Origin of the sequence: Aeromonas sp. 75A, from assembly GCF_051919425.1 — a bacterium.
In the GTDB taxonomy this organism is placed as follows: Bacteria; Pseudomonadota; Gammaproteobacteria; order Enterobacterales; family Aeromonadaceae; genus Aeromonas; species Aeromonas veronii.
Map to the genome: position 1 here is coordinate 3,204,947 of NZ_JBQBES010000002.1, position 57,671 is coordinate 3,262,617.

The 57,671-nt window shown below is 52.7% G+C and carries 49 protein-coding genes, 1 tRNA gene and 3 pseudogenes (2 of these 53 running past the window's edge); 27 read left to right on the forward strand and 26 right to left on the reverse strand.

Annotation, left to right across the window (positions count from 1 at the left end; translation table 11 throughout):
• From ychF to lolB, 7 genes and pseudogenes are all read right to left on the reverse strand, one after another.
• A protein-coding gene (gene ychF / locus ACTG2T_RS15030; protein ID WP_005334961.1) for a redox-regulated ATPase YchF crosses the window boundary here: on the reverse strand, positions 1-738 show its 5' portion. It extends 354 nt beyond the left edge of the window; the window shows 738 of its 1,092 coding nt (coding positions 1-738); the start codon lies at positions 736-738; its stop codon lies beyond the left edge, outside the window.
• 116 nt (positions 739-854) lie between these two features.
• On the reverse strand, positions 855-1,451 hold the full coding sequence (gene pth / locus ACTG2T_RS15035; protein WP_005334960.1) for an aminoacyl-tRNA hydrolase: 597 nt from the start codon (positions 1,449-1,451) through the stop codon (positions 855-857).
• Positions 1,452-1,669: 218 nt separating this feature from the next.
• On the reverse strand, positions 1,670-3,658 hold the full coding sequence (locus ACTG2T_RS15040; RefSeq protein WP_330125621.1) for a bifunctional metallophosphatase/5'-nucleotidase: 1,989 nt from the start codon (positions 3,656-3,658) through the stop codon (positions 1,670-1,672).
• Between the two features lie 115 nt (positions 3,659-3,773).
• Entirely contained in the window at positions 3,774-4,721 is a 948-nt protein-coding gene (locus ACTG2T_RS15045; protein WP_005343846.1) for a ribose-phosphate pyrophosphokinase, read from the reverse strand.
• A gap of 195 nt (positions 4,722-4,916) precedes the next feature.
• Positions 4,917-4,991 (reverse strand) — tRNA-Gln (locus ACTG2T_RS15050).
• A pseudogene (gene ispE, locus ACTG2T_RS15055) lies at positions 4,971-5,841 on the reverse strand (4-(cytidine 5'-diphospho)-2-C-methyl-D-erythritol kinase). The gene ACTG2T_RS15050 and the pseudogene ispE overlap by 21 nt, the downstream one beginning before the upstream one ends.
• Positions 5,841-6,419, reverse strand: coding sequence for a lipoprotein insertase outer membrane protein LolB (gene lolB, locus ACTG2T_RS15060; protein WP_005334955.1), 579 nt, complete (start codon positions 6,417-6,419; stop codon positions 5,841-5,843). Before lolB ends, ispE begins: the two are co-directional and overlap by 1 nt.
• A gap of 126 nt (positions 6,420-6,545) precedes the next feature.
• Here lolB and hemA point away from each other — a divergent pair, with 126 nt between their 5' ends.
• The 7 genes from hemA to ACTG2T_RS15095 all read left to right on the forward strand — a co-directional run bounded on the left by hemA (position 6,546) and on the right by ACTG2T_RS15095 (position 13,654).
• Positions 6,546-7,805 (forward strand): glutamyl-tRNA reductase, encoded by a 1,260-nt coding sequence (gene hemA / locus ACTG2T_RS15065; RefSeq protein WP_128835169.1) that lies wholly within the window; start codon positions 6,546-6,548, stop codon positions 7,803-7,805.
• Between the two features lie 51 nt (positions 7,806-7,856).
• A complete protein-coding gene (gene prfA, locus ACTG2T_RS15070) occupies positions 7,857-8,945 on the forward strand; it encodes a peptide chain release factor 1 (protein WP_005353897.1) in 1,089 nt (362 codons plus the stop codon).
• A 61-nt stretch (positions 8,946-9,006) separates the two neighbouring features.
• Positions 9,007-9,858 carry a peptide chain release factor N(5)-glutamine methyltransferase gene (prmC, locus tag ACTG2T_RS15075; protein WP_330125620.1) on the forward strand — a complete coding sequence of 284 codons (852 nt, stop codon included), beginning with the start codon at positions 9,007-9,009 and terminating at the stop codon, positions 9,856-9,858.
• A gap of 56 nt (positions 9,859-9,914) precedes the next feature.
• Complete coding sequence (locus tag ACTG2T_RS15080; RefSeq protein WP_005334939.1) at positions 9,915-10,298, forward strand: SirB2 family protein; 384 nt, start codon at positions 9,915-9,917, stop codon at positions 10,296-10,298.
• Between the two features lie 12 nt (positions 10,299-10,310).
• Positions 10,311-11,111, forward strand: a complete 801-nt coding sequence (locus ACTG2T_RS15085) for a SirB1 family protein (RefSeq protein WP_005362204.1) — start codon at positions 10,311-10,313, stop codon at positions 11,109-11,111.
• A gap of 97 nt (positions 11,112-11,208) precedes the next feature.
• Entirely contained in the window at positions 11,209-12,063 is an 855-nt protein-coding gene (kdsA, locus tag ACTG2T_RS15090) for a 3-deoxy-8-phosphooctulonate synthase (protein ID WP_005334937.1), read from the forward strand.
• A 310-nt stretch (positions 12,064-12,373) separates the two neighbouring features.
• Complete coding sequence (locus ACTG2T_RS15095; protein WP_005353887.1) at positions 12,374-13,654, forward strand: dicarboxylate/amino acid:cation symporter; 1,281 nt, start codon at positions 12,374-12,376, stop codon at positions 13,652-13,654.
• 116 nt (positions 13,655-13,770) lie between these two features.
• Here ACTG2T_RS15095 and grcA read toward each other — a convergent pair whose 3' ends face one another.
• Positions 13,771-14,151 carry an autonomous glycyl radical cofactor GrcA gene (gene grcA, locus ACTG2T_RS15100; RefSeq protein ID WP_005334936.1) on the reverse strand — a complete coding sequence of 127 codons (381 nt, stop codon included), beginning with the start codon at positions 14,149-14,151 and terminating at the stop codon, positions 13,771-13,773.
• Positions 14,152-14,519: 368 nt separating this feature from the next.
• Here grcA and ACTG2T_RS15105 point away from each other — a divergent pair, with 368 nt between their 5' ends.
• The 3 genes from ACTG2T_RS15105 to ACTG2T_RS15115 all read left to right on the forward strand — a co-directional run bounded on the left by ACTG2T_RS15105 (position 14,520) and on the right by ACTG2T_RS15115 (position 16,629).
• Positions 14,520-15,260, forward strand: a complete 741-nt coding sequence (locus tag ACTG2T_RS15105; RefSeq protein WP_330125619.1) for a substrate-binding periplasmic protein — start codon at positions 14,520-14,522, stop codon at positions 15,258-15,260.
• A 69-nt stretch (positions 15,261-15,329) separates the two neighbouring features.
• The gene (ung, locus tag ACTG2T_RS15110) at positions 15,330-16,007 is read left to right on the forward strand and encodes a uracil-DNA glycosylase (protein ID WP_005353881.1); all 678 of its coding nucleotides are present in this window, start codon (positions 15,330-15,332) and stop codon (positions 16,005-16,007) included.
• A gap of 70 nt (positions 16,008-16,077) precedes the next feature.
• On the forward strand, positions 16,078-16,629 hold the full coding sequence (locus tag ACTG2T_RS15115) for a hemerythrin domain-containing protein (RefSeq protein ID WP_005362195.1): 552 nt from the start codon (positions 16,078-16,080) through the stop codon (positions 16,627-16,629).
• Between the two features lie 168 nt (positions 16,630-16,797).
• On the opposite strand, the gene ACTG2T_RS15120 is transcribed toward ACTG2T_RS15115, so the two are convergent.
• From ACTG2T_RS15120 to ACTG2T_RS15130, 3 genes are all read right to left on the reverse strand, one after another.
• Positions 16,798-17,598: a helix-turn-helix transcriptional regulator gene (locus tag ACTG2T_RS15120; RefSeq protein ID WP_330125618.1), complete on the reverse strand. Its 801-nt coding sequence runs from the start codon at positions 17,596-17,598 to the stop codon at positions 16,798-16,800.
• 11 nt (positions 17,599-17,609) lie between these two features.
• Positions 17,610-18,146: a YbhB/YbcL family Raf kinase inhibitor-like protein gene (locus ACTG2T_RS15125; RefSeq protein WP_005347798.1), complete on the reverse strand. Its 537-nt coding sequence runs from the start codon at positions 18,144-18,146 to the stop codon at positions 17,610-17,612.
• 198 nt (positions 18,147-18,344) lie between these two features.
• Positions 18,345-19,601, reverse strand: a complete 1,257-nt coding sequence (locus tag ACTG2T_RS15130; protein ID WP_330125617.1) for an adenylosuccinate synthetase — start codon at positions 19,599-19,601, stop codon at positions 18,345-18,347.
• Between the two features lie 170 nt (positions 19,602-19,771).
• On the opposite strand from ACTG2T_RS15130, the gene ACTG2T_RS15135 reads away from it, so the two are divergent.
• Positions 19,772-20,686: a LysR family transcriptional regulator gene (locus ACTG2T_RS15135; RefSeq protein ID WP_005353868.1), complete on the forward strand. Its 915-nt coding sequence runs from the start codon at positions 19,772-19,774 to the stop codon at positions 20,684-20,686.
• 124 nt (positions 20,687-20,810) lie between these two features.
• Here ACTG2T_RS15135 and ACTG2T_RS15140 read toward each other — a convergent pair whose 3' ends face one another.
• Both ACTG2T_RS15140 and ACTG2T_RS15145 read right to left on the reverse strand, forming a co-directional pair.
• The gene (locus ACTG2T_RS15140) at positions 20,811-22,235 is read right to left on the reverse strand and encodes a TAXI family TRAP transporter solute-binding subunit (protein WP_150995629.1); all 1,425 of its coding nucleotides are present in this window, start codon (positions 22,233-22,235) and stop codon (positions 20,811-20,813) included.
• Between the two features lie 81 nt (positions 22,236-22,316).
• The gene (locus tag ACTG2T_RS15145; RefSeq protein WP_330125616.1) at positions 22,317-23,462 is read right to left on the reverse strand and encodes a MalY/PatB family protein; all 1,146 of its coding nucleotides are present in this window, start codon (positions 23,460-23,462) and stop codon (positions 22,317-22,319) included.
• 182 nt (positions 23,463-23,644) lie between these two features.
• Here ACTG2T_RS15145 and ACTG2T_RS15150 point away from each other — a divergent pair, with 182 nt between their 5' ends.
• The gene (locus ACTG2T_RS15150; RefSeq protein ID WP_181223005.1) at positions 23,645-24,817 is read left to right on the forward strand and encodes an MFS transporter; all 1,173 of its coding nucleotides are present in this window, start codon (positions 23,645-23,647) and stop codon (positions 24,815-24,817) included.
• 15 nt (positions 24,818-24,832) lie between these two features.
• Here the strand turns inward: ACTG2T_RS15150 and ACTG2T_RS15155 are convergent, their stop codons facing one another.
• Both ACTG2T_RS15155 and ACTG2T_RS15160 read right to left on the reverse strand, forming a co-directional pair.
• Positions 24,833-25,747, reverse strand: a complete 915-nt coding sequence (locus ACTG2T_RS15155; protein ID WP_330125615.1) for a LysR family transcriptional regulator — start codon at positions 25,745-25,747, stop codon at positions 24,833-24,835.
• A 132-nt stretch (positions 25,748-25,879) separates the two neighbouring features.
• A complete protein-coding gene (locus ACTG2T_RS15160; RefSeq protein WP_005334909.1) occupies positions 25,880-26,635 on the reverse strand; it encodes a YciK family oxidoreductase in 756 nt (251 codons plus the stop codon).
• 222 nt (positions 26,636-26,857) lie between these two features.
• On the opposite strand from ACTG2T_RS15160, the gene sohB reads away from it, so the two are divergent.
• Positions 26,858-27,865 (forward strand): protease SohB, encoded by a 1,008-nt coding sequence (gene sohB / locus ACTG2T_RS15165; RefSeq protein ID WP_005353858.1) that lies wholly within the window; start codon positions 26,858-26,860, stop codon positions 27,863-27,865.
• Positions 27,866-28,065: 200 nt separating this feature from the next.
• Positions 28,066-29,289: an MFS transporter gene (locus ACTG2T_RS15170; RefSeq protein ID WP_330125614.1), complete on the forward strand. Its 1,224-nt coding sequence runs from the start codon at positions 28,066-28,068 to the stop codon at positions 29,287-29,289.
• Between the two features lie 34 nt (positions 29,290-29,323).
• Here ACTG2T_RS15170 and ACTG2T_RS15175 read toward each other — a convergent pair whose 3' ends face one another.
• Positions 29,324-30,406, reverse strand: coding sequence for a diguanylate cyclase domain-containing protein (locus tag ACTG2T_RS15175; RefSeq protein ID WP_330125613.1), 1,083 nt, complete (start codon positions 30,404-30,406; stop codon positions 29,324-29,326).
• Positions 30,407-30,580: 174 nt separating this feature from the next.
• Positions 30,581-30,934, reverse strand: a complete 354-nt coding sequence (locus ACTG2T_RS15180) for a DsrE/DsrF/TusD sulfur relay family protein (RefSeq protein WP_005334901.1) — start codon at positions 30,932-30,934, stop codon at positions 30,581-30,583.
• 158 nt (positions 30,935-31,092) lie between these two features.
• On the opposite strand from ACTG2T_RS15180, the gene ACTG2T_RS15185 reads away from it, so the two are divergent.
• On the forward strand, positions 31,093-31,485 hold the full coding sequence (locus ACTG2T_RS15185; RefSeq protein WP_005353852.1) for a DUF1090 domain-containing protein: 393 nt from the start codon (positions 31,093-31,095) through the stop codon (positions 31,483-31,485).
• A 75-nt stretch (positions 31,486-31,560) separates the two neighbouring features.
• Here ACTG2T_RS15185 and ACTG2T_RS15190 read toward each other — a convergent pair whose 3' ends face one another.
• Both ACTG2T_RS15190 and trhP read right to left on the reverse strand, forming a co-directional pair.
• The gene (locus tag ACTG2T_RS15190) at positions 31,561-31,809 is read right to left on the reverse strand and encodes a YfhL family 4Fe-4S dicluster ferredoxin (RefSeq protein WP_005334896.1); all 249 of its coding nucleotides are present in this window, start codon (positions 31,807-31,809) and stop codon (positions 31,561-31,563) included.
• 1 nt (position 31,810) lies between these two features.
• A pseudogene (trhP, locus tag ACTG2T_RS15195) lies at positions 31,811-33,171 on the reverse strand (prephenate-dependent tRNA uridine(34) hydroxylase TrhP).
• Positions 33,172-33,780: 609 nt separating this feature from the next.
• Between trhP and ACTG2T_RS15200 the strand changes: the two are divergent.
• Together ACTG2T_RS15200 and ACTG2T_RS15205 are read left to right on the forward strand one after the other, a co-directional pair.
• Positions 33,781-34,014 (forward strand): annotated as a pseudogene (locus ACTG2T_RS15200) (DUF4172 domain-containing protein); the annotation flags it as partial.
• 66 nt (positions 34,015-34,080) lie between these two features.
• Positions 34,081-34,908 carry a Fic family protein gene (locus tag ACTG2T_RS15205; RefSeq protein ID WP_330125623.1) on the forward strand — a complete coding sequence of 276 codons (828 nt, stop codon included), beginning with the start codon at positions 34,081-34,083 and terminating at the stop codon, positions 34,906-34,908.
• Between the two features lie 397 nt (positions 34,909-35,305).
• Here ACTG2T_RS15205 and ACTG2T_RS15210 read toward each other — a convergent pair whose 3' ends face one another.
• Complete coding sequence (locus ACTG2T_RS15210) at positions 35,306-35,713, reverse strand: H-NS family histone-like protein (protein WP_042024860.1); 408 nt, start codon at positions 35,711-35,713, stop codon at positions 35,306-35,308.
• A 595-nt stretch (positions 35,714-36,308) separates the two neighbouring features.
• Positions 36,309-36,500, reverse strand: coding sequence for a hypothetical protein (locus ACTG2T_RS15215; RefSeq protein ID WP_058059819.1), 192 nt, complete (start codon positions 36,498-36,500; stop codon positions 36,309-36,311).
• 111 nt (positions 36,501-36,611) lie between these two features.
• Here ACTG2T_RS15215 and ACTG2T_RS15220 point away from each other — a divergent pair, with 111 nt between their 5' ends.
• Positions 36,612-37,064 (forward strand): antitoxin Xre/MbcA/ParS toxin-binding domain-containing protein, encoded by a 453-nt coding sequence (locus tag ACTG2T_RS15220; protein ID WP_223849330.1) that lies wholly within the window; start codon positions 36,612-36,614, stop codon positions 37,062-37,064.
• A 372-nt stretch (positions 37,065-37,436) separates the two neighbouring features.
• Here ACTG2T_RS15220 and ACTG2T_RS15225 read toward each other — a convergent pair whose 3' ends face one another.
• Entirely contained in the window at positions 37,437-39,002 is a 1,566-nt protein-coding gene (locus tag ACTG2T_RS15225; protein WP_058055679.1) for a sensor domain-containing diguanylate cyclase, read from the reverse strand.
• A gap of 837 nt (positions 39,003-39,839) precedes the next feature.
• Between ACTG2T_RS15225 and ACTG2T_RS15230 the strand changes: the two genes are divergently transcribed.
• The 3 genes from ACTG2T_RS15230 (at position 39,840) to ACTG2T_RS15240 (ending at position 42,957) form a co-directional block, all read left to right on the forward strand.
• Positions 39,840-40,799 (forward strand): GGDEF domain-containing protein, encoded by a 960-nt coding sequence (locus ACTG2T_RS15230; protein ID WP_058055680.1) that lies wholly within the window; start codon positions 39,840-39,842, stop codon positions 40,797-40,799.
• Positions 40,800-40,987: 188 nt separating this feature from the next.
• Complete coding sequence (locus ACTG2T_RS15235; RefSeq protein ID WP_107683372.1) at positions 40,988-41,740, forward strand: hypothetical protein; 753 nt, start codon at positions 40,988-40,990, stop codon at positions 41,738-41,740.
• 257 nt (positions 41,741-41,997) lie between these two features.
• Entirely contained in the window at positions 41,998-42,957 is a 960-nt protein-coding gene (locus ACTG2T_RS15240; protein WP_330125612.1) for a sensor domain-containing diguanylate cyclase, read from the forward strand.
• Between the two features lie 113 nt (positions 42,958-43,070).
• Here ACTG2T_RS15240 and ACTG2T_RS15245 read toward each other — a convergent pair whose 3' ends face one another.
• Positions 43,071-43,733, reverse strand: coding sequence for a response regulator (locus ACTG2T_RS15245; RefSeq protein WP_156854052.1), 663 nt, complete (start codon positions 43,731-43,733; stop codon positions 43,071-43,073).
• A 124-nt stretch (positions 43,734-43,857) separates the two neighbouring features.
• Complete coding sequence (gene norR, locus ACTG2T_RS15250) at positions 43,858-45,384, reverse strand: nitric oxide reductase transcriptional regulator NorR (protein ID WP_330125611.1); 1,527 nt, start codon at positions 45,382-45,384, stop codon at positions 43,858-43,860.
• A 170-nt stretch (positions 45,385-45,554) separates the two neighbouring features.
• Here norR and norV point away from each other — a divergent pair, with 170 nt between their 5' ends.
• The 4 genes from norV (at position 45,555) to ACTG2T_RS15270 (ending at position 49,932) form a co-directional block, all read left to right on the forward strand.
• Positions 45,555-47,036, forward strand: coding sequence for an anaerobic nitric oxide reductase flavorubredoxin (gene norV / locus ACTG2T_RS15255; RefSeq protein WP_017408675.1), 1,482 nt, complete (start codon positions 45,555-45,557; stop codon positions 47,034-47,036).
• Positions 47,033-48,202: an NADH:flavorubredoxin reductase NorW gene (gene norW / locus ACTG2T_RS15260; RefSeq protein WP_042024864.1), complete on the forward strand. Its 1,170-nt coding sequence runs from the start codon at positions 47,033-47,035 to the stop codon at positions 48,200-48,202. Before norV ends, norW begins: the two co-directional genes overlap by 4 nt.
• Before the next feature lie 62 nt (positions 48,203-48,264).
• Entirely contained in the window at positions 48,265-48,606 is a 342-nt protein-coding gene (locus ACTG2T_RS15265) for a DUF1971 domain-containing protein (protein ID WP_017408673.1), read from the forward strand.
• Between the two features lie 108 nt (positions 48,607-48,714).
• Positions 48,715-49,932 carry a 4Fe-4S binding protein gene (locus ACTG2T_RS15270; protein ID WP_139411149.1) on the forward strand — a complete coding sequence of 406 codons (1,218 nt, stop codon included), beginning with the start codon at positions 48,715-48,717 and terminating at the stop codon, positions 49,930-49,932.
• Between the two features lie 78 nt (positions 49,933-50,010).
• Here ACTG2T_RS15270 and narL read toward each other — a convergent pair whose 3' ends face one another.
• Together narL and ACTG2T_RS15280 are read right to left on the reverse strand one after the other, a co-directional pair.
• A complete protein-coding gene (gene narL / locus ACTG2T_RS15275) occupies positions 50,011-50,688 on the reverse strand; it encodes a two-component system response regulator NarL (RefSeq protein WP_017408671.1) in 678 nt (225 codons plus the stop codon).
• A gap of 9 nt (positions 50,689-50,697) precedes the next feature.
• Positions 50,698-52,320, reverse strand: a complete 1,623-nt coding sequence (locus ACTG2T_RS15280; RefSeq protein WP_159143394.1) for a histidine kinase — start codon at positions 52,318-52,320, stop codon at positions 50,698-50,700.
• A 447-nt stretch (positions 52,321-52,767) separates the two neighbouring features.
• Between ACTG2T_RS15280 and ACTG2T_RS15285 the strand changes: the two genes are divergently transcribed.
• Together ACTG2T_RS15285 and ACTG2T_RS15290 are read left to right on the forward strand one after the other, a co-directional pair.
• Positions 52,768-54,183, forward strand: a complete 1,416-nt coding sequence (locus ACTG2T_RS15285) for a NarK family nitrate/nitrite MFS transporter (RefSeq protein WP_058055685.1) — start codon at positions 52,768-52,770, stop codon at positions 54,181-54,183.
• Positions 54,184-54,221: 38 nt separating this feature from the next.
• A protein-coding gene (locus ACTG2T_RS15290) for a nitrate reductase subunit alpha (protein WP_042024866.1) crosses the window boundary here: on the forward strand, positions 54,222-57,671 show its 5' portion. Its footprint extends 315 nt past the window's final position; 3,450 of the gene's 3,765 nt are visible here — the first part of the coding sequence; the start codon lies at positions 54,222-54,224; its stop codon lies beyond the right edge, outside the window.

The window sequence follows — 57,671 nt, forward strand, 5'->3', positions numbered from 1 at the left end:
CTCAGCGATGTCGGCTTCGATGGCGCAGCAGACCACGACCACGACAGCGTTCTCGGCGGCGGCAATTTCACGCACCTTGTCCAGATAGGGATTGTTCTCGAAGCCATCTTCCGCCACGTTGGCGATATACATGGTGGGTTTCAGGGTCAGGAAGTTGAGGTGGCTCACGGCGGCCAGCTCTTCTTTATCCAGCTTCATGCCGCGGATCATCTGGCCGTTTTCCAGCGCGACCTTGATCTTCTCCAGGGTTTCGACTTCCAGCTTGGCATCCTTGTCGCCGCCTTTGGCGCGCTTGGACTGACGGTGAATGGCGCGCTCGCAGGCGTCCAGATCCGACAGGGCCAGCTCGGTGTTGATCACTTCGATGTCGTCAGCCGGGGAGACCTTGCCGGCAACGTGAATGATGTTCTCGTCGTCGAAGCAGCGCACTACGTGGCCGATCGCTTCGGTTTCACGGATGTTGGCCAGGAACTGGTTACCCAGACCTTCACCCTTGGAGGCACCGGCAACCAGACCGGCGATGTCGACGAATTCCATGGTGGTCGGCACAACGCGCTGCGGATTGATGATGGCAGCCAGCTGATCGAGGCGGGGATCCGGCATCGGGACCACACCGGTGTTCGGCTCGATGGTGCAGAACGGGAAGTTGGCGGCTTCGATACCGGCCTTGGTCAGCGCGTTGAACAGGGTGGATTTGCCTACATTGGGCAGGCCCACGATACCGCATTTAAAACCCATGGATTGTTACCTTACTTGATGGATGCTGTTGGGGGTCGCCCGCAGGCGGCCCATGTCATGCTTGTTCTGGTCGTTGCTCATGTACCGGCACAATGCCAGTACAGGGTCAAACCGACCTAACCCTTTTCAGCCTTGAAGCTGTGCAAGCGATTCATGGCCTTGGTCATATCTTGTTTGAACAGGATGTCGGTGGCGCGCAGGGACTCGTCCAGCGCGGCGTCGATCAGGTTCTGTTCACTGCTGGGGGCCTTGGTCAGGACGAAGCCAGCCACCTGCTCTTTGCTGCCGGGATGGCCGATCCCGAGACGCAGCCGGAAGAAGTTATTGTTGTTGCCCATCTTGGCGATGATGTCCTTGAGGCCGTTATGGCCACCGTGACCACCACCCTGCTTGAACTTGGCGATGCCCGGCGGCAGATCCAGTTCGTCATGGGCTACCAGCATCGCTTCCGGCTCAATCTGATAAAAACGCGCCAGTGCGGCCACCGCCTTGCCAGAGAGGTTCATATAGGTGTTCGGGATGAGCAGCCGCACATCCTGCCCCTCGACCAGGATGCGGGCAGTATGGCCGAAGAACTTGGGTTCTTCACGCAGGCTGACATTGTGCCAGCGGGCCAGTTGCTCCACATACCAGGCGCCCGCGTTGTGGCGGGTCTTGGCATATTCCGGGCCGGGGTTGCCCAGTCCGACGATCAGTTTGATTTCGCTTGTCACGCTTGATGTCTTCACTCGCAGCTGCCGTGGGCACACTACCCAGGGCAATAGGACGCAATATTCTAGCCGCCGAGTGGCGATCACTCAACCAATGCGCATGTTATGGCGGGATTTGCAGCATTATTGCGGCCAATGGGTGGATAACGGTGGGCAAACGGGCCTCTTGCAAGAGGCCCGTTTCAGCTTACCGATGGATTGTGCCCGGTTGACTACCGTCGTTATTTGGCACGCAGCAGGGTGACGGTCTCTTCATCCAGTGCGGTCAGGGTGGGACGGGCATCGCGCACATACTCCACGAAAGACGCTGCATCGGTGCCGCAATCCACGCCGCTGGCTTTGCAATCGAGGGGCTGGCCCGGGGTATAGACGGCGCCGAGCAGTTCACCGTTTTGTGCCACCTTCAGCACCGGGAAGGCGGTCAGTTTGCCATTGACGCTGGCGATATCGACCCGCTCTCTCCGGTGGCGCTGGGCATTGGCCAGTGCCTGCCAGCCATCGTTGCCGTTGGCGCTGTAGGCGTTCATCACTACCCGATAGCGCTGGCTATCCACCAGATCTTGCCACTCGCCGCTTGCGGTCTTGCGCTGCAATTGGGTCAGGATGCCCGCCTTGCCTGCGTCGGTCTCCTGGAAGGTGTAACGCAGGTGGCCGCCATAGGGGAACTTGCCGGCATGGGCGCTGGCGGGCAGGGTGGCGGTGATGGTCTCGGTCAGCAGGGCGCGGACCTCGGCGCCGGTCAGGGTAAGCACCGAGAGCTGGTTCTTGAACGGCAGCAGGGTGAGGGCGCTATCCCCTTCGCGCCATTCTCCTGCAGGCAGGTCGGCACGCACGCCGCCCACCGCCACCAGAGAAAAATCGACCGGGCCACCGGTCAGGGCCTGAACGGCCGGGGTATTGGCCCAGTAGAACTCCCCTTCGGCAACCTGCGGCGCTACATCTGAGCCGTGGCTGTCGCTGCCGTTGTCGCCGGGGCGACGGGCATTTTGCAGCTGCTCGGGGATGGTGCCGATCACCGGGCCATAAGCTTTCTCCAGCGCCGGTTTGTAGTGGCTGTCGATGATGCCGCGCAGGCGCGGATCTTCATCCACGGTCACCAGATTGGGCTGGTTGTCGACAAACTGGCTTGCCTCTTTGCTGCGGGCGTCGTCGAGCGCTTGCTTGCGCGCCGCATCGGCGAAGAAATCGCGGCTGGCCAGCAGGCTGTTGTGGCCCTGGCAGTCGGTCACCTGACCCTGGCTGTCAAAGGTCACCTGAGCCAGGCCGATGGCCTGGGCATAGGAGCCCGCCTGCACCACGCAGGTTTTGCCGATGCCATCCAGATTGGTCACCAGCTTGGCGTAATCGCCGGTCTTGCCCCAGCCGATATTGCGAAAATCGCCGAGCAAGCTGTGGGAGTGGCCGCCGACGATGGCATCGAGGCCGTTTACCTTGGCGGCCAGTGCCAGATCCCGCTCGTTGCCGATGTGGGTGAGCGCCACGATCTGATGGATCCCCTTGGCTTGCAGCATGTCGACCGTGGCCTGAGCCGAGGTGACCTCCTTGCCAAAGCGCAGCTTGCCGACGTTGGGGGCGATATTGCCCATGTCTTCCAGCACCAGACCGATGACGGCGACCAGTTGCTTGCCTTGCGGCAGGTTGTCGAGATCGGTGACCGGACTCTTCTGGTTGCCGTCAAAGGCGTAGACCACGAAGGGCTTGAGGTTGTCAGCCTTGCTGAGGGCCGGATCGGCCTTGGTGTCGAGGTTGGCGGCCAGCACCGGGAAGTTGACCCCCTCGATGAAGCGGGCCAGCTTCTGGTTATCCAGATCGAACTCGTGGTTGCCCAGCGCCATGGCATCGAGGCCGAACTGGCTCAGCAACTCGGCATTGGCCATCCCCTCGTTGAGCTTGAAGTAGCCACTGCCCTGCCAGGCATCACCGCCGTGCAGCAGCAGCAAGGGTTGGTTCTTGGCCAGCGCATCGGCCTGATAGGCTTTCGCCATGGTCAGCAGGCGCGGATAACCGCCAAAGCGGGTATAGAGGGTGTCCGTCTCCCCCTGCTGGGCAAAGATCTGCCCTTTGATCTCGGCATTGACCGGATCAAACTGGGAGTGGGTGTCGTTCATGTGAGCCAGGGTCAGCACAAAGGGCGGGTTCTCTTTGGCGGGCTGACAGGCGAACAGGGCGGAGGTGAGGGTCGCGAGCAGGAGGGGACGCAAGCAATTCATGGGTAAATCCTTAAGCCTGCCGGGGCAGGGTCGTACCAGATAGCAGAAAGTTGGAAAGAGAAGGTCCAGAAAGACGAAAACCGCCTGATGGCGGTTTTCGTTATTGCTGAATCTATCAATGCTCAAACATGGCAGAGATGGACTCTTCGTTGCTGATGCGACGAATGGCTTCGGCCAGTACAGTTGACAGCGTCAGCTGCTTGACCTTGCCTACCGCTTTCATCTCCGCAGTGAGCGGGATGGAGTCGGTGATGATCAGTTCATCGATCACGGAGTTCTTGATGTTCTCGACGGCGGAACCGGAGAAGACTGGGTGGGTAGCGTAGGCGAATACACGCTTGGCACCGCGCTCTTTCAGGGCCTCTGCGGCTTTGCACAGGGTGCCGCCGGTGTCGATCATGTCATCAACGATGATGCAGTCGCGGCCGGCAACGTCACCGATCAGGTGCATGACCTGGGAGACGTTCGGGCGGGGACGGCGCTTGTCGATGATGGCGATGTCGGTGTCATCCAGCAGCTTGGCGATGGCGCGGGCACGCACGACGCCACCGATGTCCGGGGAGACAACGACAGGAGACTCGAGGTTCTTGGACTTCATGTCTTCCAGCAGCACCGGGCTACCGAACACGTTGTCTACCGGAACGTCGAAGAAACCTTGAATTTGCTCGGCATGCAGGTCAACGGTCAGCACGCGATCCACACCGACGCTGGAGAGGAAGTCAGCGACAACCTTGGCGGTGATGGGTACACGGGCGGAGCGGACGCGGCGGTCCTGACGGGCATAACCAAAGTAGGGGATAACGGCAGTGATACGGCCAGCTGAAGCACGACGCAGAGCATCCACCATGACGATCAATTCCATCAAATTGTCGTTGGTCGGGGCACAGGTGGATTGAATGATGAAGATATCGCCACCACGTACATTCTCATTGATCTGTACGCTGATCTCGCCGTCGCTAAAGCGACCTACGGCAGCATTGCCGAGTTTGATAAACAGGCGATCTGCGATCTTCTGGGCTAGTTCCGGCGTTGCGTTACCAGCAAACAGCTTCATGTCAGGCACGGTTTGAAACCTCGGGGTTGCATCCAGTATGTGGGGGAGTCTGAAATCAGACCCTATCGTTTTGGGGCAAACGATTTATCAAGATAACGTACAAGGTGTCTGCTGCCCAATGAATGTGATGATACCGGTAACCCGAATCCGTGGCCGAGTGCAAAACCGGCCACGTTAATCATCATCAATACCGTTCGGTAAAATTGGCTGGGGTACTAGGATTCGAACCTAGGAATGGCGAGATCAAAACCCGCTGCCTTACCGCTTGGCGATACCCCAATCATTTGAACTGTTGCAATGTGGAGAAGAGAGGTGATATGTTCTCGCCCTTGGCGACAAACCCATCAAGTCCCTTCGGCACGCAGGCCAACACTTCCCGAGCAGTCACTTCGTCTTCAAATTGAGCAAAGACGCAGGCTCCTGTGCCCGTCATTCTTGACGGCGCGTATTCTAGCAACCAGCCGAGCGCATTGGCAACCTCGGGGTGGCGCTTTTTCACCAGTGATTCGCAATCGTTTTTCCACTCGCCTTCCAGCAAGTTGTCCAGCGCCATTTTCGGCGTGGCTCTCGGCAGGTCCGGATCCTGGAATACGGCCGCGGTCGCCACATGGCAATCGGGCTTGAGCACCAGATACCAGGCATCGGGCAGTTCGACCGGTTGCAGCCGCTCACCCACTCCTTCGGCAAAGGCCGCCTTGCCACGGACAAACACCGGCACATCGGCCCCCAGCTGGACGCCAAGCGCTGCCAGTTCATCTTCACTCAAACCCGCTTGCCAGAGGTGGTTAAGCGCTACCAGCGTGGTCGCTGCATCGGACGAACCGCCGCCAATGCCGCCCCCCATGGGCAGCACTTTCTCCAGCCGGATATGGGCACCTTGCGGGCTCGGCAGGGTTGTTTGCAGCAGGCGTGCCGCCCGAATAATCAGATTCTGCTCATCGGGCACCCCGGGAATGGCCGGCGTCAGGGTGAGTGTGTCGCTATTCGGTATCACCTCGAACTCGAGCCAGTCGCTGTGGTTGAGGAAGATAAACAGGGTCTGCAGCTCGTGATAACCATCGGGGCGACGGCCATTGACGTGTAGAAACAGGTTGAGTTTGGCCGGTGCCGGCCAGCGTGTGGAAGCCATTAACGTGCAAGAGTCCATTGGTTGATCTGAAGCTTGAGGCGGCTGTTCTGGCCGGTCATGGTCAGCTGGTGTGGCAGGCGGTAGCCATCCTGATCCCGATAATCGCCATAGACGATCTGCCACTGGCCGTCGCGCACGCTGGCCAGACTGCTGTCGGGGTTGAGTTCAAACTCCGCCTGACCCGGCAGCCCCTTGATCCACTCCGGTAATCCCGCAACCGGAATATTCCAGCCGGTCAGTTGATAGATGAGCGCTTCGGCGTCCTGGCTCTGGTGGCGATTGCCGTCGCTATCGAGCAGGGTGATCTCCCCCTTGCTGCGGGAGAGCTCCAGAATGCTGGTGCCAATCAGGCTGGTGAGGTTGAGGCGATAATCCTCCCCATCCTGCTGCCAGTTGAGACGGGCGCTACCCTTTTGCTGGGGGGTGATGATGGCCATCTTGCCGGAGAGCTGCCAGTGGGTCAGCTGCTCGAGACGGGCCCGCTCCTGGTTCCAGTTCACCTGGTCACGCTGGGGCTGGGTGGTGGCACAACCGGCCAGCAACAGCAGGCAGGTGAGGGTAAAAATACGTAGCAGCAAGAGATGGCTCCAGAGAGAGGAATTTGCCACAGTATACGGGGCGGCCGTATTGCTTTTAAAGACTTACCCTTTCTCGTACAATTGGCAGCCTTTGCACCCAGCGTATGAAATGATCGTCGCCCACTCATGAGTTTGCTTGCCCTCGGAATCAACCACAACACCGCCAGTGTCGCCTTGCGGGAACGGGTCGCCTTTGGCCCGGACTGCATCGATCGCGCCTTGCGTGAGCTGGTGAGCCAACCCGGTGTCAGCGAGGCGGTGATCGTCTCCACCTGCAACCGGACCGAACTCTATTGCAATCTGGACGGGGAGCGGCAGGAGCAAGTGCTGCGCTGGTTGCAGCAGTTCCACGGGCTGGACGCGGCCGAACTGGTCACCGCCATCTATCAGCATCACGATGAAGAGGCGGTGCGCCACCTGATGCGGGTGGCGTGCGGGCTCGACTCGCTGGTGTTGGGGGAGCCGCAGATCCTGGGGCAGATCAAGCAATCCTACGCCCATGCCCAGCAGGCGGAGTCGTTGAAGGGGGCGCTGGAGCGGTTGTTCCAGAAATCCTTCTCGGTGGCGAAAAGAGTGCGTACCGATACCGAGATTGGCGCCAGTGCCGTGTCGGTGGCGTTTGCCGCCGTCAGCCTGGGTCGGCGGATCTTCTCCGATCTCTCCCAGACCAAGGTGCTGCTGGTCGGTGCTGGCGAAACCATCGAACTGGTGGCCCGTCATCTGCGCGAGCAGAACGTCACCAAGATGATGGTGGCCAACCGCACCCTGCAGCGCGCCCAGACCCTGGCGGCCGAATTCGGCGCCCAGGTGATGACGCTCGAAGAGATCCCCGATTATCTGCATGAGGCGGATATCGTCATCAGCTCGACCGCGAGCCCGCTGCCCATCATCGGCAAGGGTATGGTGGAGCGCGCGCTGAAGGCCCGCCGCTTCAAACCCATGTTTCTGGTGGATATTGCCGTGCCGCGCGACATCGAAGCCGAAGTCGATGAGCTCTCCGATGCCTATCTCTACACGGTAGATGATTTGCAGGGGATCATCGAGCAGAACCTCGAAACCCGTAAACGGGCTGCCGCACAGGCGGAAGTGATCGTGCAGGAAGAGCGCGACGAGTTTATGGGCTGGTATCGCGGCCAGAGCTCGGTCGACCTCATTCGCGATTACCGCCATCAGTCACAGCAAGTGGCTGATGAAGAGTTGCAACGGGCCCTGCTGGCATTGGCGCAGGGCGAGAGTGCCGAACAGGCGCTCAAGGCGATGGCCCATCGCCTCACCAACAAATTGATCCACGCGCCGACCCAGGCGTTGCGCCAGGCTGCCTCCCAGGGGGATCAGAGCGAGCTCTCCCGCTTGCGGCAGGCGCTGGGGTTGTCACAAGAGCCATAATTTTCGGGCAACCTGCCGGTTGTCCCGTCCTCCATTGAGAATGCAAGAGTTATGAATCCGTCACTGATCAGAAAGCTGGAAGGCCTCATCGAGCGCCACGAAGAAGTACAGGCCATGCTCGGCGAGCCAGACGTGGTCTCGGATCAGGATCGCTACCGCGCCCTGACCCGTGAATATGCCCAGCTGGAAGATATCGTTCACGCCTTCCAGCGTTACCGTCAGGCTCAGGATGATCTGGAGACCACCCAGATGATGCTGGAAGAGGATGATGCCGACCTGCGCGAGATGGCGCAGGAGGAGCTGCCGCTGGCCAAGGCCAATCTGGAGGCGCTGGAGCAGGAGCTGCAACTGATGTTGCTGCCCAAGGATCCCAAGGATGACAACAACTGCTATCTGGAGATCCGCGCCGGTGCCGGTGGCGACGAAGCGGCCATCTTTGCCGGTGACCTGTTCCGCATGTACTCCCGTTTTGCCGAGCGTCAGGGCTGGCGCGTCTCCATCGTCAGCTGCAATGACGGTGAGTACGGTGGCTACAAGGAGGTGATCGCCAAGATCGACGGCGAGCGCGTCTATGGCCGCCTCAAGTTTGAATCCGGTGGTCACCGGGTACAGCGGGTGCCGGAGACCGAATCTCAGGGCCGGGTGCACACCTCCGCCTGTACCGTCGCCGTGTTGCCGGAAGTGCCGGAAGCCGAGCAGATCGAGATCAACCCTTCCGACTTGAAGATCGACACCTTCCGCGCCTCCGGTGCCGGTGGTCAGCACGTCAACAAGACCGACTCGGCCATCCGCATCACCCACCTGCCGACCGGTCTGGTGGTGGAGTGTCAGGACGAGCGCTCCCAGCACAAGAACCGCGCCAAGGCGATGTCGGTGCTCTCCGCCCGCCTGCAAGCGGCCGAGGATGAGCGCCACCGCGCCGCCGAGCAGAGCACCCGCCGCAATCTGGTGGGCTCCGGTGATCGTTCCGAGCGCATTCGCACCTACAACTATCCGCAGGGCCGCCTCTCCGAGCATCGCATCAACCTGACCCTCTACCGTCTCTCCGAAATTTTGGAAGGGGATCTGGACTGCGTCATCACGCCGCTGGTGCAGGAGTATCAGGCCGATCAGCTCGCCTCGCTGGCCGAGAACAACTGATGCAAATGGTGATCCGGCAAGCTCGTATTAAGTGTTCTGCCCATAAGGTGGAGTGGCACTGATGCAGATCCAGCAGGCCCGCGCCCATATCATGACTGTGTTGGTTGAGGGGGAGTCCCCCCGCGCCGATGCCGATGTACTGCTCTGTCATCTGCTCGGGTGTCGTCGCAGCTATCTGATGACCTGGCCCGAGCGTGAGCTGGATACCGCCCAGCAGGCCACCCTGCAGGGGTGGCTGGCTCGTCGTCTCAACGGCGAACCCATTGCCCATCTGGTGGGCGAGCGGGAGTTCTGGTCGCTGCCCCTCAAGGTGAGCCCGGCTACCCTGATCCCGCGCCCCGATACCGAGGTGCTGGTCGAGCAGGCGTTGACCAAAATCCCGCAGGGGCCCTGCGCCGTGCTGGATATGGGCACCGGCACCGGCGCCATCGCGCTGGCGCTCAAGTCCGAGCGGCCCGAAATCGATGTGTGGGCGGTGGATCGGATGGCGGATGCCGCGGCGCTGGCCCGCGAGAACAGCGCCGCGCTGGGGTTACCCATCGAGGTGCGCGACGGCAGCTGGTTCGAGCCCCTGGGCGAGCCGGATCGCGACGAAACGCCACGTTTTGCGGTGATTGTCTCCAATCCCCCCTATATTGATGGCGCCGATCCCCATCTCGAGCAGGGTGATGTGCGCTTTGAGCCCCGCTCGGCGCTGGTTGCTGATGACGCCGGGCTGGCTGATATCCGCCACATCGTGGCCCATGCTCCCGCTTATCTGCTGACCGATGGCTGGTTGCTGCTGGAGCATGGCTGGGATCAGGGGGAGGCGGTGCGTCAGTTGCTGCGCGATGGCGGCTACCGCGAGGTAGCCACGGTGCGCGATTACGGGGATAACGACAGGGTGACGCTGGGCCTCTGCCCGCTGCGCTGACGGTTCCTCACTGTTACACGGCGGGTTGCCTGTGCGCCCCCATGCAAGGATTGAATATGGTTTTTGTGCTCAAACACCTGCACCTCACCCTGATTGCCGGGGCCGTGCTGATGTTTATGCTCCGCTTCTACTGGGTACAGACCGCCACTGGCCGAGCCTACAGCGCGCCGGTGATGAAGGTCAGCGGCTGGCTCAACGGTCTGGTGGTGCTTTCCGGCGTATTGCTCTGCATGGTGCTGGATCTCAACCCGCTCAATAACGGAACGCCCTGGCTCAGCGAGAAGCTGATGGCCATTCTGGTGCTGGTATTTCTGGCTGCGATGGCGCTGCGGCTGGCCAAAAGCAATCTGGTGCGCTGGTGCTCCTTTCTGGGGGCGCTCGGCTGGATCTACTTTATTGCCAAGTTGGCAGTGCTCAAACAGACGAGTGTGTTCGGCTAAGGCATGAAGAGAATGTTACACATAGACGAATGGACCGATTTCGAAGCCCACGACATCACCGAGCTGGCGTTGTCAGTCAGTGACGAAATTTATGGCTCGGTCGAGGAGGGGATCCGCGAGTTGAACCTGCTGGACGAGTGGCTGGACGAGCAGATCGAAGAGGGCACCTGCGACGAGGTGCGCCAGCAGTTGCTGCAGGGCTTCTACCACAGCCTCGGTTTTCATGGCGACTGGCAGGATTATTTCTCTGCCAACAACTGCGATCTCAATCAGGTGCTGGTTCAGCGCAAGGGGATCCCGGTCAGCCTCGGCATTCTCATTATCCAGCTGGGACGCAAGCTCGGGCTCGATGTGGAGGGGATCTGCTTCCCCGGTCACTTCCTGGTGAGCTTTGCCGGTGGCGAGGGGGAGGTCTATGTCGACCCCTTTACCGGCGACGAGCTGAGCCTGGCCCGCATCGAGCTGCTGCTGCGCGGTGCGTTGGGGGACTTGGCGACCCTGACCCCCGACTACCTGCAGCCCTCCGGTCAGTGGGAGATCATCGAACGGCTGCTCAACGTCAGCAAGGGTGCCCTGCTGCGGGAAGATCGCATGCCCGAGGCGCTGCGTTGCAGCGAGCTGTTGCTGCGGATGAAGCCCGGCGATCCGCTGGAGACGCGGGATCGCGGCTTTATCTACGAGCAGCTCGATTGCCCGCGCCAGGCCGCCGACGATTTTGAATATTTTATTGAACAATGCCCGGACGACCCGGTCGCCGATGTGCTGAAAGTGCAGCTGGCCGCGCTGGATCTGAGCCCCAAGCCCCTCCATTAAGGGCGGCTTGAAACTGAAACAGAAGAATATCAAGGCCGCTGCGTCCGGTCGCAACGGATTAACTAGGCTTCAGGCCCTTTTATTAAGGATGTCTTAGATGGAACAGAAGAATATCAAGATCAACCAGATCGACGTTGCCAATGACAAACCGTTCGTGCTGTTTGGTGGCATGAACGTGCTGGAATCCCGCGACATGGCGATGGCGGTGTGCGAGAAGTACGTGGAAGTGACCAGCAAGCTGGGCATCCCGTTCGTGTTCAAGGCGAGCTGGGACAAGGCCAACCGCTCCTCCATCCACTCCTACCGCGGCCCGGGTCTGGAAGAGGGGATGAAGATTTTCCAGGAGCTGAAAGCGACTTTCGGCATGCCGGTCATCTCCGATCTGCACGAACCCCATCAGGCCAAGCCGGTCGCCGAGGTGGTTGACGTTATCCAGCTGCCCGCTTTCCTGGCACGCCAGACCGATCTGGTGGAAGCCATGGCCCGCACCGGCAACGTTATCAACATCAAGAAGCCGCAGTTCCTCAGCCCCAGCCAGATGAAGAACATCACCGACAAGTTCGAGGAGTGCGGCAACGACCAGCTGATCCTGTGCGAGCGCGGTGCCAACTTCGGCTACGACAACCTGGTGGTGGACATGCTGGGTCTGGGCGTGATGAAGAAGAGCACCGGTGGATATCCGGTGATCTTTGACGTGACCCACTCCCTGCAGTGCCGTGATCCGCTGGGTGCCGCTTCCGGTGGCCGTCGCGAGCAGGTGACCGAGCTGGCGCGCGCCGGCATGGCGGTCGGTCTGGCCGGTCTCTTTATTGAATCCCACCCGGACCCGAAAATTGCCCGTTGTGATGGCCCGAGCGCCCTGCCGCTGGAGAAGCTGGAAGGCTTCCTCAAACAGATGAAGGCCATCGATGACCTGATCAAGGGCTTCGAACCTCTCGATACCTCGGCCTGATCCCGACGCTGTCATGCCTGATGAAAATGCCCCGCAATGCGGGGTATTTTTATATCTGCCATATTTAGTTGAAGACTCAAATTAATCTGCGAGCAAACAATTGTCGGTTGCTGTGGTGTTAATGGTGTTAATGGTGTTAATTTTGTTGTGTGATTAATGTCTCTTAATTGTTTTTTATTACATGTAAAGTGGTCCCCGTAGTAATGCAGAAACAGCATGGATCGGGTGAGGTACGCAGATATCTCGTCCGGCTATCTGCATGTTTATTGCTGCCATAACAATGTGCAATTAAATTAACAGGACGTTAATAATGCGAAAGAAACTATTTAGCAGCCTCTATTTTCAGGTATTGCTCGCGATTACCCTCGGGGTATTTCTGGGGCATGTCTATCCGGAACTGGGCGCCGATATGAAGCCCCTCGGTGATGGCTTCGTCAAATTGATCAAGATGATCATCGCCCCCGTTATTTTCTGTACCGTGGTTACCGGCATTGCCGGGATGGAGAGTATGAAGGCGGTCGGCAAGACCGGCGCCATTGCTCTGCTCTACTTCGAGGTGGTCAGCACCATCGCCTTGATCATCGGGCTGTGCGTGGTCAACCTGCTGCAACCGGGTGCCGGCATGAACGTCGATCCGGCAGCGCTGGATGCCAGCGCCATCTCCGCCTATGCGGAGCAGGCCAAGTCCCAGGGCATTATCGCCTTTTTGCTGGATATTATTCCGGGCAGTGTGATCGGTGCCTTTGCCAGCGGTAATATCTTGCAGGTGTTACTGTTTGCGGTGCTGTTCGGCTTCTCCCTGCATCATATCGGTGAAAAGGGACAGGTTATTTTCGGCGTCATCGACAGTTTCTCCAAAGTCATATTTGGCATTATCAATATGATAATGAGACTGGCGCCGGTCGGTGCATTCGGGGCAATGGCATTTACCATCGGCAAATATGGAGTAGGTTCACTGGTACAGCTGGGCCAGCTTATTGCCTGCTTCTATCTCACCTGCCTCTTCTTTATCTTCATTGTGCTGGGCAGCATCGCTAAAGCCTCAGGTTTTAGCATCCTGCGTTTCATCTCCTACATTCGCGAGGAGCTGCTGATCGTGCTGGGGACCTCCTCTTCCGAGTCGGTACTGCCGCGGATGCTGGACAAGATGGAGAAGCTGGGTTGCCAGAAATCGGTGGTGGGGCTGGTCATTCCGACTGGGTACTCCTTTAACCTGGATGGCACCTCCATCTATCTGACTATGGCGGCGATTTTTATCGCCCAAGCTACCAATACGCCGCTGGATCTGTTCCAACAGATCACCCTGCTGGTGGTGCTGCTTATCTCCTCGAAAGGGGCTGCGGGGGTGACTGGTAGTGGCTTTATCGTGCTGGCAGCGACCATTTCGGCGGTGGGCCATCTGCCACTGGCTGGTTTGGCGCTGATCCTGGGGATCGACCGCTTTATGTCCGAAGCGCGGGCGTTGACCAACCTGATCGGTAACGGGGTTGCCACCGTGGTGGTCGCCAAATACTGCAAGCAGCTGGACGAGAAGAAAATGGATGCAGTGCTCGGCGGCAAGGTCGGGCAACTGGAAGCGGACAGGGCGTAAGCGCTGTTTCCCCCGCACGACCGCGTTGGCTGGTGCGGGGGCAATAAAAAAACGGCCGATTGGCCGTTTTTTTATGCCGATACAGCGAGTATCAGCTCTTCACTGCAGGGGGCTGATTACAGGCTCTGGGTGAAAGTACGGGTAACCACGTCACGCTGCTGTTCCGGGGTCAGGGCGTTGAAACGCACTGCGTAGCCAGATACACGGATGGTCAGCTGCGGGTACTTCTCCGGGTTTTCGATAGCATCTTCCAGAGTTTCGCGACGCAGCACGTTGACGTTCAGGTGCTGGCCACCTTCAACAGCAGGCTCAGCCTGAACCGGCAGTTCGCGGTATTCGAACTGACCCAGGTCAGCCAGTTGCACTTCTTGATCGGCAGCGAAAGCATCGCCTTTGACGCAGATGCAGCGAGCTTGTTGCTTCTCTTCGTCCAGCAGCCAGAAAGAGTTCAGCAGAGCGGTGTTGGCGGCCTGGGTGATTTGAATGCCTTTGATCATGGTATGACTCCTCAATGGGAACGCGAATCCAACTGTAAGGAAATTACCCTGATGTATTTAAGCTACCGTCGATGGCGATGACTTAAAGGGTCCTTGCCTTACACCTTTTCTTTGATGGGGTCATATATACCACGGTGGTAATATTACCAAAATTGATCTAGATCAAGAAAATCCGACAAAGTGCCATTTCAATGGGATTAAATTCTTGAGTTGAATCAAAAATAGGTCATTTTTCTGATTTTGTAAGATATCCAAATTATGCATCTTTTATCTCGTTAATCTAGTAATTTAACTACATCTTTTGGGCTTTTTCTGAGGTTAATTGAGGGGTTGGCTACACTCAGCAAAAAAAGCGAGGAGAGTGCCGGGTGAATAATGGGTGGCGAAAGTGGGCATGGCTGGCCCTGTTCTGTTGCTGGGCAAGCAGTGTTGCGGTACGGGCCGAGACGGTGCGTATTGCTGTGGGCGAGTGGCCACCTTATATCAGTGAGGCGCTGCCCAATCAGGGCTTTCTCTGTGAGGTGGTGCGCCAGGCCTTTGCCGAAGAGGGGCTCGATGTCAGCTTTCACTTCTATTCCTGGGCCGAGGCTTACCGACTGACTCTGGAGGGGCGCTATGTGGTCACCATGCCATGGTTTCGCTCGCGCGAGCGGGAGCAGCTTTTCTATCTCTCCGCCTCGCTCGGCCATTTCACCACTCGCCTGATGACGCTGACCGGTACGCCCGCGGTCAATCTGGGTGAGCTGAAACACGAGCCGGTCGGGGTGACCCGTGGCTATTTCTATGGCGATGGTTTTGCCGCTCGCCAAGCCGGGCTCACCCTCGAGTGGTCAGATTCCGATGAGGAGAGCATGGGCAAGCTGCTTGACGGGCGGATCCACTATCTGGTGATGGATGAGCAGGTGGCACAGACTCTGTTCCAGCAGGCGCTCGTTCGTCATCCCCAATCGCTGTCACTGACCAGTGCCGCCGACCCCATCTGGTCGCAACCGGGATACCTGCTGATGCGCAAGGTCGATCCCGAGGCGCGCCGTCTGATGCTGCTGTTCAATACCGGCCTGCGCAAGCTGGAGCGCTCAGGGCGCCTAGCCAGGCTCTGGAAAGCGTGAGCCACGGTTGCGTCTTGCGGGCTGGCCCCCTATCCTGAGCCCTTCGCCGTATCAAGTGAGGAGGCCGGGGTGCTGACCTGGAGTGATGTAATTGGCTCTGAGAAAGAGCAGGACTATTTCAAGAGTACGCTGGCAACCGTCAGAGCCGAGCGGGAAGCGGGCAAGGTGATCTACCCGCCAGCTACCGATGTGTTCAATGCCTTCAAGCTGACCGAGCTGGATCAGGTCAAGGTGGTGATCCTGGGCCAGGACCCCTACCACGGCCCCAATCAGGCGCACGGGCTCTGTTTCTCCGTTCTGCCCGGCGTGCGTACGCCTCCCTCACTGGTCAACATCTATAAAGAGATGCAGCGTGACCTGCCAGGTTTCGTCACACCCAATCACGGCTTTCTCGAATCCTGGGCCAAACAGGGTGTCTTGCTGCTCAACACTGTGCTGACGGTGCAGGCCGGTCAGGCCCATTCCCACGCCCATCTGGGATGGGAGACCTTTACCGATCGGGTCATCGAGCAGATCAATGCCAGTTGTCAGGGAGTGGTGTTCCTGCTGTGGGGTGCCCACGCCCAGAAGAAGGGACGTTTCATCGACCGCCAGCGCCACTATGTGCTGACCGCGCCGCACCCGAGCCCACTCTCTGCCCACCGCGGTTTCATCGGTTGCGGTCACTTTAGCGAGACCAATCGCTTGCTGGAACAACAGGGCAAGAGTCCGATAGAGTGGAAATCTGTCTGCATCCCACTTGATTGAGTGCAAAGTTCGGGCGACAAATGACCGTATACTCAGGGACATAAGATTAATTCAGAGCCAAGGAGTGCCCATGTTATCCAGTCTGCACAAGGACCATCTCAACATCGCCCGACTTTTGGAGCTGCTCAAGCACAAGCTGGCAGCCATCCGTGCCGAAGAGCCCATCAGCTATTTTCTGGTGCGCGATGTCATCGACTACCTGCGGGAGGTCTCTGACAAGTACCACCATCCCAAGGAAGACCTCATCTATGACTACTACCTGAAATATCGGGTGGTTGAGGGTGAGGTCGCCAACCGCCTGCAGGAGGAACACGTCAAGCTGCTGGAGGCCGGGGCCGATCTCAAGGAGATGGTGGAGATGATCCTGATGGATGCGGTGATCCCCCTCGATCAGTTCACCACCAAGCTGGAGCGCTTCGTGGAACTGCAAGAGGCACACATGAACTATGAAGAGGGGGTGATCTTCCCCCATCTGCGTGACTCCCTGACCGAGGATGACTGGCGTCATCTGGAGCAAAACTGGCAGAACCGCGCCATTGGCGACCCCCTGTTCGGGGCTGAGGTGAGCCAGCACTTTCAGGCACTGGCCAAACGCCTCTCTTTGCCGCTCACGAACGGCTAAGACGAGCCCGTACCCGCCGCGTGGCAGGTATTGTGTGAGTGCAACTTGAATGAAAACAGAAAGGCCTCCATCCGGAGGCCTTTTGCATTATGGATGTTGCCATCCATTGCGCAGCCCAAGGATATACAACTGCTGGCAGCAACTCTCTTCGGAGAAGTTACTTATCGACTATCTGGCGTGACTGAGCAGGGTGGATGGGCAGGTGTGCAGGTATTGGTGGGGCGTTAGGCCGAACTCCTGTTTGAAGCGGGCGGCAAAGCGACTGGGGGAGTCATAACCGCAGGCGAGGGCGACCTCCAGCGGGGTCAGGCCCTGTTGCAACAGGTTGAGGGCGTGGCTCATGCGTACCTGAGCCAGCAACTGGCGAAAGCTGCGACCTTCGGCGGCCAGCTTGCGCACCATGGAGGCGCGGCTCATGGAGAAGTGGGGGGCCACCGCCTCCAGGGTGTGGTCGATGCCGGGTTCCACCGCCAGGTAGCGTGCCAGCCGCTCTGCGAGGGTCATGGTGCTGGCGGGAAAGAGCAATCCGAGGGCGTTGGCGGCCCGCAGCTCGGCATAGAAGCCGCGCAGCAGTTCGGCCTGTGTTGCTTCGCTCAGTCCCCGTTCGGCCATGGTGCTGATGAGATCAAAGCAGAAGGCGAGCCCGGGGGTGACCTTGACGGCGGGTTCCTCCAGATCGGCGTGGGAAGAGGCTGACTCGGCCAGCCATTCTGGCGGCGGCGGGGTGAGCAGCGTGATGGCGTGGGAGCGAAACTTGCCCTGCTCCGGCTGATTGACGAAGGTGAGCTGGTGGCCTGCCGGGATCAGCAGCCACCGCTCCCTGTCAAACGACAGACGTCGCTCGCGCCACCACAGTTGTTTGCTCCCCTGGGTGACCCAGATGAGGGTCGGGGCGTAGATGAGCACCCGATGCAGGGGCTGCTGGCGGATCCCGAGATAGTGGCTCTGTTGCAGCAGGGGAGTGCTCATCCGGTTGGCTCCTAGGGGGTGACGAAGGTGGCGGTCAGGGTGGCTTTGCCGAGCGCCATGCTGTTGAGCATGTAGCCTACCATAGCCGGCGGGGTATCAGCCTTCACCTCGAGATCATGGGGCAGGGCCCAGGCGGTGAACTGATAGCGGTGCATGCCGTGACCAGCGGGCGGGCAGGGGCCGCCGTAACCCTGGTTGCCAAAGTCGGTGCGGATCTCCAATCCCTGCTTGAGCTTGCCGGAGGCATTGCTGGCCAGCTCGCTCTGGGTGGCAGGCAGGTTAACCACCAGCCAGTGCCACCAACCGCTGCCGGTAGGGGCATCGGGGTCATAGGCGGTGATGGCAACACTCTTGGTGCCTGCCGGCAGATCCTGCCAGCTAAGTTGGGGCGAGTGGTTGTCGCCGCTGCAGCCAAAGCCGTTGAAGCTGAACTGTTTGTCCATCAACTGGCCTTCGTGAATGTCCGTGCTCTTCAGGGTCATGGCAAAGGCCGGCATGGCCGTCAGGCAGAGCAGTGGCAACAGGGCACTCTGTTTGAGCAATTTCATTGGGTGACTCCTCGTGTGGTAACGGGTTAACTTTAACGAGGGCTGGGTAGAATGTTATTGCATAACGGCTCAATGTGAGGTCGATTGGTGAGTTAATTGAGCCTTTGGGTGATTTTTATGGCGATAAGGTAAATAGCAGCCATAAAAAAACCGGCATCAGGGATGCCGGTTTTTTTGTTTGACGATAAGAGGTGCGGCTTAGCGCAGGATCATCTCGTCACGGCCCGGGCCGACGGAAACCATCGGAACCGGTACGCCGAGCAGCTCTTCGATACGCAGCACGTACTGCTGGGCCGCTTGGGGCAGCTCTTCGAAGGTGCGGCAGCCGGTGATGTCTTCGCTCCAGCTTTCCATCTGCTCGTAAACCGGCTTCAGGGCAGCGGTTTGCGGCCAAATCGGGTTCTCGGTGTGGGCACCTTCGTAAGCCACGCAGATCTTCAGATCCGGCAGACCGGTCAGGCAGTCCAGCTTGGTCAGGGCCACTTCGGTGGCGGCTTGCAGCTCGACACCGTTCTTGGTGGCGACGGCGTCGAAGTAACCGACATCACGGGGACGGCCGGTGGTGGCACCGAACTCGTTGGTGATCTTGCGGAACTCGTCCTGGTTCTCCATGGCGGTCAGCAGGGTGCCGGTACCGACAGAGGAGCTGAATGCCTTGGCCACAGCGATGACGCGCTCCGGGCGCAGACCCGGCAGACCGCCACCGATACCGGCGTAGGCGCCAGATACGTGGGAGGAGGTGACCCAGGGGTATTCGCCGTAGATCAGGTCACGGCCAGCGCCCAGCTGCGCTTCGAACAGCAGGGCCTTGCCTTCAGCCTGCAGCGCTTTGAGCGGCATGCTGACGTTGCACACTGCGTCGATCCAGGGGGCAGAGACTTCCAGCAGCCAGTCGGCCATTTCCTGGGCAGTCTGGGTGAATTCGAAGGAGGGGTAGATAGCCTTCATCTGCGGCAGTTTCCAGTCCAGCATGAACTGGATGCGCTCGACCAGTACGTCCGGTTGTTTCAGCCAGCCGACCAGGATCGCTTTCTTCATCACGCGATCGCCGTAGGCAGGGGCGATGCCCTGACGGGTGGAGCCATAGGCGCCGTCACCCAGACGTTGCTCTTCCAGGGTATCTTCCAGTGCGTGCAGCGGCAGGCAGAGGGTTGCGCGGTCAGAGATGGCCAGCTTCGGAGTCACGCCGGAGGCTTTGACTTCCTCGAGCTCGACGGTCAGTTTCTCGGGGCTGATCACCATGCCCGGGCCGAGGACAACCAGGCAATCCGGGTTGAATACGCCACTCGGAACCTGGTGCAGCTTGAAGGTGCCAAGGTCGTTGACCACGGTGTGGCCAGCGTTGTTGCCGCCCTGGAAGCGAATGCTGGCGCCAGCTTGACCTGCCAGATAATCCACGATGCGGCCTTTGCCTTCATCACCCCAGTTAGCACCTACGACTACGATAGACGACATGACTCTTTCTCCTAAGACGTTAGGCGTCCATCCTAGGAGCCTGATGCGGATTAGAAAAATTAATTATCTTTATAATTCCGATAAGAGAACCATATAATTATGGCCAATTAAACGGCAAACCGTCCGATTTTGCCTGGCAAGCCCCGCACATCGCGGGTTGAGGGACTCTTATGCTGGATATTCACTGGCTGCAAACCTTTGTCACTCTGGCCCGATTGCAACATTTTGGCCAGACCGCCACCGAACTGCACATGACCCAGCCCAATGTCAGCCTGCATATCAAGCGGCTGGAGCAGGCGACCCGGGTGCGACTGATCGAGCGCAGCCCGTTTCGCCTGACTCAGGCGGGGGAGCGGCTGCTGCAAAGCGCCGAGCGCACCATTGCCGAGTTGCAGCTCTGCCAGTCCGATCTCAATGCCCTCAACCAGCTGAGTCAGGGGACGCTGGCCATCGCCGCCAGCGACATCATCTCCCGCCTGCTGCTGATCCAGCCGTTCCAGCGCTTCAAGCGAGAGTTTCCCGGCATCGACCTTACCCTGTTCAACACCACTTCGGATCAGGCTGCCGAGCTGGTCAAGGCGGGCAAGGCGGATCTGGGTTTTGTCATGGCGCAAAAGCGCAGCGAGCCGCTCTTTTATACCGAGCTGCAACAGGTGACCTGGTGCGCGCTAGGCCACGGCCTTGCCCGCTGGCAGGCACGGGCGGTGGCGGGAGAGAGCGACCCCCTCGACGAGCCGACCCTGATCCTGCTCGGTCACGACACCCGCACCCGGGCGCTGATCGACCCGTCCCTGCCGCTGCTGGCCTTGCCCCCCTGCCGCATCATGGAGGTAGGCAGCGTGGACGCCCAGCTCGATTGGGCCGAGGCGGGCTTTGGTGTCGCCATCGTGCCGGACTTCTCCCTGCATCCGCGCCTCAACCTCACCGCGCCGGTCACCAGCCTCGGCGACTTTCCCGGTACCAGTCTGGGCTACGTGGTGCGCCAGAATCAGGTGTTGTCGCGGGCCATCAAGCAGTTGCTGCACTGGGTGGAGGAGGAGATCCAGAAGCCCAACCCCTATCTGACCCGGGTGATGGAGCCGTAGCGGTACGGCAAGGTGAGCAGGCCTATCGGGGTGACTATGCCGCCATCAATTGCGTTACTATCGAACGCGCGTAAACAATCAGGGCAGCCGAGGCTGCCCTGATGCATTTGTGGGCGCAGACCACTCAGGGTTGCTGCGGTGTGGCTGCGCTGGTGGCAGGGGAGGGTGACATGTCGGCCTTATCCTGCGGTGGGGTTTCGCCACTCACCGCGCTATTGGCAGGCTGGATTGCCTGCTCTTGCGGCGTAGTGGCCGCAGAGACGCTCTGTGGCAACTGAGTCGAAACGGCAGCCGATGGTGATGGAACCGTTGACGCTGCGGCAGAGGGAGCCACTCTTTCCCCCTCGGTGGTCGGCGTAGCAGTGAGCTCGGAGGTGACCTCAAGTGCCTCTTCGGGTAAGGGATTAACCTCTGTGGCTTCTGTCGTCACTGCGGCACTGCTGGTGGCGGTCGCGTCAGAAGGTGCTTCAAGGGTGGCTGTCATCCCGTTGGCGGCGCTCACCTGCTCTGTCGTGGGCACCGCCTCCGAGGCCGATGGCGCTGGTGTTAACGGCTCCGGCGTCAGCTGTTCCGCAGTCAACTGCTCGGGGGTCAGTGGTAAGGGGGCTGGCGGTTGATCCGACATCCCCGCATGGAGGGGCAGCTCGGTTTGCGCCTGCAACTGCTCGGGGGTCACCTTGCTCAGGGCGGGATGCAGCCGGCTGAACTGCTTGACCCGGGCCAGCAGGGTATCGCGCACGGTACGGACGATGGGGTCCGGCAGGCTGGCCAGCGCCACCAGTTCGGCACTCATCCCGATGTTGTTGATGGCGGTGGTCTGCCCCGGATAGAGGTTGGCGGCGATGCGGCTGCGCTGGTAGTAGGGGTGTAGCTTGAGCAGCCTGTCTATCTGCTCCCCTTCGATGGGGATGAGGCGCACCTTGCAGCGGCTGATCAGATCGCCGACCGCCAGACTGGGGTGACCGGCAACCACAAACGCGGCATCCAGCGAGCCATCGCACAGCCCTTCCAGCGGTTCGCTGTCCGATTTGAGTTGATAGGCAGCAAACTGCCCGGGTTGCCATCCCATGGCCGCCATCAGGGCCTGGCTGGTGATCTGCTCACCGGCGCCCTTGTTGCCCGGATAAACCCGCTTCCCTTCGATATCTGCCAGGGTGGTGATGCCGCTATTGGAGGCAGCCAGCAGGGTCAGCGACTCCTGATAGAGGCGAAACAGGCTGCGCAGCTCATTGTTGGCCCCCTGCCCGCTGAAGGGGCCGGTGCCGTGCAGTGCGTGGTGCAACACATCGGACTGCACCAGCGCCAGCTGTACGTCCCCCTTGTCGAGTGCCTTGAGGTTGGCCATCGAGCCACGGGTGCTCTGCACGGTGCAGCTGTCCCCATGCAGGGCATGGCCGGCATTGAGCACCCGGCAGATGGCGCCACCGGTCGGGTAGTAGACCCCGTTGAGCGGGCCCGTTCCGATAGTCAGCGCCTGGCTGCCAAAGGGGAGCAGCGCAGAGAGTGCACAGAGGGGAAGCAGAAGGTGATGCAAGATCCGTAGAGACATAATTGACCGTTGACTGAGTTGACCGCTGGCTGATGACACAGGGTAAAAGGGATGGGGCTTGCCCATCCCGTTGCTGGCTGATCAGGGCTTGCTGTGGTTGAGGATTGCCCGCTCCATCCGCGCCAGCGCGTCGGTCAGTCGTGCCCTGGTGCAGCCGAAGTTGAGCCGCACAAACTGACCATCGCCAAACTGGGCGCCGGGGGAGAGACCAACGCCGGCCTGCTCGAAGAAGGCGATGGGATCAGCAAGGCCAAGGGCGCTCACATCGATCCAGGCCAGATACGTCGCCTGATGGTTGGACAGCTTGACGCCGGGCCAGCGGGCAACCGCCTGCTGGATCAGGGCCAGATTGGCCGCCAGATAGTCGAGCTGCTCGGTCAGCCACTGTTCGCCACCCTCATAGGCCGCTTCGGCGGCGACAAAGCCCAGCAGGTTGACGTCGGCGCTGATGCCGCGCATCGCCTGTTGTAGCCTGAAGCGCAGACGGGCGTTGGGGATAATGGCGAAGGAGCAACAGAGACCAGCGATATTGAAGGTCTTGCTCGGGGCCATCATCACCGCGCAGCGCTCGGCCGCTTGCGCACTGATGGCGCCGTAGGGAATGTGGCGGGCGTTTTTATCCAGCAGCAGATCGCAGTGGATTTCATCGGAGCAGATCACCAGATTGTGGCGCGCGGCGATGGCATCGATGGCCAGCAGCTCGTCACGGGTGAAGATGGTGCCGCCCGGGTTGTGGGGGTTGCAGAGCAGCAGCAGATCTGCGGCGGGGGCCTGACGCTCCAGCTCTTCAAGATCCAGCACCCAGCGACCGGCTTCTTCAATCATCGGCACGGTAAGCAGGGGACGATCATTGAAGCCCGGCGCCTGCAGGAAGGGGTAATAGACCGGCTTGGGGGTGATGATACCGCGGCCATGCTGGCTCCACGCCTTGCAGGCAAGGTTGAGCCCCGGCACCACGCCCGGCAGGAACACCAGCCATTCGGGCTCGATGGCCCAGCCATAGCGGGTCGCCATCCGTTCGATGATGAGTTCGATCAGGCGCGGCGAGGGGCGTGAATAGCCGAAAATGCCGTGGGCGACCCGTTTGGTCAACGCCTCAATCACGGACGGGGGGGAGACAAAGTCGGTATCGGCAACCCACATGGGCAGCACATCCTGACCCTTGTACTTGTCCCATTTCAGGCTCATGGTGCCACTGCGGTCTACTTCCTGATCAAAATCAAACATGCGAACTCCTTGTGCTGGCAGGATGGGCTTTCACTCTACGGGGTCGCGGCCTCCCTCGCAAGGCGCACACCCGCTTATGCCATCCTTGAGCCCGCTCTTGATAGTGACATAAGATAGGCGCCGAATTTTCATACGGCTGCCGCCCGTTAGCCCGTATCGTCCCTCCAATCAGTGGTAACCCTATGAGCTTGTCGATAGCGGCGGTCAAACGCCCTGACCCCGTCTCTCTTTCATTTCTTGCCGTGACCTTTATGACCGGCGTCGCGGTGGCACTGCAGGTGCCTACCTTAAGTCTGTTTCTGGCCGAAGAGGTGCAGGTGCGCCCCTTTCTGGTCGGGCTCTTCTATACCATCAATGCGGTAGTGGGCATTCTGGTCAGCCAGTGGTTGGGCCACCGCTCCGACAACAAGGGGGATCGCAAGCGACTGATCCTGCGCTGCTGCTTTGCCGGGGTGGCGCTCTCCCTGCTGTTTGCCTGGAACCGCAACTACTGGCTGCTGGCGAGTCTGGGGGTGATGCTGGCGGCGCTGGCGGCCACTGCCAGCCCCCAGTTGTTTGCGCTGGCGCGGGAGTACTCCGACAGCCGCAACCGGCGGGCGGACATGTTCAGCTCGGTGATGCGGGCTCAGTTTTCGCTGGCCTGGGTCATAGGTCCGCCCATCGCCTTCGCGCTGGCCATCGGCTACGGTTTCGAGCTGATGTACCTGGCTTCGGCACTGGCCTACCTGCTCTGCGCCCTGGTGGTGTGGCGCTGGCTCCCCTCTCTGCCACTGCCCAAGCTGGCTGAAGAGATCGAGCGGGTCAGCAGCTGGCGGGATCCGGCGGTGCGGGCGCTCTTTATCGCCTCCACCCTGATGTGGACCTGCAACAGCATGTACCTCATCAATATGCCGCTCTACATCACCCGGGAACTGGGGATGGATGAGAAGCTTGCCGGTATCCTGATGGGCACGGCGGCGGCGCTGGAGATCCCCTTCATGCTGCTGGCGGGTTATTACACGGCCCGTTTTGGCAAGCGCCCCATGATGTTGTTGGCGGTGCTGGCTGGCGCGGCCTTTTACACAGGTCTGGTGACCCTCACCGACCAATACGCCCTGATCGCCTTGCAGCTGTTCAACGCCATCTTCATCGGCATCGTGGCGGGGATCGGCATGTCTTACTTTCAGGATCTGATGCCGGGGCGAGCCGGGGTGGCGACTACCCTGTTTGCCAACAGCATCCGCACCGGCTCCATCATGGCGGGGGCTATCGCCGGTGTGGTGGCGGAGGTGTGGAGTTTCCACGGGGTCTTTATGGTGGCGCTGGGATTGGCACTGGTGGCACTGGCCGCCAGCTGGCGGGTGCCCAACGTCTGACGGGGGATCTGGTTGTTATTTATCGTGCCGGTGTTGGGCGTGCGGGAGCGGCGCTGATTCGCCCTGATATTCGTTGCGCAGGCAGCGCAGCAGCAGCTCGGTCGCGGGGCCGAGGGATTCGGGGGAGAGGGTCAGCAGATAGGTGTAGAGGTGGCGCTCGTTGCCGCTCTCCAGATCCAGCTGTATGAGTGACCCTTCCGCCAGCTCCCGCTCTACCAGATGGCGCGGCAGCCAGGCATAGCCGAGGCCGAGGCGCAGCATGGCGAGCACTTCGTGGTAGTGGGTCGCCTTCCAGCCGGTGTCATCTGCATCGTTCCAGTCCACCGAGCGGTGAATGGGGGGATGAAGGCTGATCTGGTTGTGGCTGGTCAGCACGTCGCTGCGGATGGGCCCCTCCTCTTGTGCCAGCGGATGGTTGGCGGCGCAGAGGGGCAGCAGGCACACCTCGTCCAGCAGCAGACCGGTGCGATCGCCTGGCAGATGCTCGGAGAGCATCAGATCCCCCGGTTGCAGGGCGTTGAAGTGGCAGTGAATGCGTTCGTGCAGGTTGACCCGGCAACCCCGGCTGCGGGGATAGAAGCTGGCCAGCGCCCGATAGAGGCGATCCCTTGGCTGCAGCGCCGAGACATAGAGGTTGATCTGCGGCTCCCATTGCCGCTCCAGGTTGTTGGCCAGATTTTCCAGCTCTTCCACCTGTTGGCTCAACTGACGGGCACGCTTGAGGAAGATCTCGCCCGCCGGCGTCAGCACCGCCTTGCGGCCGCGCACCTCCAGCAAGGGCACCCCCAGACTCTGCTGCAACTTCGCAACCGCATGATTGAGGGAGGACTGGCTCTTGTTCAGCGCCTCGGCCGCCTGGGCGTAGCCGCCGCAGTCGACCACCGCCTGAAAGATCCGCCATTGCTCAAACGTGCTCTTGGGACGAAACATAGTTCAACCTGATTGGAGATAGGATGGTCAGTGGTTCGAACAGGGAGCCTGTGCCCCCTATTCAATTTAACCCCTGCCGCACAACACTCTGGGTATTTTATTGATTTATTTGGGCTGGGCCACGCAACTTGTTTATTTTGGCTGAGCCACAAAGGTCTGACCGGTTTTGCCGCGGCTGTCCGACCCCATCAGGTAGAGGTAGAGCGGCATCAGGTCGGCCGGAGTCTTGAGGTTCATGGGATCTTCCGCCGGGAAGGCGCTGGCGCGCATCTTGGTACGGGTACCGCCCGGGTTGAGGGTATTGACCCGCACACCGGTGTTCTCAAGCTCGTCGGCCAGCACTTCCATCATCCCCTCGATGGCAAATTTGGAGATGGCATAGGTGCCCCAGTAGGCGCGCCCCTTGCGCCCCACGCTGGAGGAGGTGTAGACGATGGAGGCATCGCCCTGCGCCTTGGCAGTCTGGCGCAGCAGCGGCAGCAGTGCCTGGGTCAGCAGGAATTCCGATTTGACGTTGACCTGCATCACCTCGTCCCACTCCTTCTCCTGAATATGTTCAAACGGAGAGAGGGTGCCGAGCAGACCGGCATTGAACAGCACGCCATCGAGGCGGCCAAACTGCTGGGCGAAGGTTTCGGCCATGCCGCGGTAGTGGGCGGCGGTGGCCCCTTTCAGATCCACCGGCACGATGGCGGGCAGCGGATAACCGGCCGCTTCAATCTGGTCATACACGGCTTCGAGTTTGGCGCTGGTGCGGCCGAGCAGGATCACGGTGGCTCCGTGGGCAGCGTAGGTGAGGGCGGCTTCGCGGCCGATTCCGTCGCCGGCACCGGTGACCAGAATGACTTTATCCTTGAGCAGATCGCGGGGCGCCTGATAATCGAGCATGACAACTCCTGTTAACAAATTCCGGCCATAAGTGCATGGCAATCGGCGCCAAGTGTACTGATCCGCGCGCCTGTTTGACCAGCCAGCGGCAAGAAAAATGTGAAGAAAATAGAGAGGTTGTGATGCTCGGGTTGGTTTTTCCTGGCACTGGCTGCGATTTTTTGCGCGCCTCCATCAAACTCCCTAGAATGTGACGAAAACCGATCCATTCTGGAGTCCATCGTGACATTTCTGACCGAATATGGCCTGTTTTTGGCCAAGACAGTGACCTTCCTGCTGGCCATCGGCGCCATCATCCTGATGATCGTCAGCACTCGCCAGCCGAAAGCGCGCAAGGGTGAGCTGGTGGTGACCGATCTCTCGAGCGAGCTGGAGCAGGGGCAATTTGCACTCAAGAGCGCGCTCGCCAGCAAGGCCGAGCGCAAGGTGATGGAAAAGCAGCAGAAAGAGGAGCAGAAAAAACGCGCCAAGGCGGGGGATGAGCGCAGTCGCCTGTTCGTGCTCGATTTCAACGGCAGCATGGATGCCAAAGAGGTAGCCTCCCTACGCGAAGAGGTGAGCGCGGTGATCGGCGTCGCCCAGCCCGGCGACGAAGTGCTGCTGCGACTCGAATCCGGTGGCGGCGTGGTGCATGGCTATGGCTTGGCAGCCTCCCAGCTGCAGCGGTTGCGCGATCGTGACATCAAGCTCACCGTTGCGATTGACAAGGTGGCGGCGAGTGGCGGCTACATGATGGCCTGCGTGGCGGACAAGATCCTGGCTGCCCCCTTTGCCATCGTCGGCTCCATCGGGGTGATCGCCCAGCTGCCGAACTTCAACAAGTTGTTGAAAAAGCACGATATCGAATTCGAGATGCACACCGCCGGCCAGTACAAGCGCACTATCACCATGTTTGGCGAGAACGACGATCTGGGGCGCGAGAAGTTTCGCGAGGAGCTGGCGGCGATCCACGAGCGCTTCAAGGCCTTTGTGGCCGAACACCGCCCGCAACTCGATATCGATCAGGTCACGACCGGCGAGCACTGGCTGGCAAGTCAGGCCAAGGGGCTGGGGTTGGTGGATACCCTCTGCACCAGTGATGATTACCTGCTGGCGCAGGCCAGCCACCACAAGGTGATCGGCATCAGCTATCGCAAGCCAAAAAGCCTGACCCAGAAGCTGGGGCAGCAGGGCGCGCAGGCACTGGAAGCCGGACTGGGGCGGCTGTGGCAGCAGAGCCCCTGGCGCTAAGCCTGGCCCTCTGGCTCTAGTCAGAGGGAAATCCCGCGATAAAAAGGCCAGCCGATGCCCATCGGCTGGCCTTTTTGCATCCGGTTGCACCTTGCTGGTGAGCAAAGATTGTTTCTATTGAGGCCCTCTGTTACAACTGAATGCTTTCCCCGTTTATGACAGGATCTTGTGGTAAGAGCTGCGGGGCATGGAGCATAGCGATGTCATGGAGCACCTTCAGGCAATTTACCCCGCTGGTCTGGATCGTCATTCTGGGCACCTTCATGGTGCGTACCAGCTACTACATGGTGTGGCCCTTCCTCTCCATTCTGCTCTATCGGGAGTATGACCTTTCGGCCACCTTCATTGGCCTGTTACTGGGTGGCTCAATGGCCCTCTCTACCCTGGTCAGTTTTTACGGCGGCTGGCTCTCTGATCGCTTCGGGCGGCGCAGCATACTGCTGGCCGGTTGTCTGGTGGCGATGCTCTGTTTCGGTCTGCTCGGTTTTTCGCACGAGGTATTCTGGCTCGGGGTCGGGGTGATGGGCAGCGGCCTCTCGTCGGGGCTCATCGATGCCCCCGGCAAGGCGCTGATGGCTGACAGTCTGGCCTCGGCCAAGGCGCGGGAGTTGGCACTGCACCTGCGCTATTTTCTGCTCAACCTGGGGGCCGCGCTGGGGCCGCTGCTAGGGGTGACTCTCGGGATCAACGCCCAGCAGGAGACCTTCCTGTTTCTGGTGGTGAGCTATCTGCTGCTGGCGCTGGCCTTTGGCTGGGGATTTCGCCGGGCTGGCTGCACAGGCAAGCCGGGTGCTGCTGGCCCCGGACTGCGGGATGCCATCAAGGTGTTGCTGGCGGATCGCGCCTTCCTGCTGCTGGTGATGGCCAATCTCCTGATGGTGCTGGTCTACTCCCAGTTTCACTCGCCGCTGGTGCAATACCTGACCCGGGCCGGTATGCCGCAGGTGGCCGAGCTGGTTGCCCTGCTGGTGGCGACCAATGCCCTGACCGTGGTGCTGCTGCAATTTCCGCTGCTGCGGTTGTTGTCACGCTGGCCGGTGCGGGTGCGTCTTCATATCGGTATGGCGCTCTTTCTGGCGGCCCAGCTGCTCTTCGCGCTGGGGGACCCGATGGTGCGCAGCCACTGGTTTGGCGCCGTGCTGCTGCTCAGCATCGGCGAGACCATCCTCTTCCCCCTGCTCAACGTGCTGATCGACCAGATGGCCCCCACCCACCTCAAGGGGAGCTACTTTGGTGCCAGCGCACTGGCCGGGTTGGGAGGGGCCGCCGGCGCCCTGCTGGGAGGCTGGATCCTCGAGCAGTGGAGCGGTCAGTGGCTCTATGTGCTGATGGCGCTGCTTTGTGTGGCGATTTTTGCGCTCTATGAGTGGGGTGCCAGAGTACAGCGTCCCGCTGTGGCCACGTCTGTGGTTGAGCGGAGCTGACCCGGTTAATGCGGGGATCTGTGATGCTGAATGTTCAGTGCGTGCTACCCGGAGTCTTCTCTTTGAGCGCCTTCTTGGCTGCGTACATCCTCTCGTCGGCGAGCCGGATCAGGTTTAGCCCGTCGTCGTAGTGCTCCGGCCCGGTCTGCACTATGCCGATACTGAGGGTGAGATCGCCCAGCTGTTCCTTGACGGTGTTGATCAATCGTTTGAGATAGATATCCCGCGCCTGACTCTCGTTGCAGTTGGGCAGGATCAGGCAGAATTCATCTCCGCCATAACGAAAGCAGCTGTCTTCGGCGCGAAAGACCTGACGGATGCAGTTGCCGACGATGCGCAGGATCTCGTCTCCGCGCTGGTGACCTTCGGTATCGTTGATTTGCTTGAAGTTGTCGATATCGAGATAGGCGATGGCCATGGGTTCGGCACGGCGCTGACAGGTGCGCAGGCTCAGCAACAACAGCTCGTTGAGGTGGCGAACGTTGAGCAATCCGGTCAGAGCATCGGTGCGGTTCAGCTCCTCCAGTTGTTTGGTACGCTCGCGTACTTTCTGCTCCAGACTCTTGGCATAGTTCTCCGACTTCTCTCTGGAGGACTCTATTTCCGACACCAGACTGCGAATGTAGGTTTCGAAGACCAGAGTGATGTCGAACAGAAAGAGTTTGTCCAGGGCGGCCAGCATGACGAGGCGCTCCGGCTCATCGTGGATCTGCTCGAACATATCCTCGATCAGCAGGGCTTTGAGGGTGTTGATGGCGGCCAGATAGAGCTTGGGTTCGACCCCGATCCGCTTGTGAACCAGCCCGATCCGCAGCCGGTTGTTGACGTACTCCAGATCGTAATGGCCGCTGAAGAGATCGAGCACATAGCGCCGTTGCGCGGTGCGCAACCGTATGAGGGTATCGGCATCCCCGATCAACAGGGCGATTTCGGTGATGGCCGTCTGCTGCTGGTAGAAGCGATCCACCAGGGCGTCGATACGTGGTTCTATCTTGCTGCAATAACTTTCCAGCAGCGCCACATCCTGTTCATTGAGCAGCAATAACTCCTTGCGATGGGCAATTTCAAAGTCGGTGATCCTCATCTGCTCAAGCAGGGTCTGTTCGGTCGGATTCATCGTCGTCCTCGGTTTATTACTGGGCGTTACGCTGTCCGTGAGGTGGGACAAACAAGCAGGTGTGGCAATTGATAGTGTAGTCAGTGAGGCTGGGGCGCGCGCAATGCCCCCGCGTGGCGGGGGCTATGGAGGGTCAGGTGAAGACTAAAGGGGCAAGAGATCCGGAGGGGGAGATCAGAAGGTCAGCACCTTGTCGGCAGCCAGGGTCCACTGGGCCAGCATCGGCAGGGTGCCGACCTCAATCCCCTCGATCAGCGGCAGGGCTGTGATGCCACGGGCATCGGTGCAGGTCTTGCACAGGCGAATGGTGACGCCTTGCGCCAGCAGGATTTCCAGCATCTGGCGCAGGTTGTACCCCTCGGCCGGTGCCTGACCGGCCAGCGCAGCACTCACCGCATCGGACATCAGGAACAACTTCAGGCTGGCACCCCCCTGTTCGTTGAGGGCGATAGCGAGACGCAGGGCGTTGAACAGGGATTCGCTGCCATAGGGGGCACCGTTGGCAATGACCACAATTTGTTGATTCATAACAGACTCCCGATTGGAAAGAGCGCCATTGTAGAGCCAACAGGGTGGCAATTGCGTGATGTCGCACAACTTCTGTCGCACCTTTTTCCCGCTTGCTTGACCCTGCTGCCGATCGAGGTTTTTATGGTCAGCTCGCAAACAAGACCGGATGAATTGAGATGTGGAAAGTATTGGGAGCCGGCTTGCTGCTGTTGGCGGGTCAGGCCTTTGGCAGTGAGGCGGTCGGTTGCAAGGCTCGTCTGCAGGCCGTCAACGACCAGCTGGTGTTTGCCAAAGCACACAATAACGCCGGGCAGATTGCCGGGCTGGAACAGGCCGCGCGCAATATCAAGGTCAACTGTACCGATGAAGGTCTGCTTAAGGAGCAGAAAGAGCGGGTTAACAAACTGCGTGGCGAGGTGGATGAGCGCCTGCTCGAGCTGCAGGAGGCGAGAGTCAGTGGCAAACCGGAGAAGATTGCCAAGCGGCAGGCCAGGCTGGAGGAGTCCCAGACCCGGATGCTGGAGGCCCAGCGGGAGCTGGACAAACTGATCCGGCTGGTCGGCAAGTGATGGCCAGCCGCTGAACGCAGGATCAAAAAAGGCCGATTGCTCGGCCTTTTTTTCGTTTTACGGTCTGTGCATCAGCTACTGCCGGTGCATCCGCACAAATTTTTCCATCAGCTGATCTTCGGTCTCCACATGAGCGGGATCCCAGATGATGCAGTCGATAGGGCAGACACTGATGCAGGTCGGCTTCTCATAGTGACCGACGCACTCGGTGCAGCGACTGGGGTCGATCTCGTAGATCTCCTCACCCAGGCTGATGGCCTGGTTGGGGCACTCGGGATCGCACATGTCACAGTTGATGCACTTGTCGGTGATGAGCAGCGCCATCTCAGGCCGCCGTGTGCGGGTTGCGGGTATCCTGGCTGTCGCCCAGATTGCGCAGCAAAATGCCGTAGTTCACATCCAGATCTTTCGGGACCGGCACATAGACTACGTGACCGTTGCCCGGCGCTGTGTCGATAAGCTCCCCTTTGCGGTTCTCCATCTGCTCCAGATTGAAACGGACGTTGCCCTGCGGGGTCATCAGCTCCAGGTTGTTGCCCACCAGGAACTTGTTCTTCACCTCGACCTCGACCATGTCACCTTTGCGACCGGTGATCTCGCCGACAAACTGCTGGGTGTCGGAGACGGAGTAGCCGTAGTCGTAGTTCTGGTATTCGCTGTGGTTGTGACGGCGCAGGAAGCCCTCGGTGTAGCCGCGGTGGGCCAGATTTTCGAGGGTGCCCATCAGACTGCGATCGAACGGACGACCCGCCACCGCATCATCGATGGCCTTGCGGTAAACCTGAGCGGTACGGGCGCAGTAATAGAAAGACTTGGTGCGCCCTTCGATTTTCAGGGAATGAACGCCCATCTTGGTCAGTCGCTCAACGTGCTCGACGGCGCGCAAGTCCTTGGAGTTCATGATGTAGGTGCCGTGTTCGTCTTCGAACGCGCTCATGTACTCGCCCGGGCGGTTGGACTCTTCCAGCAGCACCAGCGCATCGGTCGGTTTGCCAAGGCCCAGGGTGTTGTCCGGACGCACTGCGATGGGCTCCTGACGGTGGACGATCTGGCCCACGTCATCTTCTTTACCTTCGTGCACCTTGTACTCCCAGCGGCAGGAGTTGGTGCAGGTGCCCTGGTTGGGGTCACGCTTGTTGATGTAGCCGGAGAGCAGACAGCGGCCGGAGTAGGCCATGCACAGCGCGCCGTGAACGAACACTTCCAGCTCCATCTCCGGTACCTGCATGCGGATCTCTTCGATCTCGTCCAGCGACAGCTCGCGGGAGAGGATGGCGCGGGTCAGGCCCATTTGATGCCAGAACTTCACCGTGGCCCAGTTGACCGCGTTGGCCTGCACCGAGAGGTGAATGGGCATATCCGGGAAGGCTTCACGCATCATCATGATAAGACCGGGGTCGGACATGACAGCGCATCGGGCTTCATCTCCACCACTGGGCGCATATCGCGGATAAAGGTCTTGAGCTTGGAGTTGTGGGGCTGGATGTTGGCCACCACATAAAACTGCTTGCCCAGCGCATGGGCTTCGTTGATGCCCAGTTGCAGGTTTTCGTGATCGAATTCGTTGTTGCGCACCCGCAGGCTGTAGCGAGGCTGGCCGGCATAGACGGCATCGGCGCCATAGGCGTAGGCGTAACGCATGTTCTTGAGGGAACCTGCGGGGGAGAGCAATTCTGGTTTAAACATGGCGGACTCTTTATATCTGATTGCAAATCAGGACGACTCTACCTAATAGAGTCTAATAAACAATAACTTAACGCACTTTTCTTTGTGTGTATAGTCGTGTGTAGTTGGGGGCTCCCAACACGTCAAGATTTTACCACCAAACCAAGCTGCCAGCCACGCACACCGCTTTGCTGAGTTGATTTAAGGTGCACAACCGCGAGCAGAGAGGAAGATCGCAAAACAATATGGGGACATATCAGCTGCTATCTATAGAGGGTCATCCTGATTCATCAGTTCATCGTGACTGACAGCGGATAAGCTATTTGGAAAGGGTTAACTCGTGGATTCGAAATCAATAGACGACACTATGGGCCCTATGCAGCACATGCTGCAAAATCACAAGATCCTTCCAAAAAGAAAATGAGCACCCGCTAGAGAGCCCATCTCGACGGATTACTGTAGAGCAATCCAGCAGCAATAAATCCGGCCTGAGGTTTTTCAGCCTGGAGCGGCACCTCATTTCCAGCTCTGCTGGTCTGCTGCATGTGTTATATTCGGCTCAGATGTTGAGCCGAATGATGGGCTGGGTCGGCTCATTATTGAGACCTTAGCACGTTGGATGAGGAAATAATGGAACCATTTTGGATTTGGCAACAAGCCGACTGGCCCCATTTTCGTTGGCAGGATAGCGAGATATTGCCCAGATTACGGCATGCTCAACGCAGGCTGGGAATGCTAATAGGTAGTCATTCCAGATTGGGGAACTCCGACCAAACGTTGGATACGTTACTGGTTAACATCATCTCCTCATCCGCTATTGAGGGTGAGCGTCTCAATGCCCAATCCGTGCGTTCCTCCTTGGCTAGGCGGTTAGGGGGATCAGAAACTCCGTCCTATCCCGTGTCAGATCGCTCAGAGGGGCTCGCGGCCATGATGTTGGATGCCATCGACAACCATGAACAACAGTTGACGATTGAGAGGCTTTACCAATGGCATCGTTGGCTGTTCCCCGCCAACGAATGGTCGGTGCAGCGACTGAACGTAGGGCAGTTGCGAGGAGATGAGCCGATGCAGGTTGTCTCTGGGCGTGTTGATCGCCCCACAGTGCATTTTGAGGCACCACCCAGAGCAACTCTGGACGATCAACTGGCCGAGTTCATCCCCTGGTTTAACCAGACTCGGCATGACCCCACGATGGATCCCCTCCTTCGTGCGGCAATCAGCCATCTCTGGTTTCTGACCCTGCATCCCGTTGATGATGGCAATGGGCGGCTCACGCGGGCATTGACCGATCTCGCGCTGTCACAGGCTGACAGCCACAGCATCCGGCTGTATGCCATGTCAGTTGCGATTCTAGAGCTGCGGGGTGACTACTATATGACGCTTGAGTCAGCGCAGAGGGGCACGCTGGATATCACATCCTGGCTCTGTTGGTTCCTCGACACACTGGATTACACCTTAGAGCTGGCATTACAGGTTATTGACCGTTCTCTTGCCAAAAAACATTTCTGGTTGCAGCACTGTCATGATGGTCTGAGTCCAGAGCAAACCAAGGTTATTAACCGTTTATTGGATGGCGGCCAACAAGGTTTTGAAAATGGCATCAACGCCAGCCAATATCAAAAAGTCACCGGAGTCAGCAAGGCGACGGCTACACGCCATCTGGCCGAATTGGTGGGTAGGGGGTGCATTGAGAAATTACCTGGTGGCGGACGCAATACACGCTATCAGATCCGCTTGCACACCGAGGGAGTTTGAAAAAGCATCGCCATGGGGCGTTAATTTCATCTGGTAGATGAAAGCTGCGATTGGTGTACAAATGACGCTATTTAGTTAAATGTTGACGCCATGATGTGTGCCGTCAGGCATATGAACGAATAGACTTAACCGACAGTCATGGCTCTCAACTAATCTTTTGAGTGATAACAAACTATCGAGAATATCGGGATCTATTGCAGGAACATCACCAGGCCCGAGATTTGAAAGCAGTTTGGTCACACTGAGACGTACCAGTTGCTCTTCGGCCAGAGCCTTGGCTCTCTGGACAACCTCGGGTGATTCGGATGAAATCATATCCTCCAATGTCCTCCCCATACGGTGCTCCTACTACAGATAGAATTAAAGGCCCACGCCGAGCTGGCATGGGCTCTCAGCACTAGATCAAAAACTCTTCCAATGCACGACCATTAGCCACTGCTTCTGCGATGGTCTTGGGCATGCGACCTTGGCCAGTCCAGGTTTTCTCCTGACCGTCTTCGGTGTATTTGTATTTTGCAGGACGAGGAGCGCGCTTGCTCTTTACTGTACCCTCTGCTTTTGCAGTGGTTGCAGTACCAACAAGCTCACTCGGATCTATGCCCGCTTGTTTCAGCAGCTCGGTAAACTCAGCCAGTTTTTGCAGGCGTTCAGCGGACTCTTCTCTCAATTTGCTCTCTTGCTGCTCACGCTCAGCAAAAATCTCTTCGAATTTTTCTCTGATTTCGACCAGCTGCTCGAAAGAGAGCTCGCGCAATGCAGCTCGCAGACTACGAATATTCATCAGTATTTTCAAAAAATCGTTCATTTTTATCCTCATGTATCACATTTTTATATCAGGAAAATTATCTCTCAATCCCAGCATCAGCTCCACTGTTTTTGGCACCAAGATGATTCGAAAAAGCATCATTTAAAAATCCTGAGCTAAATTGCGTTTGGATCTACTTATTGGCCTAGCTCCAATCTGCTATGAAAATATGTAGCTAAAAATTAAATCCAAGTGGTAGTGAGCGTTGAGACCACCTCACCAGATGAGCCGATGAAGGATCTTGTTCGGCTCACGAAATGAGCCGATAGGACAATATCATTGGCTCACAGAATGAGTCGATGATAAGAAATTTTAGATTTGCCCCTTGAGGATCCAGACACTTCGCCCCTCTTAACTTAAGAGGAAGTCTTGGATGACTAGGCCACTACACATCCATGTCTCCAGAAAGCAAAAAACCCCGCAACGAGGCAGGGTTTCAGCATTTTTTCAACTTCGCACTCAGGGTAGCGACTCTCCCTTGTTTCAACTTCGCACTTAGGGTAGCGAATCTCCCTGTGCCTTGATTCTATGAAAGGTGAAGCCGCTAGTCAACATTATTACTGGCATAACCAGCATTGAGCACTTATTTGATATGTTATTTTTGGATGCCTTTGCACTCAAATTTTGGCGGTGTTTTCCAACCTGTAACGCGCCCGCTGCGTTTGTTGATCCTGCGGTATTCATTCCCCAACAGGATTTCCCATTCAGAGCCGTTCTCCGATAGAACCTGAAAAGTAGTCCCCAGCTCAATGCCTAAACCTGGTTCAGTACAGACCAACTCGGTCATCAGCCCTCCTCAATGCAGGGGCATTTGGTTGTTAATTTTCCACTCAAAACGACAGTTTGGGGTAGGATAGCTCATGAGAGGTCGTGTTTGTACAATGAGGAGTGCTACATGATGCCCTATGCAACCTATCATCCTAGTAGTGACGCAGTTACTCCGAACCGTCTCCTAGAAGGTCTTGGTATTCCTCGTGACCCACTAGGAGCACATCTATGGATCGTGGCTGGCGTTGCTCCTGGCATCATTCATCGACTGGCTGAATTGATGAGTGCAGACATAGGTTTGATATGCCGCTTAGCAGGCATTAGCCGCCACACTGTTGCTCGCAAGCTGAGGATTGGGGCTCCCCTATCAATCTCTCAGGGTGCCAGGGTATACGGCGTTGTACAGGCCCTCAATGCGGCACTATCCCTCAACAAGAACGATACTGCCAAGGCGTTGTCATGGCTAAACAGACCAGCCTGGGGCCTCGGTGGCGTGGCTCCAGCCACATTGCTGAATACACCGATGGGGGTTCAGGCTGTTGTGAATTTGGTGGGACGGATTCAGCATGGGGTGTGCAACTAAATCGAGGGTTCTGATAGGCGAATCCCCACGGAATGCTTAAAAAACAATCAACCCCATCATTTTTTGAAATTTATTTCATTTACCCCACTTGAAAAATTCGGAAAACTGTCCATTTACTAATTATGAGAGCTTCAATGAAATTTAAGCAGCTCACCATTATTCCGCTGCTACGCAGCGAAGATAAACCAGTTTTGTACACCCACGGCTATTATTTCATCAACAAACACTCATAATTGAATGTCATAACAATCTAACAACGAATTCTATCGAAGGAGATACCCTTACAATAACTGGTTAAATTAGTGCCTAAGGCACTGAATAGTAAAACTTCAATTTAATTCTTGCACATATATCAATCATACGGGATTCACGCTACTTGGTGTCATGAACAGTGGTTATTGATATGCACTCGTAAATTCGATTCTTACCATCGCGTTTAGCGTTGTAAACCTGAATGTCAGCTGCATTTATAAGCTCTTTTGCACTAATATCTTTTTTACTAACAGCAACCCCACCACTGAGTGTTACTCGAAGAGCATCTTCACGCCAGTCCAGATGCTCAACACCATGCCTTAATGCCTCCAGTAAAGATATCGCCAAGTTCCCAGAGCCCACTTCAAACAATACAGCTAATTCTTCTCCACCATATCGACAGAACCAGCCATGCTCATAAAAAATTGAATTTCCAAGTTTCGCTACTCTTTTTAATACAGAGTCACCAGTTTGGTGTCCGAACGTATCGTTCACTTTTTTAAAGTCATCTAAATCTAACAGTGCTAAATAAAATGGCTCTTGCTTTTTTAATAGCTGAGAAAGCTTTATGTCAAAAAATCTACGGTTGTATAAACCTGTCAGTTGGTCAACATTAGCCTGTAAGCGAGCTTCTGATAATTCATGTGTCGATTTTGCCACTTCGTCATACACATGTGATAACTCAACCATTCTATTCTTAGGTGATTTTAATGAATTGTTACGACTTGACCTTATAACATTGTATAGCTCATTGAGCATGCGTTGAAAATAACGAGACCATGACAATGCGAGTAACAAATAAAGGATGCATGTTAGCGCGATGACACCTTGAACATTAAGCGACACACTCTCAATGACACCTTGTAATGTAGATTCTGGAACAACACTAACCAAGATCCAGTCTTGACCATCGACTTTGTTATATGCCACAAACATCCCAGATTCTTTATCATGGAATACGCCTTTTTCTTTTGTGAACTTTGAAAGCCAGGTCATATCTTTCATGGGAGTAAACATTAGTTCTTTATCAGGATGAACTAGCATCTTACCAGCCCCATTCACCAACATCTGATACCCAGCATCTTGCTTATAATTAAGCCACTTTGATATAGGTTGAAGTAATGTATCAATTGAAAAGACACCAACTAACTTCCCTGTCGGGTCTTCAATTGTTTTAGCTAATGAGAGGGATAGCGTTCCGTAAATGTAGTCATAATATGGTTCAGTCCAAACCATCTTGCCTTTATTTTTAACGGCAAGTTGATACCATGGCCTTATGCGTGGGTTAAAATTTGAGTCTGGTTGCCATTCAGGATGAACAAGCAATTGTCGATGCTCTGTGCCAACATAGATGTATTGTAGCCCAGCAGTTTCCTGATAACGCCGCCAGTCGTGTAAGTATTCAGATTGATGCGTGATCTTATTATTTATAAAGTCTTTATAATCAACCTTGCGATAGATAAGCTCAAACTGTGTTGTGAGGGTATCAAGATATGGCTTAATCAAAACATTATGAAGTTGATCATTCTTGGATACTAACTGTTGCTGTAAATCACGTTGCAGAGTGACGGTCATATGATAGTAATAAATGGCCCCGAGAATTAATATGGGGACGAAAAGCAGAACTAACCCAAGACGCATGCGGGAAATCAATGACCATGTTTTCCACTGGGTTTTATCACTCATTACACAGACATCCTGTCTGAAAAAATCTGATGGGCTAACCATACCAGAAAGCTTTAAATGAGCCCATCATTGTGATCACCCTCCTCGAACCTGAACGAGCCCCCTCAGGACGACTTGCTCGATAACTACTTACTACCGTTCATACAATCTGAACGTTAAGGTTTGTCTACGATGAAGACGATGGCCTGAGCTTTAAAGTCATAAGTGTCTGAATATATTATATTTTCAATGGTATGTGTCACACTGCATCAAATTTATAGTAACAATAGCCAAAGCCCCGAACACATCTACAGAGACACCTTCAGGCACAGTGTTCAGATCTAATCGCCTGGCCTCCCCAAACAACCTAGTGGTGTGCTGTTCGAGAATCTCATCCAGCTCTAAAGATGAGATGGATCTTCTCCAGCGAGGGTGAGCCTTAAAGTCCTCTATAACGCAGTGTTGCAAGCATAAATGTGGGACTTCGACCCACCCGCCTGAGTCAACGGAGGTATGTACCTTGGCTTGAAAAATGACTCTGACCATCGTGAAACATCCAGATGCAAAAACTGGGAGACTTGATGATATGAGGTTAGTTCATTAATGACAAACAAGTTAACTGCGGAATGGCTTTTTGCTAGGATGGTCGAATAAAACTAGGGGGATTCTAGGCGAGCTCTTGTTTGTCGAGCGAGCGACAACCACGCTACCAAGAGTGCAAACACTGCTCCTGTCATCAAAGATGAGATGGCTCGAAATCATAGGTCTACCTACTGTAATATACTGTCAGTACATCAGATCTACAGATGCACAGTATATGTTGGCAGCGTACAGTGCCCACACAACAAGGAGATGTTGATGCAAAGCCCTGTAGTACCGGATAACGAACCGCTTCGCTTAGACGCATTGCGCCGTTTAGCGATACTTGATAGCCCCGCAGAGGAGCGTTTTGACCGGATTACCAGGATGGCTCGCAACATGTTTGATGTGCCCATCGCATTGGTTTCATTGGTGGATGAAAACAGACAGTGGTTCAAGTCATGTTGTGGGTTGCCGGTATTGGAGACACCGCGAGACATTTCTTTTTGTGGTCATGCAATTCTCGGTGAAGAACTGTTTGTAGTTGAAGACGCGGCCCAAGATCCACGATTTTCTGACAACCCCTTAGTCACGGGGGAACCACACATTCGCTTCTATGCAGGCCATCCACTAGAAGTTGGGAACGGTTTGAAGCTGGGTACATTGTGCATCATAGACTCTAAACCCAGGGGTTTTAGCCCACGAGACCAAGCGCTGTTAGCTGATTTGGCATCCATGGTTGAGAGTGAGTTACAAGCCGTTCAGAGAGCAACCATAGATGAATTGACGGGGATAACTAACCGTAGAGGATTCATGCTGCTCGCCGAAAAAAGTTTGAAATATGCATTTCGTGTAAAACACCCAGCGGCCTTACTTTTTTTAGATCTAAATCACTTCAAACTAATTAACGATAAGTTTGGTCATGACATTGGCGATGACGCGTTGCGACATATTGCCGAGTTGTTATGCCGAGTATTCCGCGATGCTGATATATTCGCTCGCCTTGGTGGGGATGAATTCGTTGTCCTTTTACCTGGCACTGGTAGTGAACATTGTCAGAGAATTAAAGAGCGGCTGAATCATGCAATAGATGACTTCAATAGTCATAGTGGTAAGCCATACCAGTTGTCATGCTCCTTAGGAATTGTTATTTACGATGCTAGTATTCCACCTGATTTAGATCAACTACTCCGGCAAGCAGATGAGGAGATGTATGTATGCAAAGGGCTGCGTTCATAATAGGCATCGATTCATTCTATGTCGTTCGGCGTTGTAACTCTAGATACAGGGCGTGCGAGTAATCTTTAAAGTTAAATATGTAAATATTACAAAGCAATCCAGTAGTCATCATATATTTTTCATTTAAAAATGAAGAAAGTTTAATTTTGAGCTATATTGAGCGTATGATATGTCAATGTGAGATCTATATGTTTTCACAAAACCTTATAAAAAACATATTTTATATTTTTTTCATTATATTCTCGCTAGGTGTAAGTGCTGTTGAAAACACTATAGTTTTGGTGAGTTCAGATGACACCTTCAAATCAAGGTATGGATGTTGGCTTCATAATATTTACAGCGAGGCATTCTCCAGACTAGGATATAAACTAATTTATCGTGGCGTTCCTGGTGGACGAGCCCCAATTCTGGCTGAGAATGGAAGTGTCGATGGAGAGATACATCGACCATTAGAATATCAGCAACAAACAAAAAATATGATTAGAGTGAACGAGTCACATTTTTATGTGACTATCGAGGCATATGTATATGATAAAAAGTTAGAATTTAATTCTTGGGATGACTTAAACAAAGATGGTTTAAAGATTGAGTTTAGAAGAGGTTCTAAGCGCGCAGGAGAGGTTCTCTCAAAGTTGATTAAACCATCTTTACTTACTGATGTGAATACGACAGAACAGGGATTGAAAAAACTGATAAAAGGGCGTACAGATATATTTATTGAGCAAACCCTTGTATTTGATAAAAACAAAAAAGACCTACTTGAAAGCTCACCAGAATACGAAAAAGTACATTCGGCTGGCGTTGTAGATAAATTAGAAGGCTATGCCTATCTTAATAATAGGCATTTTACGCTAGCACAAAGATTAGCCTCTACGCTAAACATGATGAAAGTGGAAAATAAGATTGAACAGTTGAAAGATAAATATTGCTACCATGATTAACTAGAAATATTTTTTGCCGCGCATTGTAATATCATCCTCCATGGTCTCCCCTTAGCCGCAAGGCTTCCATTGAGGCCGCTCATGATGTGATGCTGGCTTGGTCTCCTGTCGAGTTGAATCCCATGCGAGAAGCTAATGTGTTAACGATCACACTACAACTAAAATCCGTCATATGTAATGCTACATTCCATTCTGTTGCATCTCAAAGAATGCCATACTATTTGCGTTTAAAACCGATATGAAAAAAGGAAGCAAGGATGCAACCTCTTCATGAAACCTCAGATCCCGACTTTCTACGCCTAGATGCGTTACGCCGTCTTCAAGCACTTGATTCCCCTACAGAGGAACGTTTCATTCGTATAACAAGGATGGCTCGTAATATTTTTGACGTGCCTATTGCCCTAATATCCTTTGAAGATAATGAGCATGGATGGGCTAAACCTTGTTATGGTCTAAACATGCATGAACCACTTCCAAATATCTCCTTTTGTAGAAATGGGTTTCTCACAAAGAGCATGCTTGTTATAGAGGATGCAACTCAAGATCCCCTATATGCTGAGAATCCGATGGTTATTGGGGAGCCATATATTCGCTTCTATGCTGGACACTCATTAGTCATAACGAATGGACTGCACATTGGTTCCTTGTGCATTATAGATCGGAAGCCAAGGGTTTTTGGTGACAAAGAGAGACTTTTATTTACTGACTTAGCATCTACAGTTGAGAGCGAGTTACGTGCTGTACAAATGGCTACAATAGATGAACTTACTGGGATCACTAATAGACGAGGGTTTATTCTTTTAGCTGAGAAATATTTGCAGCATGCATTTAGAACAAAGAGAAGTCTTTCATTATTGTTTATCGATTTGAATAATTTTAAATCGATAAACGATCGCTTTGGTCATGATGTGGGAGATGATGCATTGTGCCAAGCTGCCAGACTAATAAATATGGTTTTTAGAAACTCTGATATTTGTGCAAGATTAGGTGGTGATGAATATGTAGTTTTAGTTCCTGAGACAAACAATGAGTATTTACAATATATGCGTAGTAGGATAAATATCTCATTTGATGAATTCAACTTACACAGCGGAAAAGCCTACACCCTATCTTGCTCAGTAGGTATAGTGAGCTATAATCCCACGACCCCACCAGATCTAAACATGTTACTTCGATTAGCAGATGACGAAATTTATCGTTGCAAGCAAGATGGATAAATTAGATGCTAGCCATGGGTAAATTAATTATGTGTTCTCAGCAGGAGATTAATGAGTTACAATGATAAGAGCAACATGAACTTTTTTATCTGTGCTCATTCAGATTATTAAATCTACTTAATAGTTCTGTTGTGCGCCCATATAGTGACGGCGACTCTTGATTTTAGATTAAGTTTTCTTAAAATATTTTTCACATGTATTTTTACAGTCCCTGGTGATATGAATAAAAGTTTGGATATAACTTTATTCGAGTGGCCCTCAGCAAGAAGCTTTACTACATCAATTTCCCTATGGCTTAATGATTCGATAATGCCAACATTTATTTCTGATGATAAACTTAACATGGGTTTATTTTTTGGCTGAGGGCTTTCAACTGATGCATCTGCACATATACTCTTAATGCAGCTGATTAAATCAAGCGGTTCAATATCTTTTGAAAGATATCCATTGGCTCCGAACCTAAACGCTTCTACAACATCAATTTCCAAATCTGACTCGGTGAAGATAACAACCTTGCTTTTTATTTTCTTTGCTCTGATTCTTTTCAGCGTTTCTAATCCATTAAGTACTGGCATTTGAAGGTCAAGCAATATTAAATCTGGTTCATATTCTACGGCTAGCTCTAATCCTTCTTTACCATTGCTGGCCTCTGCAATTACATTCATACAGTAATCTGTTGATAGCGCAGATTTGACTCCTGCTCGCAATATAGAGTGATCATCTACCAGCAATACTTTTAATGTTTGTATTTTTTCTATTGAAGCTTTGTTGTCCATAACCACTTCTCAATGTCATTCTAGTTTCACTGTACACCACAAACGCATAAAAAACACTATAAATCAATACCTTAACAAATATGCTGGATGCAACTATATCATGACCCATAGCTATGTATCTTTATCATTTTAATCCCAGTCGTTTGGCTAGACGATGTAAGTTACCACAATCAATATCTAAGGCTCGTGCTGTTGCAGCCCAATTATCATTATGATCTGCTAGTACCTTTGTAATTAACGCAGACTGAAATGCATCAGTGGATGCTCTCAAACCCATTTGGTTAGTAGCGAAGTTATCAATATTTTCGGTAGGACTTATGCCAGATTGAAGCATTGGTGGTATATCTATAGTGAAATGATGGGTTGCAAGCGTCAGAACCGGACTTCGTTGCTCTGCTCTAGCCAATACGGCACCACGATGAATGGCATGCTCCAGTTCGCGCACATTACCAGGCCAGTCATAGCCCTTCAAAAGATGCAGTGCTTGAGGTTGGATCCGCAGTTGCTCTAACCCCATACTCACTCGACAGCACTCGCAAAAGTAACCGGCCAACAAGGAGATATCATCCTCTCTGTCTCTCAAGGCTGGTACATGTATAGGGAAAACACTCAGGCGATGATAGAGGTCTGCTCGAAACTCGCCATCGATGACCGCTTTCTTCAAGTCTCGATTCGTTGCAGCAAGCACACGTACATTGACCTTTAGTGGGGTGTCATCACCAATCCGCTGCAAGTCTCCATATTGAATGACACGTAGCAATTTTGCCTGCAATGATAAGGATAATTCACCAATTTCATCCAGGAACAACGTGCCCTTATCCGCTAGTTCAAATTTACCCGCACGGTTATGAATAGCGCCTGTAAACGCTCCCTTCACATGTCCAAATAATTCACTCTCTGCTACGGATTCCGGTAGTGCTGCGCAATTGAGATATACCAATTTGCGATCTGCCCGTGGCGAGCCAAGATGTACTGCTTTTGCTATTAACTCCTTGCCTACACCCGTTTCGCCCAAAATCAGGACGTTTAAATCAGTGTTAGCAACTATATCTACCTCATGCTTTAGCTGCTGCATCGCCTGAGAATGCCCGATTATCTCGAATCTATCTGCACCTGTTGGTGTTGAAGGTATTAATGGCTCACTGCTCTGGCGAGCTAAACGCTCTAGTAGTAATGAGTTACTTAACGCCGCTGCCGCTAGCGCACCAACTAGACGCAACTCTTCATCGCTAATGTCATCAAACTGGGCAGGATTCATTCCATCGATGGTCAATGCACCAATCAAGACTTGATCGGAGAACAAAGGTAAACCAACACAAGCATGCACCTTAAATTCTGCATGATCAGGGATCAAGCCATCATAGGGGTCTGGCAAGTTACTATCTGCCGGAAAGCGTACTACGTCACCAGCACGAGCTATTGCCTCCATGCGTGGGTGCTCCTTGATGGCGAAACGGCGTCCTAATACGTCCTGCATTAAACCATCGATGGCGAGCGGGATGAACTGGCCTCCTTCGTACCGTAGCAAGGCTGACGCATCTGAGTTCAGTAGGCTGCGAATACTCTGGATAAGGCGGTGGAATCTGTCTTGATGTGAAATCCCCAGCTGTATGTCTATAGCAATACGAGCCAAACTGTCTGTCGAAATCATTGTTAGTGTCCAAATGACATTAATGCTGTCATTTAAACAATATCAATACTATGTCATTTTAACAAGAAAATAAACTAAGCCTCATAAAAACAATGAGTTATGAGTTGGCATGTTAGCTGCAATAGTTGATATCAAGAAATACCAACTATTACATACTGAGGAATTGCCAGATGACCATTCATGTCAAAAACAACATTCACTGGGTCGGCCAACGGGACTGGGAAGTTCGAGATTTTCATGGTACTGAGTACAAGACAAACAAGGGGACGAGCTACAACAGCTATCTCATCCGTGAAGGGAAGAACGTGCTGATTGATACAGTCGATCATAAGTTCAGCCGAGAGTTCGTTCAAAACCTTGCAGCAGAGATCGACCTTAACCTTATCGATTATGTGGTGATCAACCATGCTGAGGAAGATCACGCAGGGGCACTGACCGAATTGATGGCTCGTATCCCAGGCACTCCGATTTACTGCACTCACAACGCTATCGACTCAATCACGGGACACCATCATCATCCTGAATGGAACTTCCATCCAGTCAAAACAGGCGACAGTCTCGACATCGGTAATGGCAAGCAGCTGGTGTTCATTGAAACACCTATGCTGCACTGGCCCGACAGCATGATGACCTACATGACTGAGGACGCAGTGTTGTTTTCTAACGATGCCTTCGGTCAACACTATTGTGATGAGCATCTGTTCAATGACGAAGTAGATCAAACCGAATTGATGGAGCAGTGCCAACGGTACTACGCAAATATCCTCACCCCATTCAGCCCACTTGTGACAGCTAAAATCAAAGAGGTGCTTGGATTCAACCTGCCAGTAAGCATGGTGGCAACCTCCCACGGTATTGTCTGGCGTGAGGATCCGACCCAAATTATTCTCAAGTATCTGGAGTGGGCAGACCACTACCAAGAAGATCGTATCACCCTGTTCTATGACTCGATGTCAAACAACACCCGTATGATGGCCGATGCCATCGCACAGGGTATTCACGAAGTTGACCCTGGGGTCGCAGTCAAGATCTACAACGTAGCCCGCCACGATAAGAACGAGATCCTGACACAAGTGTTCCGCTCCAAGGGAATACTCGTGGGCTCATCCACAATGAACAACGTCATGATGCCTAAGGTGGCAGGCATGCTGGAGGAGATAACTGGCCTGCGCTTTAGAAACAAGCGTGCTTCTGCATTCGGCAGTTACGGCTGGACTGGTGGTGCAGTAGATCGTATCCAGACCCGATTGATGGATGCAGGCTTTGATATCAGCATTTCTCTGAAAGCCAAATGGCGACCAGATGGTTCTGCACTGGCAGAGTGCCGAGAGCATGGACGCCAGCTCGCTCGTCAATGGGCGTTACATCCTATTGAGGTGCCTCGCCCAGAAAAAGCAGCCCATCAAGTGCCATTCACTGTTGATATCTCCCCTGTAGAGGAGACCACCCAGTCAGTTGTAGCCGGAGTAGACGATGAACAAGCAATGCTTTGCACAGTCTGCCAGTGGGTTTATGACCCCGCCTTAGGTGAACCGGATCAATTGGTTGCGGTTGGCACTCCCTGGAGCCTTGTACCGGAGAGTTTCCTTTGCCCTGGCTGCGGCATCGGCAAGGAGGTATTCGAACCATGCGCAGTGGAGGCATGTGTATGAGCGCATTAAATGAGCATTATGCTGGTTCCAGCCAGGATATAGTCATCATCGGTAGCGGCTTTGCCGCTCAGCAGTTGGTAAAAAGCTTGCGTAAATTAGATGGTGAAAGACCGATCCGTCTTATTACCGCTGATAATGGCAATGAATATAACAAACCGGACTTGAGTCATGTGGTCAGTCGTGGTTACACCGCCAGCGCAATGACAAAGTTGACGGGGGCTCAATTTGCTGAACAGCAACGTATCATTCTGTCACCTAATACGATTGTGCATAGCATTAGTCCGAATAACAAAATGGTACACACAAATAATGGCGATTTTTCTTATGGCCAGCTAGTGCTGGCAACTGGGGCCAGTTCTATACTGCCTCCCGTTCCCAACTCGGATAAAATGGTAACCCTCAATAGCCAAAATGATTATGCCAATGCCGAACAATTAATTAAGAATGCAAAACGCATTATGGTACTCGGAGCAGGTTTGATCGGCTGTGAGTTGGCTATGGATATGGTGGGCCAAGACCGAATTGTGACGCTTGTAGATCTGGCGGACAGCCCCCTAAGTACATTAATGCCAGCTGCATTGAGTCAACCGTTACTGCAAGCCTTACGGGAGCAGGGGGTTGACCTAAAACTTGGTCGAGGTATCAAGTCGATACAAAGAGGAGATGCCAACGAATCCTTTACGATAGAGCTCACTGACAGCAGTTTCAGTGAACAGGATCTTGTCATTTCAGCTATAGGTCTACAACCGAATCTATCCTTAGCGATGAATGCGGGACTGGCTGTAAGGCGTGGAATTGTAGTGGATGAATACCTGAGAACATCGAGTGAGCACATTTATGCGCTTGGCGATTGCGTTGAGTGGAAAGGTGAATTACGCCCCTTTTTGCAGCCAATTGTTCTCGGTGCCAATGCATTATCTAAAACTCTGATTGGTAAGCCAACACCACTAACGCTTCCTCCAATGCTAGTGAAGGTAAAAACACTTCAATATCCTTTGCAGTTAGCTGGTAGAACAAAAGGTACAGACCTTTCATGGCAGTTTAAGTGGAATAAAAATGGAATGGTCGCAGAAGCTCGCAGCGAGGATGGTGAAATGTGCGGCTTTGTCGTAGGTGGAGACCAAATGGGAGCTGCATTCCCACTTCTACGCCTTCTTTCTAGATGAATAATTGCTGGCTGAGCATATGCTCAGCCTTACTTAATTTCATAGATTATTAAGGATAAAACATGTCGCTACTGCATAGTATACCAGCTCATTGGGTTGTTCGCCGTTCAACCCCATTCTTTACAAATGAAAACGTACCACAGGCTCTATTAACCCATCACAATACAGCTGCTGGCGTATTCGGTCAGTTATGTGTAATGGAGGGGACGGTAACATATTACGGTTTTGCTGATGAAACAGCGGAGATACCTGAAATTACGCTTGTAATCCGAGCCGGAGAGTTTGCAACCAGCCCACCTCAGTATTGGCACAGGGTTGAACTGTCTGAAGATGCTAGATTCAATATCCATTTTTGGGCTGAAAACGTAAGCTCAGACACCCCACTCATTAAGACAAGAGAATAAATTACAATCTGGTCATCGCCACAAACTAGGCCAACTGCCCATCCAGATCAAAATGAATAACTGTAATGTTGTTTATGATTGGCTGTTTTTGCGATGGGAGTTGGCTAGATGAGTGGGATTGAAACCATAACCATGCTGAGTGGCTTGGTGTATCTGTTGTTGTTCCAGTGGCATGAGCGTTCAGGCTGGTCTTGGCAGCTGTTCATGATGCTAACCGCTGCTGTATGGTTGACGGTAGCAGCCAAGCCACCACTAAGTAGTTTAATCGTGTTTGCTGTCGCTATTGGTATGCTTTATAGATATAAATTAATATCCGCATTTTATGATTCAAGTGATCAACAACTTCGTAGTTTAGTTAGATATTTCTTAGTTATATCGTGGGGATTTGTAACAATACAGTATGGCGTTTATATTTTTCAACTCCACCAGGGTGACCTACCTTGGCTGTCTAGACCTGATATCGTAGATGGCTTTCTACCTATAGCGGGCGGTCTTGGCTTGCGGGCGTTGTTGAGTTTGGGCATTACTGATTACCACCATCCAGCTGCAACAATCACAGTCTTGGTTATTTCCTTATCTGGACTCATTTTAGGTCGTGCCTTCTGCTCATGGTTTTGCCCTCTTGGGGTTGTCGGTGAATGGCTGCATCATTTTCGAAATTTGCTGCTACCTGGTGAGTGGACTCCGCCAAAATGGTTAGACCTACTGCTCAGGTCTCAGAAATGTCTAGTTCTATCATTTCTGATGTTCATAGTTATTCTTGCTGTTCCAAATGTTGCACTGCCAGGGTACTTGATGAGCCAGTATCACCAAGCTGCTGACATGAAAATGGGAGCCTTCTTTTTCAACTTGAACTTCATATCAGGCATTTTTGTTGCCTGGGTATTATGTATCACGATGTTTTTCAAGCAAGGCTTCTGTAGATACCTATGCCCTTATGGTGGATGGCTTGCCTTGTTAGGACTTCTGACACCATTACGTATTCGCAGGTCTTCCAGCAGCTGTTTACGAAGCAAGGGATACGATTGTGATAAATGCAGTAGAGCATGTCCATCAAGGATACAGGTTCATGAACTTATATCTGTCAGAAATATTGAGTGTACAAACTGTTTAACTTGTATCTCTGCATGCCCAAAACAAGCTAATGCGATTCATTTTGGTACTGCGAATAAAAAGGTTTCAGCAAAGAAACTGCTTGCAATGTTGTGTGTTTTACTTCTCTTAATGCCATTGCTAGCTCATGTGATTTTCGATTTTTGGACAAGCAACACACCATTAGAACAGCGCCGTTATCTATTGGAAATCCTTCCTGGCCTTTCACATTAGAGTGATAGCTATTAAAGCGCCACTTTTCGGTGACGCTTTATTTCTGCAAATGATTAAATAACGCAATAGTTATCACTACTAGTCGAAAATAATCTTCTCATTATGAACCCACACTGCAACTTCAATTCTTGAATGAAGATTTAATTTTTTAAGAATGTTTTTTACATGAACTTTAACTGTTCCTTCAGAAATAAATAAACGTCTTGATATAACCTTATTAGGCAAGCCTTGAGCAATAAATTTCAAAACATCTATTTCGCGATGGCTTAACACTTGGAGATTTTTGTCTTTAAGGCGGTTTTTTCTTCTTGACTGCATACTTTCAATAAGGATTGCAGTTAGTTTTGGGCTTATCACAAGCTTTCCCATGCACGCCTGTTCAATCGAGCTAATCAGGTCTTCAGGTTCCATGTCTTTGAGTAGATAACCATCTGCTCCAGCAAGTATAGCATCCGAAACATCATCTTCATAATCTGATACTGTGAAGATTACGATTCTGCTAGATACATTATGCGCTCGTAATGACTTTAATGTGTCTATACCACTAAACTCAGGCATATTAAGATCTAACAAAATTAAGTCAGGTTCATAATCTAATGCTAGCTGAACACCATCTTGTCCTGTACTGGCTTCAGCTACAATAGTTAAAAAGGGATTTGTACGTAAAAGTTGCTTAATCCCGCTCCGTAGGACAGGATGATCATCAATTAGTAAAATTGAAAAAACATCTGCGTTGGTTGTTAAAGCTTTTTCCATGTGTGTTCCTCAAACTACGTGAAGATCAATTTTCACTTGCGTCCGTTCATTAATGAATGAAATATTTTCTGATTTTAGAAAAACAACTAAGCTCGATATTGAATCCTCGAACTCAGCTTCACCCTTCAGGATGATAATGACATATTCAGCTAGGGATTTTATATGCAGCTCAATCCGTGATGGAGGCATACTTATCCTTAAACATTCGAATAATTTATTGAAGAAGTTCAGTATGAGTATTTCCTGCTCATGCGAATAGTCTTCATAAAAATCTTTATATTCCAACCTAATGTTAAAACCATATGTGTCATTAAATATTGCTATCGCATCTTTTAATAAAATTAACGTTTCGATTTTCTTATATGGAATTCTAAAAGTAGAAATTAGTTTTCTGATGTTTGAGTAAGCTTCATTTAACTCACACCTCATCTCTGAAACATTATCAACCTGAGAAGAACTAATGATGATTGGATCCCTTTGAAGAAGGCTAATCTTTATCTTTAAGTATGATAAAGACTGTGCTATCGAATCATGAAGTGTTTGAGCAATTGTGTTCCTTTCTTTAAATAATAATAGTTGTTGTTGTTGTTGCTCTTTGTAGTAAAGAGATAAGGATTGAGACAGCAAGTTGCAAAATGCAAATATTAATTGTTCTGTATCATGTAATATAGTGACTTCATTTGAAAAGAAAAATTCTATGTAACCATAATCATTATGCGCATCTCCAATGTTCCATAACCTATTATTATATTCACTCTCAATAGGGGATGTGACATCTGCATTATTAATACATAATGAGCAACGCATAGAGGCACAATGTAATGGCCTCACGTTCTCACCAAAGGTATATAAATGTTTGACCGAATTTTTATGTGGATCATGAATATATACTTTTATTTTTCCAGCCCCAGTGTATCCGATTAATTCTTTCATGAAAGGAGCTAAAACTTTGCAGTTGAATTCTTGATTTTGAAATAATCTACAACTGCGATAAAGGAATTCTAAATGCAAATTCTGCAAGTTAAGTTTATGCGTTTTTTCAGCTACCATCTGTTCCAGATCGCTGTAGGTATGCTTAACAACCTCTGACATATTGTTTAATGCATTGCCAAGCTGCCACATCTCATCGCGGTAATCATGTGATTCAGAATCAAATTTTGAACTAAAATCACCATGCTGAATGTTTTTAGCCATTAACAATAATTTTGACCACGGTCTAAAGAAACGCTTATTTAAGCTATAAATTGCGATGAAGGAAAACAATATAACAATTAAAGAAGATGCTTTTTGAAGGCCATTAATCACTACGATCTTAGATTCTGTTTTGTTCTCAATGCTTTTGATTATCTTCTGTAGCAAACTAATAAACTCTTTAGAGCGGTTAATGCTTAATGGTGTTGCTACATCACCAGATTTTAAGTGGGAAAGAATGTTTTTTAATTTTGGATCCCACAAACTGTTGAGTTGTATGTATTCTTTATTAAGGTTGTGCTTTTCAGCCGTGTTAATAAAAAAAGGATCATGCAGAATTGATTCAACGCTATTAACCGCTTGCACTTTTTCATCAACAGACAGTGTTCCTGAGAGGAGTGCATAGACTTTCATTCTAATTGAACCAATACTATTTATCACATATGCATTCCCTTGGATGCTTGATGACAAATAAATCGATGCACTCATATTAAATATAGATATGAGGCATAGTGTACATATAATTGACGTTATAGAAATTGTAATAGACAGTTTCTTCCAATACTTCAATAGTATGTTCACGAATTTGACACTTCCTAAGATTGTCACTACTGATGTTTATACCTTTTAGATACCCTAATAAAAATACCTCAAAGTAAATACCTACAATATTCCAGACATTAGCCAGCTCATGATAAAGAAAGTCTTGTTGAAGCTAAGTGCATGATTTTGTTGTGGTTAATTTCAACCCGCCCCCCCCTGTAGTAGGTAGTTATCGAAATATTCATCATTTGTAATACATATGTTCAGTTGATCTAAGTCAATAAAAAATATCCATTTAAATTGTTTATTGGAAATTGTGTACCCCAACACTAACCGGTGAGCAAAATGTCCATATATCAAAAATACAAAGATGGATGTGAAGACAGTCACACAAATAAAAGAAATAACAGCAAAACGCTCGTTGACTGGAATCCTGATGACAAGTGCTTTTGGATTGAGAATGGTTCTCATATTGCCAGAAGAAACCTACTGATATCTATCCCTTGTCTACTGATCTCATTCTCTGTGTGGATGATATTCAGCGTAGTAGCAATGAACTTGCCTTTAGCTGGTTTCACCTTTACAACAGACCAGCTGTTTCTGCTGACTGCACTCCCGTCACTTACTGGAGCTTTAGGACGGATTCCTTACTCATTTGTGATCCCAGTTTTTGGTGGCCGGAGATGGACAGCATTCAGTACCTTGTTGCTTATGATACCTATGTCATGGTTGACCATTGCAGTGCAAGACACCACAACGCCGTATTCAACATTTCTAATAATCTCTTTGTTATGTGGGTTTGGTGGTGCCAACTTTGCATCTAGTATGGCTAACATCAGCTTGTTTTATCCAAAAACTCAACAAGGAAAGGCTCTTGGTTTAAATGGGGGGCTAGGTAACTTGGGTGTCAGTGTCATGCAGATGCTTGTACCTATCGTAATTTCTGTAAATATCTTTGGCCCTTTCGGTTTAGGTCAAGGAAATCCTGATGCATCAATATGGCTCAGCAATGCACCCTTAATATGGATGCCAGTAATATTGATATTGAGTATTGCAGCGTGGCATTTTATGAATGATATTGCAGCACCCAAAGCCTCGTTTAAAGAGCAATGGGTAGTGTTAAAACAAAAACATCTTTGGATTATGAGTGTTTTATATTTGGCTGCCTTTGGTTCATTCATTGGATTCTCTGCGGGGTTTGCAATGCTCGCTAAAACTCAATTCCCTGATATTGAAATAATGAAATATGCTTTCATAGGGCCATTATTCGGCGCATTGATGAGGCCAGTTGGTGGCGTTTTATCAGATAAGCTGGGCGGTGTTAAAGTCACCTTTGTTAGCTTTTGCTTAATGGCTACGTTAGTTGCGGTTTTGTTTTCAACTCTTCCATCAGATGCAGGGCATGGCAACTTCACCTATTTTCTAGCTGTCTTTATGGCTTTGTTCTCATGCGCAGGAGTTGGGAGTGGTTCTACATTTCAAATGATCGCCGTTTTGTTTAGGGGGATGATGATAAAAAGGAATCTACAGCGATATGATTCAGAAGCTCAAGCCTTAAAAAAATCAGCAAATGATACAGCAACAGCATTAGGGTTCATCTCAGCAATAGGTGCAATTGGTGGTTTCTTTATTCCAAACGCATTCGGCTTATCAATAGCTCTCAGCGGAACACCAATTAATGCGATGAAAGCTTTTTTAGTCTTCTATGTTATTTGTGGGCTAATAACATGGTTTGTATATGGAAAAGAACTCAATAAATAGAATGTTACTATTAATGCATATGCATATGGAGCAGTAAAATGAGCAAGTTTCTTGACAGGTTTAACTATTTAAAGACATTAGGTGAAAAGTTTTCTGGTGAACACGGCCAAACGTACAATACGAACAGAGATTGGGAAGATGGTTACAGAGACCGCTGGCAACATGACAAAATTGTACGCTCAACACATGGCGTGAACTGTACTGGTTCATGTAGTTGGAAAATCTATGTAAAAAACGGCTTGGTTACATGGGAAACGCAGCAAACTGATTACCCTAGGACAAGGCCAGATCTCCCAAACCATGAGCCTCGCGGCTGCCCAAGAGGGGCAAGCTACTCGTGGTATCTGTACAGCGCCAATCGACTGAAGTACCCAATGGTCAGGAAAGCGTTGATTGAGCTTTGGCGAGACGCAAAAAGTAAGCACAAAGACCCTGTTCTAGCATGGGGTGCGATTGCTTCCGATCAGAATGTATCCAAAAAGTATAAGGCTGCCCGAGGTAGAGGCGGTTTTGTTCGTAGCACCTGGAATGAAGTTAATGAGATCATTGGAGCGGCAAACGTTTACACCGTAAAAGAGCACGGCCCAGATCGCGTTGTTGGCTTCTCACCAATTCCAGCGATGTCTATGGTTTCCTATGCCGCAGGTGCAAGATATTTATCGCTCATCGGTGGCTCTTGCCTTAGCTTCTATGACTGGTATTGTGATCTTCCTCCCGCATCACCGATGACTTGGGGAGAGCAAACAGACGTACCAGAGTCAGCAGATTGGTACAACTCCTCATACATCATAGCCTGGGGCTCAAATATTCCTCAGACTCGTACTCCTGATGCTCACTTCTTTACTGAAGTTAGATACAAAGGCACCAAAACTGTCGCCATAACTCCAGATTATGCTGAAGTAGCTAAGCTTTGTGATCACTGGCTTAACCCCAAACAAGGTACAGACAGCGCGTTAGCATTGGCTATGGGCCATGTCATTTTGAACGAGTTCCACGTTCAACATAAAAATGAATATTTTGTTAGTTACGCAAGGAAATATACCGATTTTCCGATGTTGGTCAGATTGACCAAACGACCAGATGGTAGCTATGAAGCAGGACGCTTCCTGAGAGCATCAGATTTGGTCAATAACATAGGTGAACAGAACAACCCTGAATGGAAGACCATAGCGATTGATGAGGTTTCTGGTGATCTGGTCGCGCCACAAGGGTCGATTGGCTATAGATGGGGAGAGGATGGAAAGTGGAATCTTGAAGAGACCGCTGGGCAGTCCAAGACACCAGTCACTTTGTCTGTTGGAATAAAGGAACCTCAACATTTAGTTGAGGTGGCTTTCCCATATTTTGGTGGATTGGAAAGTGAGCATTTCACACCTGTTGAATTAGAAGAAGTTATCAGAAGAAAAATTCCAGCTAAATCCATCGTGTTGGCAGATGGAAGCCAAGAATTTGTGACCACCGTCTACGATCTCACCGTGGCTAACTATGGTGTAGAAAGAGGGTTTGATGACCCTAGCAGCGCACATACCTATAAGGAAGTGAAGGCATATTCACCCGCTTGGGCAGAAAAAATAACGGGTGTACCACAAGATGAGATTATCCGCATCGCTCGTGAGTTTGCTGACAATGCAGCCAAAACACATGGGCGCTCAATGATCATCGTTGGTGCAGGCATGAACCACTGGTATCACATGGATATGAATTACCGTGGTTTGATTAACATGCTGGTATTCTGTGGTTGCGTAGGACAGAGCGGTGGTGGATGGGCTCACTACGTAGGGCAAGAGAAGCTTCGTCCCCAGACGGGCTGGCAACCGTTGGCATTTGGCCTAGATTGGCAAAAGCCTCCACGCCACATGAATGGGACGTCTTTCTTCTATAACCACTCTAGTCAATGGCGATATGAGAAGTTAGATGCCCAAGAATTGCTTTCACCTTTAGCTGATGCAAGTAAATATAGTAAGCATCTCATTGATATGAACGTGAAAGCAGAGCGGCTGGGTTGGCTTCCTTCAAGCCCTCAGCTGAATACTAATCCACTGAGTATTGCTGAACAGGCAAAAGCGCTTGGGGTAAGCCCTGTAGAGTTCACGGTTAACTCGCTGAAGGACGGCAGTATTCGTTTTGCTGCTGAGTGTCCCGAAGATCATTATCCACGCAATATGTTTATTTGGAGATCAAATCTTCTCGGGTCTTCAGGTAAAGGTCATGAATACATGCTCAAGTACCTGTTGGGCACAGAACATGGCATTCAAGGAAAAGATCTCGGCTCATTCAGTGATAGCAAACCATCTGAAGTTGATTGGAAAGATACCCCAACCCAAGGCAAGCTTGATCTCGTTGTGACTCTAGATTTTCGGATGTCGAGTACCTGTCTGTTTTCAGACATCGTGTTGCCTACTGCAACCTGGTATGAAAAAGATGATATGAATACCTCGGATATGCATCCATTCATCCATCCATTGTCAGCAGCTGTAGATCCAGCCTGGGAAGCAAAATCCGACTGGGAAATTTATAAGGCAATTGCAAAAGCGTTTTCTGAGCTCTGTAAAGGACATCTTGGCGTTGAAACCGATGTGGTTACATTGCCAATGCAGCATGACTCTCCAGCAGAAATAGCCCAAGCGTTTGAAGTAAAAGACTGGAAATTGGGTGAATGTGATCTCATTCCAGGAAAAACTGCACCACATATAATGACCGTTGAGCGCGATTATCCTAACACCTACGCAAGATTTACATCCTTAGGCCCACTCCTTGATAAGCAAGGAAATGGTGGCAAGGGTATTAATTGGAACACAGAAACCGAAGTAGACCTTCTTAAAAAACTTAACTACACACACCATGATGGCGCGAATGCTGGGCGGCCAAAGATTGACACTGCAATTGATGCGGCTGAAGTAATTCTTACTTTAGCCCCAGAGACTAATGGTCATGTGGCTGTTAAGGCTTGGAATGCATTAAGTAAGCTGACTGGCCGAGAACATGCACATCTTGCTATCAACAAGGAAGAGGAAAAAATTCGTTTCCGTGACATTCAGGCTCAGCCGAGAAAAATCATATCTAGCCCAACATGGTCTGGTTTGGAAGACGAGCATGTCTCGTATAACGCAGGTTATACAAACGTTCATGAGCTAATTCCATGGCGAACCATTACTGGTCGTCAACAGCTGTATCAGGATCACCAATGGATGCGTGATTTTGGCGAAAGTCTCATTTCATATCGACCACCAATCAATACCCAGACTATTAAAAATATTATGGGTAAGAAGGGTAACGGTAACAAAGAGAAAGCTCTGAACTGGATCACTCCGCACCAGAAATGGGGTATCCACTCAACATACAGCGAAAACTTGTTGATGCTTACACTGTCTCGGGGTGGGCCAATTGTTTGGATAAGTGAAGATGATGCTAAAGATCTAAAAATTGAGGATAACGACTGGATCGAGGCATTTAATATCAATGGTTCATTAACTGCTCGTGCAGTGGTG

What these genes read in the sequence shown, in the direction of transcription:
- ACTG2T_RS15210 (WP_042024860.1), bottom strand. Translation starts at nt 35,713, where the DNA reads ATGAACGATTTTTTGAAAATACTGATGAATATTCGTAGTCTGCGAGCT.
- ACTG2T_RS15245 (WP_156854052.1), bottom strand. Translation starts at nt 43,733, where the DNA reads ATGGACAACAAAGCTTCAATAGAAAAAATACAAACATTAAAAGTATTG.
- ACTG2T_RS15215 (WP_058059819.1), bottom strand. Translation starts at nt 36,500, where the DNA reads ATGACCGAGTTGGTCTGTACTGAACCAGGTTTAGGCATTGAGCTGGGG.
- ACTG2T_RS15095 (WP_005353887.1), top strand. Translation starts at nt 12,374, where the DNA reads ATGCGAAAGAAACTATTTAGCAGCCTCTATTTTCAGGTATTGCTCGCG.
- ACTG2T_RS15040 (WP_330125621.1), bottom strand. Translation starts at nt 3,658, where the DNA reads ATGAATTGCTTGCGTCCCCTCCTGCTCGCGACCCTCACCTCCGCCCTG.
- prfA (WP_005353897.1), top strand. Translation starts at nt 7,857, where the DNA reads ATGAATCCGTCACTGATCAGAAAGCTGGAAGGCCTCATCGAGCGCCAC.
- ACTG2T_RS15240 (WP_330125612.1), top strand. Translation starts at nt 41,998, where the DNA reads ATGCAACCTCTTCATGAAACCTCAGATCCCGACTTTCTACGCCTAGAT.
- ACTG2T_RS15180 (WP_005334901.1), bottom strand. Translation starts at nt 30,934, where the DNA reads ATGAATCAACAAATTGTGGTCATTGCCAACGGTGCCCCCTATGGCAGC.
- ACTG2T_RS15155 (WP_330125615.1), bottom strand. Translation starts at nt 25,747, where the DNA reads ATGTTTCGTCCCAAGAGCACGTTTGAGCAATGGCGGATCTTTCAGGCG.
- ACTG2T_RS15085 (WP_005362204.1), top strand. Translation starts at nt 10,311, where the DNA reads ATGTTACACATAGACGAATGGACCGATTTCGAAGCCCACGACATCACC.
- ACTG2T_RS15190 (WP_005334896.1), bottom strand. Translation starts at nt 31,809, where the DNA reads ATGGCGCTGCTCATCACCGACAAGTGCATCAACTGTGACATGTGCGAT.
- ACTG2T_RS15080 (WP_005334939.1), top strand. Translation starts at nt 9,915, where the DNA reads ATGGTTTTTGTGCTCAAACACCTGCACCTCACCCTGATTGCCGGGGCC.
- ACTG2T_RS15135 (WP_005353868.1), top strand. Translation starts at nt 19,772, where the DNA reads ATGCTGGATATTCACTGGCTGCAAACCTTTGTCACTCTGGCCCGATTG.
- ACTG2T_RS15130 (WP_330125617.1), bottom strand. Translation starts at nt 19,601, where the DNA reads ATGTCGTCTATCGTAGTCGTAGGTGCTAACTGGGGTGATGAAGGCAAA.
- ACTG2T_RS15120 (WP_330125618.1), bottom strand. Translation starts at nt 17,598, where the DNA reads ATGAGCACTCCCCTGCTGCAACAGAGCCACTATCTCGGGATCCGCCAG.
- ACTG2T_RS15150 (WP_181223005.1), top strand. Translation starts at nt 23,645, where the DNA reads ATGAGCTTGTCGATAGCGGCGGTCAAACGCCCTGACCCCGTCTCTCTT.
- grcA (WP_005334936.1), bottom strand. Translation starts at nt 14,151, where the DNA reads ATGATCAAAGGCATTCAAATCACCCAGGCCGCCAACACCGCTCTGCTG.
- ACTG2T_RS15235 (WP_107683372.1), top strand. Translation starts at nt 40,988, where the DNA reads ATGTTTTCACAAAACCTTATAAAAAACATATTTTATATTTTTTTCATT.
- ACTG2T_RS15205 (WP_330125623.1), top strand. Translation starts at nt 34,081, where the DNA reads ATGATGTTGGATGCCATCGACAACCATGAACAACAGTTGACGATTGAG.
- ACTG2T_RS15125 (WP_005347798.1), bottom strand. Translation starts at nt 18,146, where the DNA reads ATGAAATTGCTCAAACAGAGTGCCCTGTTGCCACTGCTCTGCCTGACG.
- ACTG2T_RS15225 (WP_058055679.1), bottom strand. Translation starts at nt 39,002, where the DNA reads ATGAGTGATAAAACCCAGTGGAAAACATGGTCATTGATTTCCCGCATG.
- norR (WP_330125611.1), bottom strand. Translation starts at nt 45,384, where the DNA reads ATGATTTCGACAGACAGTTTGGCTCGTATTGCTATAGACATACAGCTG.
- ACTG2T_RS15175 (WP_330125613.1), bottom strand. Translation starts at nt 30,406, where the DNA reads ATGAATCCGACCGAACAGACCCTGCTTGAGCAGATGAGGATCACCGAC.
- ACTG2T_RS15160 (WP_005334909.1), bottom strand. Translation starts at nt 26,635, where the DNA reads ATGCTCGATTATCAGGCGCCCCGCGATCTGCTCAAGGATAAAGTCATT.
- norV (WP_017408675.1), top strand. Translation starts at nt 45,555, where the DNA reads ATGACCATTCATGTCAAAAACAACATTCACTGGGTCGGCCAACGGGAC.
- ACTG2T_RS15285 (WP_058055685.1), top strand. Translation starts at nt 52,768, where the DNA reads ATGTCCATATATCAAAAATACAAAGATGGATGTGAAGACAGTCACACA.
- ACTG2T_RS15265 (WP_017408673.1), top strand. Translation starts at nt 48,265, where the DNA reads ATGTCGCTACTGCATAGTATACCAGCTCATTGGGTTGTTCGCCGTTCA.
- ACTG2T_RS15170 (WP_330125614.1), top strand. Translation starts at nt 28,066, where the DNA reads ATGTCATGGAGCACCTTCAGGCAATTTACCCCGCTGGTCTGGATCGTC.
- ACTG2T_RS15220 (WP_223849330.1), top strand. Translation starts at nt 36,612, where the DNA reads ATGCCCTATGCAACCTATCATCCTAGTAGTGACGCAGTTACTCCGAAC.
- ACTG2T_RS15185 (WP_005353852.1), top strand. Translation starts at nt 31,093, where the DNA reads ATGTGGAAAGTATTGGGAGCCGGCTTGCTGCTGTTGGCGGGTCAGGCC.
- norW (WP_042024864.1), top strand. Translation starts at nt 47,033, where the DNA reads ATGAGCGCATTAAATGAGCATTATGCTGGTTCCAGCCAGGATATAGTC.
- ACTG2T_RS15230 (WP_058055680.1), top strand. Translation starts at nt 39,840, where the DNA reads ATGCAAAGCCCTGTAGTACCGGATAACGAACCGCTTCGCTTAGACGCA.
- ACTG2T_RS15145 (WP_330125616.1), bottom strand. Translation starts at nt 23,462, where the DNA reads ATGTTTGATTTTGATCAGGAAGTAGACCGCAGTGGCACCATGAGCCTG.
- kdsA (WP_005334937.1), top strand. Translation starts at nt 11,209, where the DNA reads ATGGAACAGAAGAATATCAAGATCAACCAGATCGACGTTGCCAATGAC.
- narL (WP_017408671.1), bottom strand. Translation starts at nt 50,688, where the DNA reads ATGGAAAAAGCTTTAACAACCAACGCAGATGTTTTTTCAATTTTACTA.
- ACTG2T_RS15270 (WP_139411149.1), top strand. Translation starts at nt 48,715, where the DNA reads ATGAGTGGGATTGAAACCATAACCATGCTGAGTGGCTTGGTGTATCTG.
- ACTG2T_RS15140 (WP_150995629.1), bottom strand. Translation starts at nt 22,235, where the DNA reads ATGTCTCTACGGATCTTGCATCACCTTCTGCTTCCCCTCTGTGCACTC.
- hemA (WP_128835169.1), top strand. Translation starts at nt 6,546, where the DNA reads ATGAGTTTGCTTGCCCTCGGAATCAACCACAACACCGCCAGTGTCGCC.
- prmC (WP_330125620.1), top strand. Translation starts at nt 9,007, where the DNA reads ATGCAGATCCAGCAGGCCCGCGCCCATATCATGACTGTGTTGGTTGAG.
- ACTG2T_RS15115 (WP_005362195.1), top strand. Translation starts at nt 16,078, where the DNA reads ATGTTATCCAGTCTGCACAAGGACCATCTCAACATCGCCCGACTTTTG.